We start from the raw sequence: 54,803 nt of genomic DNA, 5'->3' as shown, positions 1-54,803 counted from the left end.
GGATCAGCGTTTCGGTGGCACCGGGCGCGACGGCGAAGGATGCCCCTGCCTCCTTCGCCCGGTAGACCTGTTCGCGCGTCAGGACGGTGCCGGCCCCGACATGGCCGCCGGGGATTTTTGACATGGCTTTGATTGCGTCCAGCGCGGCGTCGGTCCGTAAAGTCACTTCCAGCACAGGCAGCCCGCCCGAAACCAGTGCCTCGCCCAGCTTCCCGGCATCTGCGGCGTCGTTGATGACGATCACCGGAATAACCGGGGCGAGTTCGCACAAGGCACGGGTGCGTTCGGATTGCGTCTTCGGGTTCATGGCGGGATCTCCTGAGGCTTCTGCCGGAAACTGAACCGGATGGCCGGGGCATTCAAGCCCTGCCGTTGGCGCAAACAGCTATTCGAGCAGCCCGGCCTCGCGATAATATCGCGCGGCACCGGGATGAAGCGGGATTGCGATGCCGTTCAGCGCGTTCTCGCGCAGGATACGTTTGCCGATCGGGTGCCCGTATCGAAGCTGCTGCATGGTGTTGTCGTTCCACAGCACGCGGGTGATGGCGTAGATCAAATCCTCGGGCTGGTCCGCCGTGGTGATCCACTGCGCGCCGACGGAAAGCGTCGGGATGTCCTCCTCCAGACCGCGATAACTGTTTCGCGGCAAGACATCGCGGACAAAGAACCGGCTGTCATTGGACAGTTTCGCTGCCGTCGCATCATCAATTGGGATCAGTCGGACATCTATCTGACCCGCCAGTTGACTGATCGCGGGGGCCGGATAGCCGCCGACGAAGAAAAACGCGTCCAAATCGCCCCGGCGGATGGCTGCGGCGGCGCGGGTGGCAGGCAGATGCTTCACCGTCATTTCGCTGTCGCTGACACCCGCGGCGTCCAGCACCAGCCGCGCATCGACCAGAGTGCCGGAGCCCGGCTCGTCCAGCGAAACCCGCTTGCCGCGCAGATCGGCGATCGTCTTGATCCCGGAATCGGCGCGCGCCACGATATGCAGGGTCTCAAGATAAAGATTGGCGATGGCGCGAAGGTTCTCGATCGGCGGCAACCCGGCGAAATTCCCGGTTCCGGTCTGCGCCCAGAAGGCGACATCCGCCTGTGCGAAACCCGACTCGACCCTGCCGCTGCCCACAGCTTCGACATTGTCGACCGAACCCGAGGACGATACGGCAGAGACCAGCAACCCCGGAACCCCGCAGGCGCCGCCTTCCGCGCAACCCGTGCCGCCCGGCGGGTTCGACACGGCAGAGGCGATGATGCCGCCAATCGGGTAATATGTGCCAGCGGTCGAGCCATTGGCGATTCGGAAGAAATTCAGCTTCGCGTCATGCTCGATATTCTGCGCCGCCGCCGTTCCGGCGATCAGCGACAGAACAATGGCAATGGCGCGAAAAACCAGCATTAGCCTCCCCTCAGCCCGGTTTCTTCCAGAAGACCCTTGCGCTTGGCTTCATAATAATAGCCGCGCGCATACCATTTAATCGCCTGATCCTCATCGCCTTCAGCAACGATGAAGGCGCCCCGCAGATAGCGCCCAGCATATTGCAGATTTGTGTCGGCATCCAGAAGCCCCTCCGGCGATCCGCGATAGCCCATTGTGCGCGCGGTCTGCGGCAGGATCTGCATCAGCCCGTAATAGGGAGCATTGCGGGCGTTGGCGCGATAATCCGACTCGCGCTGGATCACCTTATGTAGCAGCGATGGCGGAATGCCGTGCTGCCGGGCCCAGTAATTGATCTTGCGCCGCATCTCCGGCGTCTCGCCGGGATAAAGACCGGACGGGCCCGCCCCCTCCGGCATCCGCGACGCTTTGCGACCGCAGGCCGCGACGACCATCAATCCCAGAACAACCCCCCGGCGGGAGATGCTTTTCACACTGGCGGAAATATCCCGGGGGGAGGCCGGATGGCCGGGGGGCATCGCCCCCCTTTGTTTGCGCCAGCCCGCGATCATCAGACGTGGATCGCGCCGCTGCCGGCGGCGAGAGCCGCTTCGCGCACCGCCTCCGACGTGGTCGGATGGGCGTGGCAGGTCAGCGCGATATCCTCTGCCGAGGCGCCGAATTCCATTGCGACGCAGACCTCGTGGATCATCTCGCCCGCATTGGGGCCGATGATGTGGCAGCCCAGAACCCGGTCGGTATCGGCATCGGTCACGATCTTCACGAAGCCGTCGCCCTGGAACATGGCTTTCGCACGGGCATTGCCGAGGAAGGGGAACTTGCCGATCTTGACCTTGCGGCCGCTTTCCTTGGCGGCGGCTTCGGTCAGGCCGACATTGGCGACCTCGGGGGTCGTGTAGATGACGCCGGGGATGACGTTGTAATTTACATGCCCCGCTTTGCCCGCGATGACTTCGGCAACCGCCATGCCCTCGTCTTCGGCCTTGTGGGCCAGCATCGGCCCGGGCACGGCATCCCCGATGGCGTAGATGCCCTTGACGTTCGTCGCCCAGTGGTTGTCGATCTTGACCTGACCGCGATCCGTCATCTCCACGCCGACCTTGTCGAGGCCGAGCCCGGCGACATAAGGACGCCGACCTGTCGCCAGCAACACCACATCCGCAGTGACCTCTTGCTCGCTGTCATCCTTGCGCAGCTTGTATTTCACCGTCGCCTGACCGTTCTTCGCCGTGGCCGACTGCACTGCCGCGCCGAGGACGAATTTCATCCCCTGCTTGGTCAGGGTCTTCTGGAACTGCTTCTGGATATCGGCGTCCATGCCGGGGGTGATCGCGTCGAGATATTCGATCACGGTCACTTCCGCGCCCAGCCTTGCGTAAACCGAGCCGAGCTCCAGCCCGATCACGCCCGCGCCGATCACAACCATCGATTTCGGCACTCCGGGAAGGGTCAGCGCACCCGTCGAATCCACGATCACGCCGGCCTCGTTTTCAACCTCGACACCTTTCAGCGGCGACGGCTCAGAGCCGGTCGCGATTACGATATTCTTCGTCTCATGCACATCGTCCCCGACCTTGATCTTGCCCGGCCCCTGAATTTCAGCCCAGCCCTTGATCCAGTCGATCTTGTTCTTCTTGAACAGGAACTCGACACCCTTGGTATTGGTCTCGACGGTTTCGGCCTTGTAGCTTTGCATGATGGTCCAGTCGACGCTCGGTCCGTCGCCCATAAGCCCCATCTTGGTGAAGTTGGTCTCTGCCTCGTGATACATATGTGAGGCATGCAGCAGCGCCTTGGATGGGATGCACCCGACATTCAGGCAGGTGCCGCCAAGGGTTTCGCGCCCCTCGACACAAGCGACCTTCAGACCCAACTGAGCGGCACGGATGGCGCAGACATAGCCGCCGGGGCCGGCACCGATAACGATGAGGTCGTAGCTGGACATTCGGATCTCCTTCAAAGCAGTCTTTTGGGCCCGTGGTTCGGGGCGATATGATAAGCCTGTGCTTACACAAGCACAGGGCCGGGTTCACCTGCAAAAAGAAATGATCGTGAAGAGCGTCGCTCTGTGTCGCGGTTTTGTCGGCCCTGACGATCACGAAGCCGCGATTACAGAAGCGCGACCACGATCATCAACATTGTTGCCGCGAAACCGACGCCCCAGATAACCGTGCGCCAGGGCGACCAGCCGAAGGCATAGGCCGGGATGTAGAGGATGCGCGCCGCCAGATAAACCCAGGCCGCGATGGCCGTGAACCCGTTGCCTTTTCCGGACATGCTGATCACAACGACGGCAATGGTAAAAAAAACCAGCGCCTCGAAGTGATTATTCACCGCGCGTCGCAGGCGCCCGGTCATGGCCGAAAACTCCGGATGCGAGTCCCTTGGGCCGACGTTCCAGTCGGCGCCGACATCGGCATTCATGACAATTGCGGCCAGAAAAATCTGTCCAGCCTGCAAAATCGCAGCGAGGGCGAGGACTGTCAGCTCCGTGGTCACCGGATCGCGCCGATCCTCAGGCGGTTTCGAGGATATGCGCGCTTGTGGCGCTCACCCCGGCCTGAGAGTTGAACACGCCCGCAGCGCCGTCCAGATAATCCTGCGCCTTCTTTGCGTCGTGCAGGTCGAACAGTGCCCAGGCGCTCCCGCTGTCCTCGCGCCAAAGCTGAAGCAGGGCGAGGCCGTTATTGCGGCGGTCCTCGTTATCGGCATCGAAGGCGGATTTGAATTTGGCGTAGTCGGCGATTTTGTAGTTCACCAGCATTTGCATGGCCTGTTCCCCATCATCGCGGCGCGGATAAGTCTCCCGTCCGCTGCTGAAACCTTAAATGAGCCGCGGCTGTTGAGCATCCCCACAGGCCGCGCGCGCACGTCAATCCGTCCTTCAACGCCTCTATCGCCGTTTCGGTTGCGCTGCATCGGGCGATGGCAGCGCAATAAGCGCCAGCCCGTGCCTGCCGATTTAACAACATCTGGGAAAGGGAATACGCCGTGGGTGGGGCCCGGCACCGACCCGTCAGGGTAAAGTCCCGGCCCCCACCGTTCGTTTACAGCGCGCGATTTGGGTACACAGCCAAATCTGGCGATGCAAGACATATTCATCTTAGCGGGCAAAACCCCGCACAGGCGATGCCAAAACACATCGCATCAACCCTGCGCAAAGCCCCGGAAAGGCTGTATTTTCAAATCAAAAGGGCGACCGATTGGCCGCCCTTGAGAATTTTCAGATCAGAGATCCATCAGCAATCTGCGCGGATCTTCCAATGCTTCCTTGACGCGGACGAGGAAGGTTACCGCACCTTTGCCGTCAACGATCCGGTGATCATAGCTCAGCGCCAGATACATCATCGGACGGATGACGATCTCCCCGCCGACAACCATCGGACGTTCCTGGATTTTATGCATCCCCAGAATACCCGATTGCGGCGGGTTCAGGATCGGCGAGGACATCAGCGAGCCGTAGACACCACCGTTCGAGATGGTGAAGGTGCCGCCCTGCATCTCGTCCATGGTCAGCTTGCCGTCGCGGCCTTTCTTGCCAAGCTCGCCGATTTCCTTCTCGATGGCGGCAAAGCCCTTCTGGTCGGCATCCTTGACGACCGGCACGACGAGGCCCTGCGGCGTGCCGACGGCGACGCCCATATTGACGTAGTTCTTGTAGACCACCTCGGTCCCGTCGATCTCGGCATTCACCTCCGGCACTTCGTTCAGCGCGTGGCAGCAGGCTTTCACGAAGAAGGACATGAAACCCAGCTTGACGCCATGCTTCTTCTCGAACTGGTCCTTGTACTCGTTGCGCAGGTCCATGATCGCCTTCATGTCCGCCTCGTTATAGGTGGTCAGCATGGCGGCGGTGTTCTGCGCGTCCTTCAGACGGCGGGCGATGGTCTGGCGCAGGCGGGTCATCTTCACCCGCTCCTCGCGATCGGCCTGATTGGCGGAGGCGGGCGCAGCGGATGCTTTTGCGGCGGATGCACCAGCCGGTTTCGCATTGGCGACGTCTTCCTTCATCACCCGGCCATCCTTGCCGGTGCCGGTGACCTGATCGCGGCTGATGCCCTTTTCGGCCATCGCCTTCTTGGCCGAGGGCGCGTCCTCGACATCGCCGCGCGGTTTGGTTTCCTCCGGGCCCGCGCCCGGCGAATTCACGTCGCTCGCCTTGTCATTATCGGCGTCACCAGCAGCCTCGGGCTCCGGCGCTGCGGCGGATTTGGCACCCGAAGCGCCCTCGGTGATGACGGCGAGCTTGGCCTTCGCGTCGACGGTCGCACCTTCCTCGGCCACGATCTCGGCCAGAACCCCGGCTGCGGGCGCAGGCACCTCGACCGACACCTTGTCGGTTTCCAGCTCGCACAGCATTTCGTCAGCCGCGACCTCGTCCCCGACCTTCTTGAACCATGTGGCAACAGTTGCCTCGGTCACGGATTCGCCGAGGGCCGGGACCATCACGTCAACGGATTTTCCGCTCATATTTTTCTGTCCTTCCTGAGCATTATTCTTCGGGGTCTCGCTGGTTTCAGCCTTTGCCCCGTCTTTCCTCGTTTCCTTGCGCCCGCCCCCGGCAGCCGCTTTGCCAGTCTCGTCGATCTGTGCGAGCAGCGCGTCAACGCCGACCGTTTCGCCCTCCGGCGCGACGATCTCGGCCAGCGTGCCGCCAACCGGGGCAGGCACTTCGACCGTGACCTTGTCAGTCTCCAGCTCGCACAGCATTTCGTCGGCCTGGACCGTATCGCCGGGCTGCTTGAACCACGTCGCGACAGTCGCCTCGGTCACCGACTCGCCCAGTGTGGGCACGCGGACTTCGGTTGTCATGGCTTATCCTTCAATGGTGAGCGCGTCGTTCACGAGCGCCTCCTGTTCAGCTTTGTGGCGAGAGGCGAGGCCGGTGGCGACCGATGCGGCGGCGGCCCGGCCCGCATATCGCGCGCGGCCATGCTTGGCTTCCAGCCGGCCGAGGATCCACTCCAGATTGGGCTCGACGAAGCTCCACGCGCCCTGGTTCTTCGGCTCCTCCTGACACCAGACCAACTCGGCCTGCTTGAACCGCTCCAGCTCCTTCATCAGCGATTGGGTCGGGAAAGGATAGAACTGTTCAAGCCGCATCAGATAGACATCGTTGATGCCCCGCTCGTCCCGCTCCTTCAGCAGGTCGTAATAGACCTTGCCAGAGCAGAGGACGATGCGGCGGATCTTGTCGTCCGCGACCAGCTTGGTGTCCGAGCGCCCGCGTTCGGCGTCATCCTCCAGCACACGGTGGAAGGTCGATCCGCTGTGGAATTCCTCCGCATCCGAGACCGCCAGCGGATGACGCAGCAGCGATTTCGGGGTCATGATGACCAGTGGCTTGCGGAACTGGCGGTGAAGCTGACGGCGCAGAATGTGGAAGTAGTTCGCCGGGGTCGAGCAATTGGCGACGATCCAGTTATCCTCGGCACACATTTGCAGGAACCGTTCCAGACGCGCGGAGGAGTGCTCCGGCCCCTGTCCCTCGAACCCGTGCGGCAGCAGCATGGTCAGACCCGACATGCGCAGCCATTTCTTTTCGCCCGAGGAGATGAACTGGTCGAACATGATCTGCGCGCCGTTGGCGAAGTCCCCGAACTGTGCCTCCCACAGGGTCAGCGTGTTCGGTTCCGCCAGCGAATAGCCATATTCGAAACCAAGCACAGCGTATTCCGACAGCATCGAGTCGTGGACCTCGTAGCGGGCCTGACCTTCGCGGATATTGTTCAGCGGATAGTAACGCTCTTCATTGACCTGATCGACAAAGGCGGAGTGACGCTGGCTGAACGTGCCGCGCGTCGAATCCTGCCCGGTCAGGCGCACGCATTTGCCCTCCAGCAGCAGCGAGCCGAAGGCCAGCGCCTCACCCGTGGCCCAGTCGAAACCCTTGCCGGTTTCGAACATCTTCTTCTTGGCTTCGATTAGACGGCCAACGGTTTTATGCAGGTTGATGCCTTCGGGCGCAGTCGTCAGCGCGGTGCCGATTTCCTGCATCGTGTCGGCGGGAATACCGGTCTCGCCCCGGATATATTCCGTGCCTTCCTTCTGCATCCCGGTCCATTTGCCATCGAGCCAGTCCGCTTTGTTCGGCTTGAAGTTCTTGCCGATGTCGAACTCCTCGGCCAGATGGGCCTGGAACGCGGATTTCATATCCTCGATCTCGCCCTCGGGGATCAGCCCGTCGGCCACCAGCCGCTCCGTATAAAGCTGGAGCGTGGTTTTCTGGTTCTTGATCTGCTTGTACATCGCCGGGTTGGTGAACATCGGCTCATCGCCTTCGTTGTGACCGAAGCGGCGGTAGCAGAACATGTCGATGACCACGTCCTTGTGGAATTTCTGCCGGAACTCGGTCGCGACCTTGGCGGCGTGAACGACAGCCTCGGGGTCGTCGCCGTTGACGTGGAAGATCGGGGCTTCCACCATCAGCGCGATATCGGTCGGGTATGGCGAGGTGCGGCTGAAATGCGGCGCCGTGGTAAAGCCGATCTGGTTGTTCACGACGATATGGATCGTGCCGCCCGTCCGGTGACCGCGAATGCCCGACAGTTGCAGACATTCCGCAACGATGCCCTGACCGGCAAAGGCCGCATCGCCATGCAGCAGAATCGGTAAAACCGCCGTGCGTTCCTTGCGGTCATTATGCTGATCCTGCTTGGCGCGGACCTTGCCCAGCACAACCGGGTTCACCGCTTCGAGATGCGAGGGGTTCGCGGTCAGCGACAGGTGAACCGTGTTGTCATCGAACTCGCGGTCCGAGGACGCGCCGAGGTGATATTTCACGTCGCCTGAACCGTCCACATCCTCGGGCTTGAAGCTGCCGCCCTGGAATTCATGGAAAATCGCGCGATAGGGTTTCGCCATCACATTGGCCAGCACCGACAAACGGCCCCGGTGCGGCATGCCGATGACGATTTCCTGCACGCCCAATGCGCCGCCGCGCTTGATGATCTGCTCCATCGCCGGGATCAGCGATTCGCCGCCATCAAGACCGAAGCGCTTGGTGCCCATATATTTGACATGCAGGAATTTTTCGAAACCCTCGGCCTCGACCAACTTGTTCAGAATGGCGCGACGACCGTTCTGGGTGAACTGGATTTCCTTGCCATACCCTTCGATCCGCTCCTTCAGCCAGGCGGCTTCCTCGGGGTTGGAAATATGCATGTATTGCAGCGCGAAGGTGCCGCAATAAGTGCGCTTCATGATCTCCTGAATCTCGCGCATCGTGGCGACTTCAAGGCCCAGAACATTGTCGATGAAGATCGGACGGTCCATGTCACCGGCGTTGAAACCATAGGTTTCCGCCTGCAACTCGCCATGATCCGGCACCTCGCGCAGCCCCAGCGGGTCAAGCTCGGCGTGAAGATGGCCGCGGATACGATAGGCGCGGATCAGCATCAGGGCGCGGATCGAATCCAGCACCGCCTGACGCATCGCGTCGGGGCTGATTTCCTTGCCCTTCTCGGTTGCCTTGGCCGCGATCTTCTCCATCGCCGCTGTGGCTTCCTGCTTGGATGCCATCGGCCATTCGCCGGTCAGCGCCGCTGTCAGATCGCCATTCTCGACGGGTGGCCAGTCGCTGCGCTTCCAGCTTGGGCCTTCGGCCTCCGCAACAGCGTCGCGCGCGTCATCGCCAAGTGCCGCGAAATAGCGATCCCAGGCCGCGTCGACCGCCTTCGGGTCGCGCGCCCACTGGCCATAAAGCTGCTCCACATATTCTGCATTGTGACCCTGCAGGAAGGATGAGTCGTGAAAATCGGTGTTTTTGGGTTGGTCGTTCATGGTCTGGCCTCGTCAGAGGGGTTGATTATGCAGGGTTCAGAGCGCCTTTTGTCGTGGGGATCGCTGAATTCGGGTGCTCTGCCGTCAAATCCAGCGAGATGTCTTTCCGGGGCAAGCCGCGTCATCTTCGTGCTTGGTCCCTTGCTCATATCTGCCTCACGCACAGAAAATATCGATCATGCGGGTTCCGGGGTCGTCGGTCGGGTAGGTCAGGGGCGCGGGCGCGACCCGTGCGACCCGACGGCTTTCCAACCCGCAAAGCGCGGCTGCGGCGCGGCCATCGGCATTGGGTGGTGCACTGCCCGGGTGGTAGATCAGGCGCCAGCCGAAATCGCGCCGTGCGACGGTGCGGATGGCCTCCGGCGGCAGCGTCGTCGCATCCGGCAGGTTGGTATTGGCGGGCACGCCACCGCGCAGGATCTCATCGGTATTGCGCGGCCCGCAGGAGGTCAGCACAAGCGCTGCCGCCGTCGCCATCACGGGCAAGCCAAGCCGCGTTCGCCGGAAGGTCCGGCGCATTTGGGCTGGGTCGGGGCTGGCGTCCATCTTGTCCACCTGGCTGCTGCGTAGTGTCGCATCCCCATAGTTAGTCCGGGGATGCGACGAGTCAAATCATCAGCCCTTGATCGCGGCCAGAACCGCCTCACCCAGCTGGGCGGGGCTGTCTGCGACGACGATTCCGGCTTTCTTCATGGCTTCGATTTTCGATTCCGCATCGCCCTTGCCGCCGGAGACGATGGCACCGGCATGACCCATGCGACGGCCCGGAGGGGCGGTGCGGCCCGCGATGAAGCCAGCGGTCGGCTTCCACTTGCCCTTTTTCTTCTGCTCGGCAAGGAACTCCGCGGCTTCTTCCTCGGCGCTGCCGCCGATCTCGCCGATCATGATGATCGACTCGGTCTCGTCATCGTCAAGGAACATCTGAAGCACGTCGATATGCTCCATCCCCTTGATCGGGTCGCCGCCGATCCCGACCGCGGAGGACTGGCCCAGACCCACGTCGGAAGTCTGCTTCACCGCCTCATAGGTCAGCGTGCCGGAACGCGACACAACGCCGACGCTGCCGCGCTTGAAGATGGAACCGGGCATGATGCCGATCTTGCATTCGCCGGGGGTCATGATGCCGGGGCAGTTCGGCCCGATCAGACGGCTGGAGGAACCTTCCAGCGCGCGCTTGACCTTCATCATGTCCAGCACCGGAATGCCCTCGGTGATCGCGACGATCAGCGGCACCTCGGCGTCAATCGCTTCGAGGATCGAGTCCGCCGCGAAGGGCGGCGGCACATAGATCGCGGTTGCGGTCGCGCCGGTTTCCGCGATGGCCTCGTGGACCGAGTTGAAGACCGGCAGGTTCAGGTGCTCGGTGCCGCCCTTGCCGGGGGTCACGCCGCCCACGACCTGCGTGCCATAATCAATGGCCTGCTCGGTGTGGAACGTCCCTTGCGAGCCGGTGATGCCCTGGGTGATGACTTTGGTGTTCTTGTCGACGAGAATGGCCATCCTTGGCCTCCTTGCGTAGGGTGCGCTTCAGCGCACCGTTGTTCCGGGAAGGTGCGCTGAAGCGCACCCTACAGATCAGCCTTTGACCGCCTTCACGATCTTCTCGGCGCCGTCTTTCAGGTCGTCCGCCGCGATCACGTCGAGGCCGGAGTTGTTGATGATCTCCTTGCCCTTCTCGACATTGGTGCCCTCCAGACGCACCACTAGCGGCACCTTCAGCCCGACTTCTTTCACGGCGGCGACAATGCCTTCCGCAATGATGTCGCAACGCATGATGCCGCCGAAGATGTTCACGAGGATACCTTTGACGTTTTCGTCCGAGGTGATGATCTTGAACGCTTCGGTCACCTTGTCCTTGGTGGCCCCGCCGCCGACATCGAGGAAGTTCGCAGGCTCCGCGCCATAGAGCTTGATGATGTCCATCGTCGCCATCGCCAGACCCGCGCCGTTGACCATGCAGCCGATCTCGCCATCAAGCGCGATGTAGTTCAGGTCGTATTTCGACGCGGCGAGTTCCTTCGGATCTTCCTCGGTCTCGTCGCGCAGTGCGAAGATGTCTTCGTGGCGGTAGAGGGCGTTGTTGTCGAAGCCCATCTTGGCGTCGAGCGCCTTGAGGTTGCCGTCGGTGGTGACGATCAGCGGGTTGATCTCCAGCATCTCCATGTCCTTGTCGAGGAACAGGCGATAGAGATCGCGCACCAGTTTTACACATTGCTTGACCTGCTGGCCCTTCAGCCCGAGCGCGAAGGCGACGCGGCGGCCGTGGAAATCGGACAGGCCGGAGGCCGGATCGACGCTGAAGCTGACGATTTTTTCCGGGGTGGAGGCCGCGACTTCTTCGATGTCCATCCCGCCTTCGGTGGAGGCGACGAAGCTGACGCGCGAGGTGCCGCGATCAACCAGAAGGGCGAGATAAAGCTCGGTCTCGATGTCCGAACCGTCCTCGATATAGATGCGGTTGACTTGTTTGCCGACCGGGCCGGTCTGGTGGGTGACCAGCGTGCGGCCGAGCATCTGGCGGGTCATTTCTTCGGCCTCGGAGGTCGATTTCGCCAGCCGGACGCCGCCTTTTTCGCCGGCTTCGGTTTCCTTGAACGACCCCTTGCCGCGGCCGCCGGCGTGGATCTGGGCCTTTACAACCCAGAGCGGGCCATCGAGTTCGCCCGCGGCGCGCTTGGCGTCTTCGGCGCGGGTGACGACGCGGCCGTCGCTGACCGGAACGCCATAGTCGCGCAGGAGCGACTTGGCCTGATATTCATGGATGTTCATGGCAAACCTCGCTTTGATACGGTTTGCAGGTGGTTGTGACACAATAAAAATCGGGTATGAACCGTTTTCGTCGTGTTTCCATCTAAAATTGTAAAATACCGCTTTCTGTGATCACAGCGAGAAATGCTGTGATCACAAATCGGAGAATCGGGTCTTCGGCCAAGGCAGCCAAGGCGGTTTTCGCCTGGTCGGGGTCCGGTCATGGCCGCACAGCGCGTACACAGCCTGTACACCGCGCGTACACAGGCTGTGTATACAAATCGAGAATCAGCAATGTATCAGAGAGGCTTGCGAACGAACGCGCTATTTCGTTGCATTATAGGAGGTTTTCCATTCATTGAGCGCCGCGCCTAGATCGCCTTCTAATCCAGCCCAATTCCAGAACTCCTCGAAATCCCGAGTGGCTGTTTCGAGTTGCACCCGAAAGTGATTGCTTCGCCGAGCTAAGAAAGTCTCTATGTTTGCGTTTACGGTGTCGATGTAATCGAGCGCATAATCGAAATCAGATACTTTTTTTCGGTATTTCCGTGACCCTAGCAATATGTCCTCGCGATAAGCTCGCATAATGCCTTTTGCAGAGCGCGCGGCGAAGGAACGAGCAGTTGCGTTGCGCTCGCGCTGTAAATGAACATATAAAGCTCGATCGCCCCATTCGCGCTCTAAGCGACCGAGCATCCATGTAAGCCTGTTATCTGCCTCGATATGATGATTGGGGTACGCAAGGCGGTCAGAACCGATAAGCGGGGTTCGAGTTTCGTGGCCGCTGCTGTAGTTGGTTGCATGGCTTGCTGCCTTTGAGAATGTGGTCGATCCGCAGCGTCCACTACAAAGAACAAAAATGTTTGGCATATTCGTTATCTAGTTTGTACTAACTTTCCTCGGATAACATATCTTTCCAAGAATTACCCCAACAGGTGGAATTAATAATTAATAAAAAAATTAGAATTAATAATTAATAAAAAAGCGCGCCTTGCGGCGCGCCATTTTCGATTAAATTCATGCAGTGAAACTAGCCGGTCAGGCCAGCGAGGAGTCGATTTCCTTGCACGCCGCGACGAGGCCCTGAACGGCGTCGACGGATTTGTCGAACATTGCCTGCTCATCCTTGCTCAGCTTGATGTCGATGACCTTCTCGATCCCGCCAGCGCCGATCACGGTCGGCACGCCGACATAGAGACCTTTCAGGCCGAAAGCGCCGTCGACATGCGCCGCGCAGGGCAGGACGCGCTTCTGGTCTTTCAGATAGGCCTCGGCCATTTCGATCGCGGAGGTGGCGGGGGCGTAGAAGGCGGAGCCGGTTTTCAGCAAGCCGACGATTTCCGCGCCGCCGTCACGGGTGCGCTGCACGATTTCGTCCAGCTTCTCCTGCGTGGTCCAGCCCATCTTCACCAGATCCGGCAGCGGAATACCGGCAACGGTGGAGTAGCGCGCCAGCGGCACCATCGTGTCGCCGTGGCCGCCGAGAACGAAGGCGGTGACGTCGCGCATCGAGACTTCGAATTCCAGCGACAGGAAGTGGCGGAAGCGCGCCGAATCCAGCACGCCTGCCATGCCGCAGACTTTCTCGGCGGGCAGGCCGCTGAATTTCTGCAATGCCCAGACCATCGCGTCGAGCGGATTGGTGATGCAGATGACGAATGCGTTCGGGGCGTGGGTCTTGATGCCTTCGCCGACCGATTTCATCACTTTCAGGTTGATGCCCAGCAGGTCGTCGCGCGACATGCCCGGTTTGCGCGGCACGCCAGCGGTCACGATGCAGACATCGGCACCGGCGATGTCGGCGTAATCGCTGGTCCCTTTCAGCTTGGCGTCGAAGCCTTCAGCCGGGCCGGATTCGGCGATGTCGAGGGCCTTGCCCTGCGGAATGCCTTCGGCGATGTCGAACAGAACGACGTCGCCCAGTTCCTTCATCGCAGCCAGATGGGCGAGCGTGCCGCCGATCTGACCGGCGCCGATCAGGGCAATTTTGGGACGAGCCATGGTTTCCTCCAGGAAATGGTCTAATGGTCGTCGCATGGGTTAGACGCTCGACAGGCCGCTTTCAAGGCGGGATTCGACCAGAAAACGGGGAACGACGTGGAGTTATCGCAAACATCGTGGCTTCTGGCGGTGATTGCCGCGCTGGCGGTTGGCATGGCGAAAGGCGGGCTGAGCATGGTTGGCATGATCGCCGTGCCGGTCATGTCGCTGACGATGTCGCCGGTTCTGGCGGCCGGAATTCTGCTGCCCGTATATATCGTGTCGGATATTGGCGGGCTGATCGCCTTCCGGCGGTCATTCAACCGGCAGGTGCTGATCTCGCTGATGCCGGGCGCGATTGCGGGGATCGGTCTGGGCTGGGCGACGGCGCATCTGGTGGACGATGCCGTTGTCATGCTGATTATCGGGCTGATCGGCATCGCATTCTCGCTGAATGCGCTGTTTCGACCGCAAGTCGGGGGCGGGCGCGGTCCACGCTGGGGGGCGGGGTCTTTCTGGGGTGCGCTGGCCGGTTATACCAGCTTTGTCAGCCATTCCGGCGGGCCGCCTTATCAGATTTATGTTCAGCCAATGGGGCTTCGTAGCGAGGTTTACGCCGGGACCACGACTGTCACCTTTGCCATTATGAACGCGGTGAAACTGATTCCCTATGCCGCTTTGGGACAGCTTAATCCGGGTAATCTGAGGATTGCGGCGCTGCTGTGTCTGCCGGCGCTGGCGGGGGTTTGTCTGGGATTGAAGCTGTTGCGGATCATTCCGCAGAAGTTGTTCTACCAGCTTATCACATGGATGTTGCTGATTATCTCTGTCCGGCTGATATGGGCAGGGCTGGCTGATTTTTAGCATTGATAAAAAATTTTACATCTGCCGGGTCTGGCGATTGCTGCGGATGCGAAATGATGGCACTCTGGGTGCAGATCTATCCAGCCGGAGAGGTGCCAGATGTTGATCCTGATTCTCGGCGTTGCCCTGTGGTGGGCCGCGCATTTGTTCAAACGTGTCGCGCCGGAGGCCCGTGCGAGCATGGGCGACCGGGGCCGGGGCATTGTCACTGTGGCTCTGGTGCTGGCGGTCATCCTGATGATCTGGGGTTACCGGGTCGCCCCGATGGGCGCGGTCTGGTGGGGGCCGTCCCCGATGATGAAGGGCATCAACAACCTGCTGATGCTGGTCGCCGTCTATCTGTTCGCGGCGGATGGGATGAAAACGGGGCTCGCGCGGCGGCTGCGGCATCCGCAATTGCTGGCGATTGCGATCTGGGGTGGTGCGCATCTGCTGGTGAATGGCGATCTGCCGTCGCTGATTCTGTTCGGCGGGTTGCTGGCCTGGGCCGTGGTGGAGATGATTGTCATCAACCGGAGCGAGCCCGCGCCCGAGAAACCGAAGGAGGCCGTGCCGCTGCGTAAAGACGCCATCGCGCTGGTCGCGGCGATTGTGGTCTACGGAATTGCCGGTATGATCCACGCCTGGCTGGGCTATAACCCCTTCGGAGCGTGAAGATGACTGTGATTTACCGATTGCTGACTGAGGATGACACCTCGGCCTTCTGCCATAAGGTCAGTGCGGCCCTGTCGAAGGGCTGGCAGCTTCATGGCGGGCCGGTGATGTCGTTTGATTCGGCGCGCGGTGTGATGCGCTGCGGGCAGGCGGTGACGAAAGAGATCGCGGCGGAATACCACCCGGATATGAAACTCGGGCAACAATAATGTGTCTGTGATCACAGCGATATATTGTGTGATCACAAAATTGGCAAATCGGCGAAATTCGTCATTATGCTGGACATCGCCCCGTGACAGCGGCGAAATATTCCGTATGAGAGTGCCGAAACAGCCAGCCCGCGCGCCAGCTGCCGCCGTGGGCCCGCAATAACCGAAGGGGGATGACATGGCTGATGTGAACCGGGGGAACCGGCCGCTTTCACCGCATTTGCAGGTTTATCGGCTGCCGCTGACCGCAATCACCTCGATCATGAACCGGGCCACGGGTCATGCGATGGTCGCCGGTTTCGTTCTGATCGCCTTCTGGCTTCTGGGCGCTGCCGCCGGGGGCGGGCTGTGGGATTGCGCGAATGCGCTGACGCGAAGCTGGTTCGGCTGGATCGTTCTGGTCGGAAGCTGCTGGGCGCTGTGGTATCACTTCCTTGCCGGGATCCGGCATTTCTTCTTTGATGCGGGACGCGGGCTGGAGATCGAGACCGCCCGGAAATCCAGCATCGCCATCATCGCCGGCTCGGTCATTCTGACCCTGCTGAGCCTGATCATCTATTACATCTGAGGGGAGAGACCATGCGTTACATCACCCCGCGCAAGGCTGCCGAAGGGCTTGGGGCTTCCCATACCGGGACGCAGCATCACTGGTGGATGACGGTCAGCTCCGTCGCGCTGGCGATCCTGACGCCGCTGTTTCTGATCGTGATCGCGACGGCGCTGCAAATTCCGGAGCGGGCCGATATTCAGGCCTATTTCAACCGGCCCTATCCGGCGCTGATCGTGGCGGCGTTCATGACCGTGGGCATGCTGCATTTCATCAGGGGCACCCGGATCATGATCGACGACTATTTCGACGGGCTCGCCCGCAAGGCCGCGTTGATTTTTGCCGCGATCTTCGGCTGGGCCGTCATCGCAACAACTCTCTTCGCTCTGGCGCGCATGCTGCTCGTCACCGCTCAGCTCTGAGGTCACCATGTCCGAATACGAATATCAGACGCATGATTATGACGTGGTTGTCGTCGGGGCCGGTGGTGCAGGACTGCGGGCGACGCTTGGCATGGCGGAGCAGGGGCTGCGCACGGCCTGCGTGACCAAGGTTTTCCCGACCCGCTCCCACACCGTTGCGGCACAGGGCGGCATCGCGGCCAGCCTGTCCAATATGGGGCCGGATAACTGGCAGTGGCATATGTATGACACGGTCAAGGGCTCCGACTGGCTGGGCGATACCGACGCGATGGAGTACCTCGCGCGTGAGGCGCCGAAGGCGGTTTATGAGCTGGAACATTACGGCGTGCCGTTCAGCCGGACCGAAGAGGGCAAGATCTATCAGCGTCCCTTCGGCGGTCACACGACCGAATTCGGTGAAGGCCCGCCCGTGCAGCGCACCTGTGCCGCCGCCGACCGGACCGGCCACGCCATTCTGCACACGCTTTACGGCCAGTCGCTGAAGAATAACGCCGAATTCTTTATCGAGTATTTCGCGCTCGATCTGGTCATCACCGATGGAAAATGCACCGGCGTCGTCTGCTGGAAGCTGGATGACGGCACCATGCATGTCTTCAATGCCAAGATGGTGGTGCTGGCGACCGGCGGTTATGGCCGGGCCTATTTCAGCGCTACAAGCGCCCATACCTGTACCGGCGATGGCGGCGGGATGGTGGCCCGCGCCGGTCTGCCGCTTCAGGATATGGAATTCGTGCAGTTCCACCCGACCGGCATCTATGGCTCCGGCTGCCTGATTACCGAGGGCGCGCGCGGCGAGGGCGGTTACCTGACCAACTCCGAAGGTGAGCGCTTCATGGAGCGTTATGCCCCGACCTATAAGGATCTGGCATCGCGTGATGTTGTTTCGCGTTGCATGACGATGGAGATCCGCGAGGGCAGGGGTGTCGGCGACGACAAGGATCACATTTTCCTCAACCTGATGCATCTGGACCCCGAGACCCTGCATGAGCGTTTGCCGGGGATTTCGGAATCGGCGAAGATTTTTGCCGGTGTCGATGTCACGCGCGAACCGATCCCGGTTCTGCCGACGGTGCATTACAATATGGGCGGCATTCCGACCAACTACTGGGGCGAGGTGCTGGACCCGACCGAGGGCAACCCGGATCGTGTCTTCCCCGGCCTGATGGCCGTGGGTGAGGCAGGCTGTGCATCTGTGCATGGGGCAAACCGGCTTGGGTCGAACTCTCTGATCGACCTTGTCGTGTTCGGTCGTGCGGCGGCGATCAAGGCGGGCGAGGTCGTGGACCATGATGCGCCGGTGCCGCAGACCAATGTCGCGGCGGTTGACGCAATCCTTGACCGCTTTGACCGTATCCGCAACGCCAATGGCGGCACGCCGACGGCGGAGCTTCGCGGCGAGATGCAGCGGACCATGCAGGCGGATGCGGCGGTGTTCCGCACCGACAAGACGCTGGCCGAGGGTGTCGAGAAGATGAAGCAGGTCGCCGCCAAGCTGGACGATCTGCATGTCACCGATCGCGGTCTGATCTGGAACACGGATCTGATGGAAACGCTGGAGCTGACCAACCTGATGCCGAACGCGATGGCGACCATCGTCGCGGCAGAGGCGCGCAAGGAATCGCGCGGTGCCCATGCGCATGAAGATTACCCGGACCGCAACGATGCGGACTGGCGCAAACACAGCCTCGCATGGGTCGATGGCGCGGATGTGAAGCTGGACTATCGCCCTGTTCATCTTGATCCGCTGACGGAAGAAGCCGAAGGTGGTATCGATCTGAAGAAGATTGCACCGAAGAAGAGGGTTTATTGATGCGAGTTATCCTGTCTCTCGGCGTCGTGTCGCTGGCTCTGGCCGGCTGTGTCGCGCCTGCCACCAATGTGCCGCAAACCACGGCACCGATTGTCAATCCGCCGCCGCCTGCTGCCGCGCAGCCTCCGGCACAGACCAGCACGCTGGACAGCGCGACCCGTGCCGTGGCGCGTGATGTCGTCAATCGCGAGATGGCCAAGCGCCTGCCGGGCCGCAATGTCGCGCCTTACACCGATTGCGTCGTCAACAATGCCTCGATGGCCGAAATGGCGGATATTGCGCAGCGCGGTCTGAACGATCCGTCCTCGGCGGCGTCCTCGGTCGCGGTGATCGTGCAGCGCCCTGCCGCCACGCAGTGCATCGCCAAGGTTGCGGCGACCGCCTGATGAGAGTTCTGCCCGCCCTCGCTTTGTTCGTGCCTGTTGTGCTTGCGGCCTGCGGGCCGGTGCCGCTGGCGCAGGCAGAGCGGTCGTGCCTTGAGAATGCGCGCGCCGCGACCGGCCCGCGTGGCGAGGCGCGGGTGGGTGTGGCCGCCGACAGTGACGGGATCCGCCCGGTCGGGCGTTTCGAGATGTCGGTGTCCTCGGACTATATCATGGGCCGCGATCCGGCACTGGTCTATTCGAATTGCGTGCAGCGCAAATCCGGCCAGATGCCGTCCCGTCCGCTTTACGATCAGCCGGGCTGGGGGCGGTGATGTCGATGTCTCAGCCGCATGCCGGTTGCAGTTCTGTGCTGCGGCCTGAAACCGCCCCCTTATCCGCCGTGACGGCGCTTCCGCCCGCCCAGCAAGACCGCCAGGAGAGTCCCAATGGTTGAATTTTCCCTTCCGAAGAACAGCAAGATCCGCGTCGGCAAGACCTGGCCGAAGCCCGAGGGCGCGACCAATCTGCGGAAGTTCAATATCTATCGCTGGGACCCGGACAGCGGCGAGAACCCGCGCGTCGACAGCTATTTCGTCGATCTGGATAAATGCGGGCCGATGGTTCTGGACGCGCTGATCAAGATCAAGTCGGAGATTGACCCGACGCTGTCCTTCCGCCGGTCCTGCCGGGAGGGGATTTGCGGCTCCTGCGCGATGAATATCGACGGCGGCAACCATCTCGCCTGTATCTACGGCATGGATGAAATCAAGGGCGACGTGAATATCTATCCGCTGCCGCATATGGCTGTGGTCAAGGACCTGATCCCGGATCTGACGCATTTCTATGCGCAGCACGCCTCGATCAACCCGTATCTGATCACCAAGTCGCCGACGCCCGGCAAGGAGTGGAAGCAGTCCATCGAGGACCGCCGGAAGCTGGACGGGCTGTATGAGTGCATCATGTGCGCCTCCTGCTCGACCTCCTGCCCGAGCTATTGGTGGAATGGCGAGAAATATCTGGGCCCGGCGACGCTGCTGGCAGCTTATCGCTGGATCATCGACAGCCGGGACGAGGCGACGGCGGAGCGGCTGGATGCGCTTGAGGATCCGTTCAAGCTGTATCGCTGCCACACGATCATGAACTGCACCAATACATGCCCGAAGGGTCTGAACCCGGCGAAGGCGATTGCAGAGATCAAGCATATGCTGGTCGACCGCATCGTCTGAGGCGATGTCGTCTGACGTTATGACGCAGCCAGTGCCGCTGCGTCGCGGTTGATCGGTTCGTTCAGGCGGGTTAATTTGCGGTCACGGGAGGAACCACCTTTTTTGGGGTTCGACCATGACCACATCAACCAAACCTGTTGCGCCTGCGGACGGGGCGAAGGCCGCGCTTGCCGCGCTGGAGCAGATGTTTGCCTATTTCAGCTTCGACGCTTTGCCGCTGGAGCAGCCGCTTCACAAGGCGGCGTGACGCGATTGGCGGCGCGGGTCCGGCCTGCGCCGCTATTTGAACTGACGCAGGGCGCGTTACTCCGGCGCGGGTGGCGTGGGGTCCAGCATCTGGCCCAGGAACCTCTCGAAATCGTCGAGATCCACCGGGTCGAATTGTCCGAACCCCTGCATCCAGATCGAGGCGCGGCGCAGCCCGTCCGGGTCGATCTCGCACCATGTGATCCGTCCGCGCCGCTCCTGCCGGATCAGCCCGGCACCGGCCAGCACGGCGAGATGTTTGGACACGGCGGCGAGGCTGACGTCGAACGGCGCTGCGACGTCGCTGACGGCCATGTCGTCCTCCAGCAGCATGCCCAGAATCCGCCTGCGTGTGGGGTCGGCCAGAGCCTGGAAAATCTGATCGAGGCGTTTTTCCGGGTCTGTCATTGGGATTGTTATGCCGTAATGCTCAACTGATCGGTTGAATTATGGATCACGCGGCCAGCGCGTGCAACCATGTCGGGGAAAGCGGGTCTCTCAATAAAATGATGTAAAATCAGTAACTTGATAAGATGTCGCACTTGCTTGACTCGGAGGGCGTCGGCACCTATCACCCATTCAACGATAACAGGGGTGTGAGACTTGCCCGAACGCGACGAAAACGCCGATGTTGCCGAACGGCTGCGGCGGCTTGAGGAGCGGCTGGCAAAGGCGAATGCCCCGAAAGCGCCCACGCGCACGCAGGTCACGATGCATAACGCCGAAGCGGCGTGGCGCATGGTGATCGAGCTGGTGACGGGACTCGGGATCGGGTTCGGCATCGGCTACGGGCTGGACCGTTTGCTCGGCACGATGCCGATTTTTCTGGTCCTGTTCCTGCTTGCCGGGCTGGCGGCTGGCATCAAGGTGATGCTGGGCACCGCACAAGAGATGCAGCGTAAGGCTGTGACGGACATGCAGGGCGACCTGCCGCAGACGAGGGATGACACAAGTGGCGACGGAAGCTGAAACCGGTCTTGCTTTCCACCCGATGGAACAGTTCGTGGTCTCGCCGCTGTTCGGCGATGGTGCCGTTCACTGGTACACACCCACCAACGCGACGCTCTGGCTGGGGCTGGCGCTTCTGACGATCATTGCGCTGCTGGTGTTCGGCACGCGCGGTCGCGCCATCATCCCGAACCGTGTTCAGTCGATTGCCGAGCTGACCTACGGCATGGTCTACAAGATGGTGGAAGACATCTGCGGCAAGGAGGGGTTGAAATATTTCCCCTATATCATGACGCTGTTCTGCTTCATCGTCTTCTCGAACTATCTCGGGCTGATCCCGATGAGCTTCTCCACCACCTCGCAGATCGCCACAACCGCCGTTCTGGCCCTGATGGTGTTCCTCGGCGTTACCGTGCTGGGCTTCGTCAAGAACGGCGCACATTTCCTGGAGCTTTTCTGGGTCAAATCCGCGCCGCTGGCGCTGCGTCCGGTGCTGGCAGTGATCGAGCTGATCTCGTATTTCGTGCGCCCGGTCAGCCACTCCATTCGTCTTGCCGGCAATATCATGGCAGGCCACGCCGTGATCAAAGTGTTCGCGGCGTTTGGCGCCGTCGCGCTTATTTCCCCGCTCGCGGTGCTGGGCATCGTCGGGGTTTACGGGCTGGAGATGCTGGTCTGCATCATTCAGGCCTATGTCTTCACCATCCTGACCTGTGTCTATCTGAAAGACGCGCTGCATCCGGCGCACTGACGGGCAGGTCTCTGGTTCATCAATCCTTCCATTCCATAAAGCCTCAAGGAGCAAGAAACATGGAACAACTGGGTCAGTATCTCGGCGCGGGTCTCGCATGCATCGGTATGGCGGGCGCCGCCATCGGTGTGGGCAATGTTGCCGGCAACTACCTGTCGGGCGCGCTGCGCAACCCGTCGGCTGCCGCTTCGCAGACCGCCACGCTGTTCATCGGCATGGCCTTCGCGGAAGCGCTCGGCATCTTCTCGTTCCTGGTCGCACTTCTGCTGCTGTTCGCAGTCTGATCCCCTGCCATCCTTGCGGTTGGGTGGGGCGTTCCGCCCCATCCGATTGTAACTTGAACGGCCAGAGGTAGGACATGTTCAGCCTATTGCAACAAGCGACCGAAGCGGTCGCGCAAACCGGGTCTCAGGGCGAGGCTGCAAACGAGGAAGCCGCGGCAGCGGCAGTGTCGCATGGTGCCGAACAGGCAGCACAAGCGGCTGACGCGGCGCATGGCGCCAGCGCGGCGGCGGATGCGGCCGGTGGCTCGGCAGGTATGCCGCAGCTCGATTTCTCGACCTTTGGCAACCAGATTTTCTGGCTGCTGGTGACGCTGGCGGTGCTGTATTGGGTGCTGTCGAAGATCGCGCTGCCCCGGATCGGATCGGTGATTTCCGACCGTCAGGGTGCGATCACCGGCGATCTGATGCAGGCCGAGGAATATAAGAAAAAGGCGAAGGACGCCGAGGCAGCCTATGATCAGGCGCTGGCCGACGCGCGCACCGAGGCAGGCAAGATCATTGCCGCCCAGAAGGCGGATATCCAGAAAGAGCTGGATGCGGCCATCGCCAAGGCGGACGCGGAGATCGCAGCCCGGACCGCTGAATCGGAGAAGCGTATCGGCGCGATCCGTGAATCCGCTGCATCCGATGCGCGCACGGTTGCGCGTGACGTGACCGGGGAACTGCTGCGCAGTTTCGGCGGCAATGTAGATGATGCGGCGATCGACAACGCGGTCGATGCGCGGCTGAAGGGGGCGTGATGATGAAGAAACTCGCTGTCATCCTGTCGCTGAGCGCGACCCCGGCACTGGCCGCCTCCGGCCCGTTCTTCAGCCTGCGCAATACCGATTTCATCGTTCTGATCGCGTTTCTCGTCTTCATCGGCATCCTCGTGTACTTCAAGGTGCCGCAACTGATCGGCGGGATGCTGGACAAGCGTGCGGAGGGCATCCGCGCCGATCTGGAGGAGGCCAAGCGCCTGCGGGAAGAAGCGCAGGAGCTTTATGCCTCCTATGAGCGTCGCCAGCGCGAAGTGAAGGTTCAGGCGGAAGAAATCGTCGCCAACGCCAAGCGTGAGGCTGTTGCGCAGGCGGATAAGGCGAAAGCCGATCTGGAACGCTCGATCCAGCGCCGCCTGAAAGCGGCTGAGGATCAGATTTCCTCGGCGGAGAATGACGCGGTGCGGGAAGTGCGTGACACGGCTGTTCAGACCGCCATCGCGGCGGCAGGCCAGATCCTGCGGGAGCAGGGCAGCGCCGCCGACCGCAGCAAGGGCATTGACGCCGCCATCGAAGACGTGGTGCAGCGCCTGCACTGAAAGATCATCAGGGACGGTGATTGACGCCCGGCGGCCTGGTCCGCCGGGTTTTTCATTTTTATGCCGTCTTGCCCTCATTTGACCGGTTTGTGCGACTAAGCCGGATCAATATAATGTCAATGAAATTGGCATGTATTAACCACGCTGATATGACGAAGGCTCCGTGCCAATTCCGGCATTATGACAAATCGATTTTTTGAATATGTGATCCCTGAAGATGGAGAAATTCCCCATGACGAAACTCGCTTATCTCGCGGCGGCAAGTGTTGCCCTTCTCGCCGGTTGTGCCGGGAATGGCCTGAGCCAGCAGGATTATAACGCGATGAGCTGTGCTCAGCTGGCCTATGAACAGGGCAAGAGCGATGCGGAGATCGACGCCGCCCGCGACAAATCCTTCGGCGGCAGCATTACCTCGGCATTGGCCGGAGATGATTTCGACGGCTATGGAGAGACTGAAATGGTTATTGGCGGGATCGAGGAAGATCGCGCTGCGGGAAAACTGGAAATGATCCGGATCGCGCAGTCGCTCAAGCGCTGCTGAGGGCTGTGGCAACGAAATATATTAACAAAAAAGGCCGGGCGCATTGCCCGGCCTTTTCCGTGCCTGGTAGCCGGCTATCAGCTCGTCGGGCGGATCAGGATTTCCACGCGGCGGTTCTGGGCCTTGCCGGCCTCGGTCGTGTTATCCGCAATCGGCTGGCTTTCGCCACGGCCGACCATGCTCAGGCGCGCGCCGTTGACGCCAGCCGCGGTCAGGATACCGCCGACCGATTGGGCGCGGCGCTGCGAGAGGTCGAGGTTATAGGCGTCGGAGGCCGTTGAGTCGGTGTGACCGTAGATCTCCACGCGGCTGTTCGGGTATTGCTGAAGCACCTGCGCTAGGCCGTAAAGGTCGTTCTGCGCCTGACCGGACACGGCTGCGCTGTCGGATGCGAAGAGCAGACCCGAGGGCATGACGACCTGAAGATAGTCGCCGCGGTTGATGATCTGCACACCGGGGCTGGTCATGACCTGTTCAAGCGCGCGTTGCTGACGCTCGATAATATTGCCGGTCACAGCACCGGCAGCCGCGCCGAGGATTGCGCCCTTGGCAATGTCCTCGCCCTCGTTATTGCTGTCATCGTCGCGCTGCGCGCCGTAGATCGCGCCGACAGCGGCCCCTGCGAGCGCGCCTTTCTGGGTCGTGGTCAGCGTCGTGCCCATCGAGCCGTTTGGATTGGTGGTGCAGGCGCCAAGCGCCAAGGCGGCGGCGGTGCCAAGCAGAAGGGAAACACGCAGTGTCATATGTTGGCCTTTCGGTATTTACGGTCCGGTGCCGGTTGGCACGGTCTGGCTTAAAACGACGCCAATGTGACACAGGTTCCATTCGGAAAACAGTCATCTAAGACGCAATTGCGCGTGTCCCGGTCACATCTTCATGAAATTAGGACCGTTTACCGCTGCTCGTTATGTGATCCAGACTTGATCTGCGCGCGTGTGGCGGGCAAAGACGCGCATATGGCCAGATTACCGCAAGCTTTGCCATATGCCCAACAGGTCGCGATTTTCTCGCGGCTGCGCGACGCCAACCCTGCGCCTGTGACGGAGTTGGTGCATCACAATGCCTATCAACTCGTGGTGGCCGTCGCGCTGTCGGCGCAGGCGACGGATGCGGGGGTGAACCGCGCGACGGCGGATCTGTTCGCAAAGGTCGAGACCCCGCAGCAGATGCTGGATCTGGGTGAGGCGGGGCTGACCGAGCATATCAAGACCATCGGGCTGTTCCGGCAGAAGGCGAAGAACGTCATCAAGCTGTCCCGTATTCTGGTCGAGGAATATGGCGGCGAGGTGCCGGCCAGCCGTGCGGCGCTGATGAGCCTGCCGGGTGTCGGACGCAAGACGGCGAATGTCGTGCTGAACTGCGTCTTTGGCCAGCCAGCGCAGGCCGTCGATACGCATATTTTCCGCGTCGGCAACCGGACGCATATCGCACCGGGCCGGGATGTGGACGAGGTGGAGCGGGCGATTGAAGACAACGTGCCCGCGCCATTTCAGCAGAACGCGCATCACTGGCTCATTTTACATGGCCGCTATACCTGCCAGGCGCGTCGTCCGCGCTGTCGCATTTGCATTATTGAAGATCTTTGCCCCTACGAGGAGAAAACTGAATGACCCCATTTGACGTGATCGGCATCGGCAACGCCATTATCGACGTGATCGCCCCGGCAGGTGACGACGATCTTGTCGAAATGGAGGTGCAGAAGGGCATCATGCAGCTTGTCGAGCGGGAGCGGTCGGAATTTCTGCTCGCCCAGCAGGCCAAGCGTGGGCAGGCGCGGCTGGTTCCGGGCGGATCGGTCGCCAATACGATTGCGGGGATCGGTCGGCTGGGTCTGAACACCGCCTTTATCGGGCGCGTCGCGGATGACGAGCTGGGGCGGTCTTATGCGACCCAGACCGAGGATGAGGGGATGCGGTTCGTCAACGCGCCGGTATCGGGTGACGATCTGCCAACCTCGCGCTCGATCATTTTCGTGACCCCGGATGGGGAGCGGTCGATGAACACCTATCTTGGCATTTCGGCCGATCTTGGCGCGGATGATGTCGATGAGGCGGTGTTTCAGGGCAGCAAATGGCTGTTTCTGGAGGGCTATCTGTTCGACAAGCCCGCCGGGAAACAGGCCTTCATGGCGGCGGCGGATGCCTGTCACCGTGCGGGCGGGCGCGCCGGGATCGCGCTGTCCGACCCGTTCTGCGTGGACCGGCACCGCGGGGATTTCCGCAAGCTGGTCTCGGAATCGATGGATTATGTCATCGGCAATGTCCATGAGTGGGAGGCGCTGTATCAGACCAATATCGACGAGGCGCTGCGTCTCGCGGTTGCCGATTGCGATACGGTGATCTGCACGCGCTCGGGCGATCCGGCGCTGCTGTTCCGCGGCAGTCAGCGGGTGGAGGTGCCGGTGCATCGTGTCACGCCCCTCGATGCGACAGGGGCGGGGGATCAGTTCGCCGCCGGTCTGATCTATGGCCTCGCCACCGGGCAGGATCTGGAGACGGCAGGGCATATGGCCGTCATGGCCGCGTCCGAGGTGATCGGCCATGTCGGTGCCCGCCCGGAACGCGATCTCAGCGAAGATTTCCGCAAGGCCGGTCTGATCTAGTCCCGGTTCGCCGGCCCGGATTTCGGCCCACGTCCGAAATCCGGCGCATCCGTGTCCTGCCCGGCCTCGATAATGCCACGGCGGATGGCGCGGGTGCGGGTGAAGTAGTCGTGCAATTGCTCGCCATCGCCCATGCGGATGGCGCGTTGCAGGACGAACAACTCCTCCGTGAAGCGGCCCAGAATGTCCAGCACGGCGTCCTTGTTGTTCAGGAACACGTCGCGCCACATGGTCGGGTCGGAAGCCGCGATCCGGGTGAAATCGCGGAAACCGGCGGCGGAGTATTTGATAACCTCAGATTCCGTCACGCGTTTGAGGTGATCGGCCACCCCGACCATCGTGTAAGCGATCAGGTGCGGGGTGTGGCTGGTGACGGCGAGGACGAGATCGTGGTGACCCGGCTCCATATCCTCGACATTGGCGCCAAGCGCGCGGATGAAACGGCGCAGGCGGGATACTTCGGACGGGTCGCTGTCGGGCAGGGGGGTCAGCAGCCACCAGCGGTTCACGAACAGCTCGGCAAAGCCTGAATAGGGGCCGGATTGTTCGGTCCCGGCGAGCGGATGGCCGGGGATGAAATGCACCTGCGGCGGCAGATGCGGCAGGACCTGATCGATCACCTCCTGCTTGACGGAGCCGACATCGGTGACGACCGCGCCCGGTTTCAGATGCGGCTTGATCTCCGACATGACCTTGCCCATTGCGCCGACCGGAACGCACAGGATCACCAGATCCGCGCCACGCACGGCGGAGGCGGCGTTGTCCGCGATCTCGTCACACAGCATCAGATTGCGCGCGGCGGCCCGCGTCTTGGCGCTTCTGGCGGTGCCGATGATCTTGTTGGCCGCGCCGGCTTTCCGCGCCGCGAGAGAGATGGAACCGGCGATCAGCCCCAAACCGATCAGGGCGACCTTGTCATATACCGCGCTCATGATTGCGCTCCTTCGGAGATGAAGCGGCCGATGACATGGGCGACGCGGCGGCAGGAGGGTTCGTCACCAATGGTGATGCGCAGGCAATGTGGCAGACCATAGCCCGCCGCCTTGCGCACGATCAGCCCGTCGGCCTTCAGGGCGGCGTCGCAGGCATCGGCGGTGGCGGCATCCGCGAAGCGGGCCAGCACGAAATTGGCATGGCTTTCGTCGCAGCCAATCCCGAGATCGGTCAGCGCATTGCGCAACCAGGCGCGCATCTTGGCGTTTTCGGACCGGCAACGCGACACATGGGCCTGATCGCGAATGGCGGCCTCGGCGGCGGCAAGCTGGACAACCGACAGATTGAAAGGCTGGCGGACCCGGTTCATGACGTCGATCAGGTCACGGTTGGCATGGCCCCAACCAATGCGCAGCCCGCCAAGCCCGTAGATTTTCGAGAAAGTTCGCGTGGCCAGGACATTCGGGTAAGCGGCGACGAGTTCGAAATCATGCCGCACATCTTCCGCCACGAATTCGCTATACGCGCCATCATGCACCAAGAGGACCGAAGGCGGCAGGCCTTTCGCGAGCCTGTGCAGGTCTTCGTCATCCAGCATGGTGCCGGTCGGGTTGCCGGGATTGGTCAGAAAGACGATCCGGGTGCGTTCGGTCACCGCGCCGAGGATGGCCTGAATATCCACCCGCCGCTCCTGCTCCGGCACCACGACCGGAGTTGCACCAACCGAGCGGGTCAGAATCGGGTACATGGAGAAGCCGTGCTCGGTCATGATGACCTCGTCCCCGACCCCAGCGAAGCACTGGGCGGCGAATTGCAGCACCTCATCCGACCCGACACCGCAGATGATCTGGTCGGGATCGATGCCGTGCAGTTCGCCAATCGCGGCGCGCAGATCGGCGTGATCGGTGTTCGGGTAACGATGCATCTGATGGGCGGCGCGTATGGCCGCATCACGGGCCTTTTCCGATGCACCGTAAGGGTTTTCGTTCGAGGAGAGCTTTATCACATTCTCGACGCCGTCCACATGCGCCGCCCCGCCCTGATACAGAGCGATATCCATGATGCCGGGTTGCGGCTGGATTCGGTTCTGGTCGGGCATGGTGAGAACTCCTTCGGTGACAGATGATCTCATATCGTCGCAGGCACGGGTTGGGAAGCCGCGGCGGGTTGTGGCGTTCCGGCTGTGGCATTGCGGTCAGTTCGCCGTTGCACCCCCTGCCTTGCGCGACCTAAGCTGCGCCGAACGACGGAGGGAAAATCATGAGCGACAATCAGGCATTCGAGACACGGGCGATCCACGCGGGAACCGCGCCGGACCCGGCCACAGGTGCGCGGCAGGTGCCGATCTATCAGACCACGGCCTATGTCTTTAAGGACGCCGATCACGCAGCGCGGCTGTTCGGGTTGCAGGAGGTCGGCTACATCTATTCGCGGCTGACCAACCCGACCATTGGCGCGCTACAGGCGCGGATTGCGGATCTGGAAGGCGGCGCGGGCGCTGTCTGCACATCCTCGGGCCATGCCGCGCAGATCATGGCGCTGTTCCCGCTGATGGGGCCGGGCAAGAATATCGTGGCCTCAACCCGGCTTTACGGCGGTACGGTGACCCAATTCAGTCAGACCATCAAGCGTTTCGGCTGGTCCTGCACCTTCGTCGATCTGGACGATAAAGATGCGGTCAAGGCGGCGATTGACGATAACACGCGGGCGATCTTCTGCGAATCGATCTCCAATCCCGGTGGTTATGTGACCGATATCCCCGCCATTGCCGAGATTGCGGATGCCGCCGGTATCCCGCTGATCGTCGACAATACGCTGGCGACGCCCTATCTGTGCCGCCCGATCGAGATGGGTGCGACGCTGGTTGTCCACAGCCTGACGAAGTTCCTGACCGGCAACGGCACGGTGACCGGCGGGGCCGTTGTCGACAGCGGCAAATTCGACTGGTCGGCGTCGGACAAGTTCCCGTCCCTTTCAGCACCCGAACCCGCCTATCACGGTCTGAAATTCCATGAGACCTTCGGCAACCTCGCCTTCACCTTCCACGGCATTGCCATCGGGCTTCGCGATCTGGGCATGACCATGAACCCGCAGGCGGCGCATTACACGCTGATGGGGATCGAGACCCTGCCGCTGCGCATGGAGAAACATGTCGCCAATGCGATGAAGGTGGCGGCGTGGCTGGAGGCCGATCCGCGCGTGACCTCCGTCACCTATGCCGGGCTCAAAAGCTCGCCGTGGAATGCGACGGCGGCGCGGCTTTACCCGAAAGGGGCGGGCTCGCTGTTCACCTTCACGATCAAGGGCGGGTATGAGGCTGGCGTGAAGCTGGTCGATGCGCTGAAGCTGTTCAGCCATGTCGCCAATCTCGGCGATACGCGCTCGCTGGTGATCCATTCGGCATCGACAACCCATCGTCAATTGACCGAAGAACAGCAGATCGCTGCCGGGGCGGGCCCGGATGTGGTGCGCCTGTCCATCGGGGTCGAAGATGCCGATGATCTGATTGCCGATCTCGATCAGGCGTTGGCCGCCGCGACGGGCTGAGCCGTCTCGATTGAAAAGCCGCCGGGATGTCCGGCGGCTTTTGCGACCGGCAAAGGGCCGTGAATTGGCAGAGGCCGTAAGGTTAGTTCGTCGCGGCTGCGGCGTCCGCGCCGGTTGAGGTTTCCGCGGCCTCGTCTGCTGCTGCGGCTGCATCGTCCTCCGCAGTGGTGTCCCCGACAGCCCCGGTTTGCGCTGCGTCGGTGTCGGCGCTGTCTGACGCGGCTGCCGGAGCGGTTTCGCCGTCAGCCGGGACTGCACCTTGTGCCGGGGTTGTGCTTTCGTCATCGGTTTCCGGGGCTGTGCCGGTCACCGTTTCACTTGCCCCCGGCGTGGTCTCAGGCGCGTCACGGGTCGGGCGCGGCATTGGCGGCTGATCGCCGCCACGCAGCGCTGGCTGGGGTTCGCCTTCCGGGGTGCTGTCTGCCGATTGGTCAGGCGTGGGTGCCGGTGCCGGGCTGGCTGGGGACGCAGCCTGGCCGCCGGGTGCTACAGCCGGGGCCTCCGACGGCATCGCACAGTTTTCATCGCCGCCGCCGAGCGAGAAGGCGACCTCGACCGCTGCGGTAAAGGCGATCTCCCCGCCCTCGACCGGGATACTGTCGGCTTGTCCCGAAGCCGCCATCGCACGCATCTGCATCGGCTCGGGCGCGATCACCCGGGACTGGGGCTCTCCGATCCGCATGACCCGCCCCAGTTCCAGCCCGGCGGCTTCCGCCATTACACCCGCACGATGGGTGGCGTCGGCCACGGCATCGCTTAACGCCTGATCCTGCGTCCCCTGCGAGTCCTCGCGAATGAACCTGATGCCGCGCATCTCATTCGCGCCCGCGTCGACAATGCTGTCCAGAACCGCCCCGGCGCGCGCAATATCCGTCACACGCACGGTCAGCAGATTCTGCGCCATGTAACCTGAAATTGATGGCGCGCCGCCATCCTCAGGATAGTTCATCGTTGGGTTGAGCGTGAGCCCCTCCGTCTGGATATCGCCTTCCGCCACACCTGCATCACGCAGCGTTTGCAGAATGGATGCCTGACGCGAGGAATTATCGTCCATCGCCTGTGCAGCCGTCTCCGCCTGCGTCGTGACGCCAAGCGAGATCAGCATCTGATCGGGCGCGACCCGGGATTCACCGTGGCCCGTTACGCTGAGTATGCCGGGATGGCCGCAGCCTTGCGCACCGGGGGCGGCGAGGGCCGGACCTGCCAGCAGCGCCGCGCAGGCCGTGCTGAAAAGAACGCTTCTGGTGCGGGAAAAACGGGGATAGGTCATAGGAGATCCTTTGCTTGTCTCGTTGCCCTGTCAACGTCAGCCGCGTTCAAATTGTTCGATCACGACTACGCGCGTTCTTTTCATGAGACCCGGTTCGGGTTATTCATTGGAAAAATAAAGGCCGGCCGCAAAAGGCGCAGCACATGAACGAGCAGACAAATAACTGGGCGAACCGCCCTGAAACCGATTATGCATTGGGTTTTCAGCCTGACGGCGTGCAGCTTATGCGCCGGACCGCTCTCGGCTGGTCCGAGCAGGACAAGGTTGCCTTCGATGACGGGCTTCGCGACGGGCTTGCGGGGTTTGCGCGCCGGTTGGAGGCCGAGAACGCGCGCCCGCTTTCGCTGGTGATCCCGGATGACCAGATACTCTACACCGAACTGACGCTGCCCGACGCCGCCGATGCTGACACGGCGCTTCGATCCGCGCTGGACGGGCTGACACCTTATGCCGTGGAAGAGCTGGCCTATGACTACGCCCCTCAAGGCGCGCGTCCCGGCAGCAAGGTTCGGATCGCCGCCGTCGCCCGCCAGACACTGGCGGAGGCCGAGGATTTTGCCGTCCGCCACGGTTTTGCGCCGCAACGCTTCATTGCCGCCCCTTCGGAGGGACAGTTTCCGCATATGCCGGATTTCGGCGCGACCACGGTTGCTGTCGACGCGGACGGCGCGGTCGGGGTGAAAGATGTCGCCGCTGCTGTGAAGCAGCCTCCGTCGCAGGATCAGAAGATATGGGTCTCGCGGATCACGCCCCATGCCATCGCGGCACCGGCGGGTCCGGGTATTTTCGCGCTTGCGCGTGCTAAGGTCGCCGCTGCGCGGAGCGAGACGCCGGTTCTGGTGAATTCGGCCAGCGTGGTCCTGCCCGGGGACGAACCGGCAGAGGGTCCGGCGGCTGAAGCCATGCCGCAGGTTGAGCCGAAGCCGGTCGGGCCGCATGACGATATTCCGGCGGTTAAAGCGGCATCGGAGCCGGAAAAGCCGCTGCCAGAACGGGCGCGGATATTCCATGAGCGCGCGCGCGAGGCGCGGGCGCAGCGTGATCGGGATGGAACCCGGCGCGCCGTTCCGAAACAGCCTTCGCGCCGCTCCCGCCTGTCCGGTGCGCTGCCGCTGGTCGGATTGCTTGTCTTGGGCCTCGGCATCGCGGCGGCTGTTATCGGGCGCGATCCTGAACCTGTCGATGCCAACGCGCAGCCATCCGCCCCGATCCAGCCGGCGGAAACCGCGCAGACCGAAGCCTTGCCGCCTGCCGCACAGCCGGTCGAAACTGTGCAGGCGACGACAGCCACTGCGCCTGCTTCTCAGGGAACTGTCGCTGCGGATCAGAATACCGTGATCGGGTTGGACGACGCATCGACTGCGGCTCAGCCGGGTGAGGCGATTTCACTGTCGGACAGCCAGCGGGTTGCGCAGCTAGGGTCTGAACCCACTGTCGAAAGTTCCGAAGCGGCGTCGGCTGTGTCGGCGGATGCCGCATCGACTGATGTGGCTCGCCCGGCAAACGCGCAACCGCCCCAGCCTTCGCCGGAAGCGGCTTCGACGGAAGCGCCTGACGCAACCCAGCCGGTTGCGGAAACGACTGCCCAGCCCGCTGCGGAGACGGTTCAGCAACCCCCGGCGGCTCCGGCATCTTCGCCGCTGACGACAGCCGATGCGCCTGAGGCACGTCCCGCGCAGCCGGGCGAGGCTGCAACTGCGACACAACCCGCTGAAACCGCGCCCGCTGCAGCGCCTGTGCTGCGCCGATCCGTCCGCCCGTCCTCTCGCCCCGCCAACCTCGCGCGGCGCGCCGCACCCGCACCGGCGGCGTCTGGCACGGCTTCGGGAGGGGGGCAGAGCGATGCGCTGCAAGAGGCGCTGGAGCAGGCGGTTTCGTCCAGCAGCCGCCCGTCCAGCCCGCCTGCCGCCAATCCCGGAGCGCCGCAAAGCTCGACCCTCAGCGTATCGGCGCGGCCGGTCAGCGCGCCATCGCGAAGCGCGGCACCTGCGGAACGCTCCGCCTCTCCTGATCCGCGACCGGCAGTGCCGCGAAATCCGCAGCCCTATGAGCAGCGTGAACTGCCGGAGCCGACCGGCCTCAGGCCACCACCCAAACCAGCCGATATATCGTCTGCTCGGGGCGCCGCGTTGCATCTGCAACCGGCGCCCCGTCAATTCAGGATGTTCTCGGCGGAGACTTATGCTGCTTTAGAGGGCATTCTTGACCGCCCGTGGAGCAACGCGCCTATTTTTTCAGCGTCTACGCCCAATGCGGTTCGTGTCGCGCAGGCCCGCCCGGCACGCCGCCCGGTCCAGAGTGACGCGGTTGATACAGCCGTGGCAGCGGCGCTTTCGGACAACGCGTCATCGGCCCCGGCACCCAAGCCGGCGGCGACGCCATCCGCCACGGCGGCCCCTTCACGGCAGGCGGCGGCGCAAACAGGCACATCGCTGTCGCGCTCAGGTCGCCCGGCGTCGCGCCCGAAGGCCGGTTCGTCAGCGAGCAATGCCGCTGTGGAGGACGCGATTGCTGCGGCGGTGTCATCTTCTTCCGCTGTTCCGGGGCAGGTTCCGCTCAAGCCATTGAAAAGCTCGGCCCGTCCGGCGCGGCGCGCAGCATCGGCGGCGGGCAGCGCGACCAGTGCCGCCGTGAATGCCGCGTTAAAAGACGCGAAGGCTGCGAAGAGTGCAGCGTCGTCGCAGGAGGGTACGCTCGCGCCGGAACCTCAGCAGGCGGCAAAGCAATCCAAGGCAGATGCAGAAGCGGCAGCACTGGCGGAGCGGCGGCGACTTGACGACGAATTGCAGCGTCAGGCCGAGGAGCGCGTCCGGGCCCGTGCCGCCGCCGATGCGCAGGCTGCCGCGAAAGCCAAAGCAGCGGCGGAGGCGCGCGCCCGTGCGCAGGCCGAGGCGGAGGCCGCTGCGGCGCGCAAACGCAACGAGACCTACCGCCCGCCGGAGGTCGATAACGAGCCGGAAGTTCAGGCCGCCGCAGCGGCGAGTGCCGGGAAGGCCGCGGCGTCCGCGACGGCGAAAGGGATCGATCTGAACGCCACCCAGTTGATCGGGACGGTCGGGGCGGGCAAAGCCAGCCGGGGTCTGGTCCGGTTGCGGAACGGCAAAATTGTCACCGTTCGCCTCGGCGATAAAATTAATGGTGGCGAGATCACCCAGATCGGGAATGGCGGGTTGCAATATGTGAAGGCAGGGCGAACATATGCGCTGCCGATTTTAAACGGGCGTTAATGTTACATGGCCGACTTCCTGCTTCTGGCAACCGTCTATCTATTGACGATGATTATTGCTGTGCCGGTGTCGACCCGGCTCGGGCTGGGGTCGGTGCTTGGCTATCTGATCGCAGGTATTGCGATTGGCCCGGTGCTTGGTCTTGCCGGAACAGAGGTCACGGATCTTCAACACTTCGCCGAGTTCGGCGTGGTGATGATGCTGTTCATCATCGGGCTGGAACTTGAACCGCGCGCGCTTTGGGGAATGCGTTCGCGGCTGATCGGGCTGGGCGGTTTCCAGATCCTCGGCACGCTCGGGCTGATCTTTCTGGCGGCGCTGGCGCTGAACCAGAACTGGCGCGTGGCGCTGGCGCTCGGGATGATCCTGTCGCTCAGCTCCACGGCGATCGTGCTGCAGACGCTGACGGAAAAGAACCTGATGCACACGCGCGGCGGACGTGATGCGTTCGCGGTTCTGCTGACCCAGGATATTGCCGTCATTCCGATGCTGGCGCTGATGCCGCTTCTGGCCCGCTCTCCGGTGCAGGGGGCAGGGGAGGAGTCGATGGGCGGCGCGTTCATGGCGCAGCTGCCCGGCTGGGCGGCGGCGATTGTCACGCTTCTGGCCATCGCCTTCGTGGTGCTGATCGGCAGCTATGCGATCCGGCCCCTGTTCAGATATGTCCATTCCGCCCGGCTGCGCGAGATGGATACGACGATGGCGCTGTTTATCGTCGTCGGGATTGCCTCGCTGATGAGCTTCGTCGGGCTTTCGCCTGCGCTTGGTACATTTCTCGCAGGCGTGATGCTGGCGGGGTCGGAGTTCAAGCATGAGCTCGAATCCCAGATTGAGCCGTTCAAGGGGCTGCTTCTGGGACTGTTCTTCATCACCGTTGGTGCAGGCATGAATTTCGGGCTGCTGGCGGAAATGCCGGTGCTGGTCATTGGCGTCACCGCTGTGCTAATCGCGATCAAGGCGGGTGTCCTGCACCTGATCGCGCGCTCCGTGCAGATGCCGCCACGGGATCGGGCGCTGTTCACCTTGTCGCTGGCGCAGGCGGGGGAGTTCGGCTTTGTGCTGATTTCCTATGCGGTCGCGCTGCGCGTGCTGCCGGACCGCATTGCCGAGGGGTTCCTGCTTGTCATCGCCCTGTCGATGCTGGTCACGCCGCTGCTGTTCATCGTCAGCGATCAGGTCAGCCGTCGCATCACCGATTCCGGCGGCGATGCCCACAGCCCCGACGACATCGAGGACCAGCAGCCGATCATTATCGCGGGGATCGGGCGTTTCGGTCAGGTGGTGAACCGTCTGGTGACGTTCAGCGGCCTCAAGACAACGGTGCTGGATCACGATCTGAAGCTGATCCAGCTTATGCGCCGCTTCGGTTTCAAGGGCTATTTCGGTGATCCGACCCGGCCCGAAATTCTCGCCGCCGCCGGGCTGGACAAGGCGCAGATTCTGGTTGCGGCGCTGGACGATCCGGAAAGCAATATCAAGCTGGTCCGCTTTGCCCGCGAGAAACGGCCTGATCTGAAGATCATCGCGCGCGCCCGCGACAGGTTCACCGTCTACAGTCTGTATGCCGCCGGGGCGGATCATATTGTCCGCGAGATGTTCGACTCCAGTCTTCGGGTCGGGCGCTATGTTCTGGAGAATGCGGGGTTCTCTGATTACGAAGCGCATGAGGCGGAGGCGATCTTCTACAAGATCGACCGTGCCAGCCTGCGCGAGCTGGCAGAGTTGTGGGATCCCCAGATGCCGATGGAGGATAACGAGGCTTATATCGAGCGGACCCGTCGGATGAATCAGGAACTGGAAGCGGCCCTTATGGAGCGTTTTGCGCATGGTCCCGCAGCCGCACCGATCAATCCTGACGACAGCGACGAGATCCCGGAGCATGGGCTGAAGAACTGACGCGCTGTCAGCGCCGTCCGAGCCATCGCTGCGTGCGGGCGGCGTAATCGCGCCATGCCGGATCGTTGGACATGACGGCCTCCTCTCGGCGGACTTGAACGATGGCCGACGCTGTTATCAGCGCAGCGCCCAGCAGCATGAGCCAGCCGCCAAACGGGACGAGCGCGCAGGACAGAACGATCTGCCCCAGAAAGACGGGATTGCGTGAGATGGCGAAGGGACCGTCTGTGACAAGGGACCCGGTCGCGCCCTCGGCCGCGCCGATCCGCCATGATCTGCCCATGTGAAGCTGCCCGTAAAGCGCCAGTCCCGCACCAAGGGCAGCCAGTAGCAGGCAGATAAAATAGCTCCGGTCAAAGCTGCGATCCAAGGGCCAGATCAACAGGATGACAAATCCCAGCCGGAAGCCGAGCGCGGGCAGTCTTTGTCCGGGCGCGGCGAAAAGCCAGATCGGGGCGCTGCTGCGGCGGCTTGCGATGATCGTGGCCAGCAGGAAAAGCGCTACGTAGGCAGCGCCGATGGTCCAACCGAGAAGCTGTATCGTCGTCACGCTTCGCCCTCATCAAAACCGCGTGGCACCAGATCTCTGGTTTCGCGGCGAAACCTATCACTATTGCCCGCGCAGGGGGAGCAAAGAAAAAAGGCCGCAAAAAATGCGGCCTTTCTTGTCGAAGGGGATGATACTCAGGCCGCGCGGGCCAGAAGCACGTCATCCACTTTTTTCTGCGCGCCGGCGGCGTCGATACCGCCCACGGCGGCAACTTCGCGGGTCAGGCGGTCGAGTGCGGCTTCGTAAAGCTGACGTTCGGAATAGGACTGCTCACGCTGGTCGTCATTGCGGTGCAGGTCGCGCACGACCTCGGCAATTGCCAGAAGGTCGCCGGAGTTAATCTTCTGTTCATACTCCTGCGCGCGGCGCGACCACATGGCGCGCTTGACGCGGGCCTTGCCCTTCAGCGTGGTCAGGGCCTGCTCGACCAGATCGGGGCTGGCGAGGCCGCGCATGCCGATTTCGGCGGCGCGGGCGGTCGGCACACGCAGGGTCATCTTGTCCTTTTCGAACGAAATCACGAACATCTCCAGCGCCATGCCAGCGACTTCCTGCTCCTCGATCGAGACGATCTTGCCCACGCCATGAGCGGGGTAGACCACGAAGTCATCGGGGCGGAATTCGGATTTCTTAGCTTTGGACATTACTGTTCCTTCCAATTGGCGCCGCCGCTGCGCAAGAGTGTCTGCGGCGCAAAAGGCCCTGCGGACGGGGAAACCCCTTCCGACGGGCCGGGTTGTCATACGTTATCCCCGCCGAGCAGTTAGCGGGCAGGCAAGCTGTGGTGGCCTTCATCATGGTTGGGGAAGGGCTTCTCGCAGCAAATATGACAGTATTATATCATAAAATAAGGGCCGAAAAAAGATGCGTCTCTGCGGTGCAACATCGCCGCAGATTCAGGAAATTCCCGCATTTTTTCAATATCCTGCGCCATTATAGCAGTTTTTACACCTGACGCCAGCCACCCGTGCGGGAGAATCAGTCCCCCTCGCCGGGATTCGGGCTGAAATACTTCTCAAGCTTGCCGCTGACGCCGTCCATCTGCTCATAGCCGGGCATCGGATCTTTCTTCTGCGTGATGACCGGCCACTGATCGGCGTATTTCCGGTTCATCTCCACCCAGGGTTCCATATCCGGTTCCGTATCGGGGCGGATCGCATCGGCCGGGCATTCGGGTTCGCACACGCCGCAGTCAATGCATTCGTCAGGATGAATCACCAGCGTGTTTTCGCCCTCGTAGAAACAATCCACGGGGCAGACCTCGACGCAGTCGGTATATTTGCACATGATGCAATTGTCGGTGACGACATAGGTCATAGGCGCGTCCTTTTGGCGTTCGGAGCTTCACCTAGACCGCAAGGGCCGACCTTTCAAGGCAATATGAGCAGGAAATTAGCCGTGGAACGGCTGGTTTTCGCGCGTATCGGGCATAGCGTTGCGGATTGTGGCTTCGGTCATGCGGGACAGGGTTTTCCGATCTTTTCCCGACACGGGAACAGGTTCGTGAAGCGCAATCGTGACGCAACCCTGTCGTTTCACGGACAGTACAGAAAGAATATGCTGCCCAAGTGCCATATCGCCCCACCAACCATAGAAGCGCGGATCCTCTCCGGGCGGGGCCTGGTAAATCGCTGTCATCGGCTGAATGGCGAGCCCGTCGGGCAGCTCTGGCGCGAGGAAGCCCTGGAACAATGTCGGCTTGAATGGCAGGACACGGCGACCGTCGCTGGATGTGCCTTCGGGAAAGAAGAGCAGCCGGTGTCCAGCGCGGGTGCGTGCTGCGAACTCAGCGGCTTGTTCCTGCGCAAAACGACGGTCGCGGGCGACGAAATGCGTGTTGGTCACTTTGGTCAGGATATTGATGCCGGGCCAGCTTGCGACCTCTGCCTTGGCCACGAAGAAAACCGGCATGGCCGCGTTCATCGTCAGAATATCGAGCCAGCTTGAGTGATTGGCAACGACCGCGCCGGGGCCGCGCATGGGTGCTCCGATCCGGCGGTAGGTCAGGCCGATACACCAGATGACCGCCCGGCAGACGCCTTGCACGAACGGGCCGGAGACGGGCCGACGCGGGCCGGTAAATAATCGTTCGATCAGACGCAATATCGCCAGCAATGGCACACCCGCCACCAGAACAGCGATGGCCGGAATGCCGCGCCGCGCGACGCGGAACCATCCTGCCGCGCCCGGGCGTCGTGGCGGGGGCGGCGGCTCGCCAACCCATGTCGGGCTGCTCAGGTTTTCGTCTGCCATCTGGATGTATAGAACTCGCGGTGTTTGCCAGACATGGCCGCGGTGTCCATCAGCAACAGCACATCGGTCGTATTGAAGTCACGGTCGAGATAGGCTCCCTCGCCAACCGTACCGCCGAGCCGCAGATAGGCCTTGATCAGGGCAGGCATGCCAATCATCGCTGCCCTGCGGTCGAGTTCCTCGGGCGGGACGAGGTCCATGCGCTGATACCCCTCGGCCAGTGCCACAGGCCGGATGGGCTCCGGTGCGAGGCATTTGTGGTGCAGCCAGCTGAGCTGCTGGCTGAGCGCATCTGCGTCCGTGCCGTGAAAGGACGCGACGCCGAACAGCACCTCGATCCCGAGTTCCAGCACATATTCCGATAACGCATTCCACAGCAGGAACATGCCGGCACCGCCGCGATATTCCGGCAGCACACAGGAACGCCCCAGCTCCAGCAAGGGCCGGCCAGAGGATTTGAGCTTGCTCAGATCATATTCGCTGTCGCAGTAGAAGCGACCGAACTCCGCCGCGCGGGTGCCGGGCAGCAAACGATACACGCCGACCACATGATCCAGTTCGGCAGGTTTGCGACGCGTATCGACCAGCACAAGGTGATCGACCGCCTCGTCAAACTCGTCCTTTTCCAGACGGGCATCGTGATCGACCATCGGGCCGTCCCCGCCCAGCTCCTCCACGAAAACGCGGTAGCGGAGCCGCTGCGCGGCTGCCAGATCGGTTTCGCTTGTCGCGATGCGGATGTCGAAGAACTTACTGTCCGGGTTCATGGACCTGCCTGCTTGCCCGTTTCGCTACCCTCTATGCAAGACAGGGTCACAAGGCAATACCGCCCACATCCATAAGGTGTATTGACACAATTAAAAGTTGAGTAGACCATATATATTATGTGTGCTTTATCAGGTATCAATGTCAACGAGTTCCAGCACCACGCGACGACCGTCGATGACACGTTTGCCCGCCTCATGGAAATTCACTGTGATGCGGTCGCCGATGCGCGATTGAACCTGTCCCAGCCCCCATTCCGGTGCCGCTGGGTTCCGAACAAGCATTCCCGGCTCAAGAAAATCGTTCATCGAAAGGTCTCCTGCTTATGCAATACCCGTCGCAAGCCGCTGCCGCAATGTATGAGCGCCCTGATGATCCGGCATCGATGCTGATCGAACTGGTCGGCTCCCGGCTTTGTCACGATCTGATCTCTCCCATCGGTGCTGTCGGGAACGGGTTGGAATTGTTGCAGATGTCGGATCGGTGCGGAAATCTGGACGGCAATGCAGAAATCGGGCTGATTGAGGATGCGCTTCATGCCGCGCGCGACAAGCTGTCCTGCTTTCGGGTGGCGTTTGGCGCGGCAGGCGACGGGCAACAGTTGAGCGAGGGCGAGATTGCCGGGCTGCTTGCGCATATGTCACGCATTGGCCGGGTGCGGATCTCGTCGGAGTTCGAGGGTGGTCAGCCGCGCATTGTGGTCAAGATGCTGGCTCTGGCGCTCATGTGTCTGGAAACCGCGATGCCGTGGGGCGGGGCTGTTCGTATCGGACTGGCGGGGCGGGTCTGGCATCTGACAGCCGAAGCCGACCGGACCGATCCGGATCGTGCCCTATGGGCGTGGCTGGACGGTGACTGCGAGACGCCCAGGCAGCCGGTGGCGGCAGAGGTTCATTTTCCGCTGCTCCGCCTTGCGGCGATACAGGCGGGGCGCCCGGTCCGCTGGTCGATCGATGACGCTGGCGCAGAGATCAGTTTTTAAGACATGATCGCCGCGCCTGTAGCAAAAGGCGCGGCGAAATTGGCAATCAGTCCCGGGTCGTACCGTTGCCGGTCACGATATATTTGAAGCTGGTCAGCTGCTCCGCACCGACCGGGCCGCGCGCGTGCATCTTTCCGGTGGCGATACCGATTTCAGCGCCCATGCCGAATTCGCCCCCGTCCGCGAATTGCGTCGAGGCGTTTCGCATCAGAATGGCGCTGTCCAGCCGCTCGAAGAAGCGCTGCGCTGTGGCGTCGTTCTCGGTCAGGATCGCCTCGGTATGGCCGGAGCCATGCGTCCGGATATGGGCAATCGCCTCATCCACGCCATTGACCAGCCGCACCGCAATGATGCTGTCCAGAAATTCGCGTCCGAAATCCTCCGGCGCGGCCTCGACGGTGCCGTTGATCTGCGCCAACTCGCCCTCGGCGCGGACTTCGACACCGGCATTCAGCAAGTCGCGGATCAGCACGTCGCCATGCTTGTCGTAAAAGCCCCGGTCGATCAGCAGGCATTCTGCCGCGCCGCAAACGCCGGTGCGCCTTGTCTTGGCGTTCAGGACCACGCGGCGGGCTTTTTCCAGATCGGCGTCGCGGTCGGCATAGATATGACAGATGCCCTCCAGATGGGCGAAGACCGGCACCCTTGCCTCGCGCTGCACGAGCCCGACCAGCCCCTTGCCGCCGCGCGGGATGATGACGTCGATCAGCCCCTGAGCGCGCAGCATCGCGGCCACAGCCTCGCGGTCGCGGATCGGCACGATCTGGATTGCGGTCGCCGGCAGTTTCGCGGCGCGCAAGCCCTCGACCATGCAGCGATGCAGCGCACCCGACGAGTGGATCGAATCGCTGCCGCCCCGCAGGATCACGGCATTGCCGGATTTCAGCGCAAGGGCACCGGCATCGGCGGTCACATTGGGTCGGCTTTCATAGATCACGCCCAGCACGCCCAGCGGTGTCGCGACGCGCTGGATACGCAGCCCCGTCGGACGGTCCCATTCGGTCAGAACCCGACCCACGGGATCGGGCTGCTCGGCAATCGCGCGCAAGCTGTCGACGATCCCGCGCAGCCGGTCCGGCGTCAGGGTCAGCCGGTCGATCATTGCATCGGACAGCCCCTTTTCGCGGGCGTAGTCGAGATCCTTTGCATTGGCCGCAAGAATCTCCGCCTCGCGTGTCCGCACGGCATCTGCCGCAGCAATCAGGGCAGCGTGTTTACGTTCAGCATTGGCATAGGCCAGTTCTGCCGCCGCCACCCGCGCCGCTTCCCCCATCTGGGTGATCAGCGTCTCGGCGGTTTCGGTTGCGCCATCCATCGGCGTCTCCTTCCGGGGCATGCTGCCCCTGATTTTGAGCTACTGCCTTGCGTCGGCAAGTGCAGCGACCCCGGGCAGATCCTTGCCTTCCATCCATTCCAGGAAGGCCCCGCCTGCGGTCGAGATAAAGGTGAAATCGCCGGCGACACCGGCCTTGTTCAGCGCCGCAACCGTATCGCCGCCACCAGCGACAGAGGTGAGCTTGCCCTCGCGGGTCAGCTTCGCCGCCTCTTGCGCCGCGGCATTGGTGGCGGCGTCGAATGGTGGGATTTCAAAGGCGCCGAGCGGGCCGTTCCAGATCAGCGTCCGGCAATTGGCGAAAACCTTGCCGATCTCCTCGACCGTCTGAGGTCCGGCATCGAGGATCATGGTATCGGCAGGACAGGCATCCGCCGCCACGGTTTCGGAGGCGGCACCGGCCTTGAACTCCCGCGCGACAACGACGTCGACGGGCAGGTGGATGGTGCAGCCGGTATCCGCTGCTTTGGCGATAATATCGCGCGCGGTATCGGCCATATCACGCTCTGCCAGAGAATTGCCGACCTCTATGCCCTTGGCGACAAGGAAGGTGTTCGCCATGCCGCCACCGATCACCAGGTGGTCGACCTTCTCGATCAGGTTGGACAGCAGGTCCAGCTTGGTCGAGACCTTGGCCCCGCCCACGACGGCGACGACAGGGCGGACGGCATCGCCGAGTGCGGCATCCAGCGCGTCAAGCTCCGCCTCCATCAGTTTTCCTGCGGCAGAGGGCAGCAGCCGCGCAAGCGCTTCGGTCGAGGCGTGGGCACGGTGCGCGGCGGAGAACGCGTCATTGACATAAACATCGCCCAGGGCGGCCAGGGACGCTGCGAATGTCTGGTCGTTCTTTTCCTCGCCCTCATAGAAGCGGGTGTTTTCCAGAAGAACGACATCGCCCGGTGCCATTGCCGCAACCGCCCGTTTGGCAGGCCCGCCAACAGCTTCCTCCGCGAAAGAGACGCTTTGCCCGAGGGCGGTTTCCAGCGCGGACACGATCTGCGAGAGCGACATGGAATCGACACGCTGCCCTTTCGGTCGGCCGAAATGTGCCAGCAGAACGACTTTCCCGCCCGCGTCACGAATGGCATTGACCGTCGGCACGATCTTGTCGATCCGGGTCGTGTCCGTGACGTGACCGTTTTCGGTTGGCACATTCAGATCGACGCGGGTCAAAACGACTTTTCCGTCGAGGTCCATATCTTCGATGCGGTTGAATCTCATGGCAGCCTCCGGTGAAATCTATACCGGGGTTGTGGGGCATCCTCACAGGATCGTCAATGCGCCCGGTGTGGCCTGTGACAGCATCATGCGTTGCGGGAAACCTGCGGACGCGCTACCCCTGAGCCGAGCATTGAAAAGGAGGCCCTGCATGGCCGAGATCAAGGATCCTGAAAACACCGTCATCATTGAATTGAAGAACGGTCCGGTTGTGATTGAATTGTTGACCGATGTCGCGCCCAAACATGCCGAACGGATGAAAGAGCTGGCGCGGGCGGGTGCTTACGACAACGTGGCGTTTCATCGTGTCATCGACGGTTTCATGGCGCAGACCGGCGATGTCGAGCATGGCGATATGGAAGAAGATTATAACCCGCGCCGCTGCGGCACGGGCGGTTCCGACCTGCCGGACCTGCCGGCGGAGTTTTCCAAGCTGCCGCATGATCGCGGAACGCTGGGTGCGGCACGCTCGCAGAACCCGAACAGTGCGAACAGCCAGTTTTTCATCAACTTCAAGGACAATCACTTCCTGAACGGCCAATACACGGTTTATGGCCGCGTCATCGAAGGGATGGAGCATGTCGACAAGATCGCCCGCGGCGAGCCGCCAGCGAATCCCGACCGGATGATCTCTGTGAAAGTGGCAGCCGATGCGTAATGCGCTTCTGATTCCGATCCTTGCGCTGGCGGCAGGAAGCGCCGCAGCGGAGGGGCTTCCCGGCGTGTCTGACGGTCCGGGCCCGAACCTGGTGATCGAGATCGCCGACGCCGCCGGTGGGTCCAAAGGGACGATCACGCTTGATCTCTATGAGGACAAGGCACCGAATCATGTCGCCCGCCTGATCGAGCTGGCCCAGTCCGGTGCCTATAATGGCGTCGTGTTCCATCGCGTCATTGACGGGTTCATGGCCCAGACCGGCGACGTCCAGTTCGGCAAGCAGGACGGCGATACGGCCCGCGCAGGTATGGGTGGTTCCGACCTGCCGGACCTCGCCGCAGAGTTCAGCGATGTGTCGTTCCAGCAAGGGACGGTCGGCATGGCCCGCGCGCAAGACCCCAACAGCGCCAACAGCCAGTTTTTCATCGACCTCGCCCCGGCCCCGTTCCTTGACGGTCAATATACGGTCGTCGGCCAGCTCGTCGATGGCTGGGACGTGCTGCAAGCGGTCAAGAAGGGCGATTCCGCTGCCAATGGTGCGGTCAGCGAGCCTGACTACATGCTGTCCGTCACCGTCGCTGAGTGATCTGCCCGTCGTGTCGTCACCATTAAAAAGGCCGGGGCTCACCCCGGCCTTTTCTTTATCCGATCCGTAGCATCCGGTGTTTCTTCTTGCCAACCGAGATCTTCAGCCCGTCACCGATCATTCCCGCATCGACCTGAATTTGCGGATCGCCAACAGCGTCATTGTTCAACCGCAAGCCGCCCTCGGCAATCAGGCGCTTCGCCTCCTTGCCGGAGCCGGTGATACCGGTTTGCGCCAGAAGCTGCACGATGGACAGCGGCAGCGTGTCCGCCCCGATCGTCACCACCTCCAGATCGCCGCCTGCGCCGCCCTGCTCGAACACCTCGCGGGCGGTCGCCTCGGCCGAAGCGGCTGCGTCCGCGCCGTGCAGCAGCGTCGTGACCTCATTGGCCAGCCGCACCTTCGCCTCATTGATCTCCGATCCCGAAAGCGCGCCAAGACGGTCGCATTCATCGACCGGCAACTCGGTGTAGAGCTTCAGGAACCGGCCCACATCGGCATCGGTCGTATTGCGCCAGAACTGCCAGAATTCATAGGCGCTCAGCATCTCGCCATTCAGCCAGATCGCACCACCCTGCGATTTGCCCATCTTGCGCCCGTCACTGGTGGTCAGCAGCGGCGTGGTCAGCCCCCAGACTTCGCGGTCGAGCACGCGGCGGGTCAGGTCGACGCCGTTGACGATATTGCCCCACTGGTCCGAGCCGCCCATCTGCAACCGGCAATCGTAACGCCGGTGCTGCTCCAGGAAGTCATAGGCCTGAAGGATCATGTAGTTGAACTCAAGGAAGCTGAGCGACTGTTCGCGATCCAGCCGGGATTTCACCGATTCGAAAGACAGCATCCGGTTGACCGAAAAATGCCGCCCGATGTCGCGCAGGAAATCGAGATAGTTCAGCCCGTCCAGCCATTCGGCATTGTTGAGCATCATCGCCTTGCCATCGCCGTAATCGAGATATTGGGCAAAGACCTTCTGCATGCCGTCGATATTCGACTGGATCTGTTCCGGTCCCAGCAGGGGACGTTCATCGCTGCGGAAAGACGGATCGCCGACCTTGGTCGTGCCGCCCCCCATCAGGGTGATCGGCCGGTTGCCGGTTTTCTGAAACCATCTCAGCAGCATGATATTGAGCAGATGCCCCACATGCAGCGACGCGGCTGTCGCGTCATAGCCGATATACGCCGTCACCGGCCCCTCGATCAGAGCTTCGTCAAGCGCGGTCAGATCGGTGCAGTCGGCCAGAAAGCCGCGCTCCATGATAATGCGCAGAAATTCGGATTTCGGGGTGGGTGCCATTGCTTTTTCCTTTTCGATAGGCCGGATATACCGGGGCGACGAAGGAAGGAAAACCCATGACAGGCAGGATGATCCGCGCGCTCGGGATGATGTCGGGAACCTCGCTTGACGGGGTCGATGCCGCGATGATCGAAACCGACGGGGAGAGGATCGGTGGTTTCGGGCCTTCGGGCTATCGCGCCTATTCCCACAACGAATCCTCCGTTCTGCATGATGCGCTTGGCAAATGGCCGGGGGATGACGGCGTCAGCGAGGCCGAAGCGTTTTCCGTGGCCGCCCATGCGGCGCTCGCGGCGGATTTTCCTGAGGCGGAGCTGATCGGCTATCATGGCCAGACGCTTGCCCATGATCCGGGCGGGCGGGGAACGCATCAGGCCGGGTCGGGCGCGGAACTGGCCCGGCAGACGGATCGCCGCGTGGTGTGGGATTTCCGAACGGAAGATGTGCGGCAGGGCGGGCAGGGCGCGCCGCTGGCTCCGTTCTTCCATTGGGCTTGCGCCGACTGGGCCGCGCGGCAAGGGCATATGGGCCGTGAGCCGGTCGTTTTCCTCAATCTCGGCGGTGTCGGGAACCTGACATGGGTCGATCCGGCGACTGACGGGCCGGAGACGGGTTGTCTGGCCTTCGATACCGGGCCGGCGAATGCACCGATCAACGATCTGGTGCGCGCCCGTGGGCTGGGAGAGCGGGACGAGCGCGGCGCCCTCGCACGTCGCGGCACGGCGGATGCCGACGCCGTTGCCCGGTTCCTGCGGCATCCCTATTTCGCGCAGATCCCGCCGAAATCGCTGGATCGGGACGCGTTTGCCGGTCTTTCGGATATGGTGAAAACCCTGTCAGCCGAAGATGCGGCGGCGACATTGGTGGCGGTTCTGGCGGGGTCGGTTGCGGCGGGGATGGAACATCTGCCCGCAATGCCGGAGCGTGTGCTTGTCTGCGGCGGCGGTCGCCATAATCCGGCGATCATGGAGGCGCTGTCTGGTGCTTTGCCTTGCACGGTTGCGCCGGTTGAGGAGATTGGCCTCGACGGGGACATGCTGGAAGCGCAGGCGTTCGGCTGGCTGGCCGTGCGCGTCCTGCGTGGCCTGCCGACATCCGGCCCCATGACGACCGGCGCACCGGCACCCGTTTGCGGCGGCCGGATCAGCCTGCCCCGGTCGGTCCGCGATGAAACGCCGTCCTGAAATTCGCATTTTTCCGATTCCCTGCTTGACGTGCCTTGTGGGTCCGCGTAAATCCCCGCTACCCCGGCGGGCGATCATGCCGGGGTTGGTGAGCATGCGGTTGTAGCTCAGTTGGTTAGAGTACCGGCCTGTCACGCCGGGGGTCGCGGGTTCGAGCCCCGTCAACCGCGCCACCACCATCGCCCGAACATGATGCGCGGTTGTAGCTCAGTTGGTTAGAGTACCGGCCTGTCACGCCGGGGGTCGCGGGTTCGAGCCCCGTCAACCGCGCCATCATTTGCTTTTCTCTTCTCCAAGCCTATCGTTTTCTGTCTGCGGATCGGCCGGTCTTATCGACGAGATTGCGGCCGTTACGTAAAGATATGTCGCAAAACGACGTAAGTCCGTCGCTAACATCCAGACGTTAACGCCACCATTCATTGATCGGGACATGAAGCCTGATATGACGCCTTGAGTGATGAACATTGGAGACATGCCATGAAAGCTACGAACAACGTCAAGAAGATTCTGGCGAATTACGAGGGCGAAAACCCCGGCGTTAAGGGCAATCTCTGCCGGATGCTGATGCAGGGCAAGCTGGGCGGCACCGGCAAGATGATCATCCTGCCCGTCGATCAGGGTTTTGAGCATGGCCCCGCACGCAGCTTTGCACCGAACCCGGCAGGCTACGATCCCCATTATCACTACAAGCTGGCCATCGATGCCGGGCTGAACGCCTACGCGGCGCCGCTGGGCATGCTGGAGGCCGGAGCCGATACCTTTGCCGGTCAGATCCCGACCATTCTGAAATGCAACTCCGCCAACAGCCTGATGTCGGATACAGCCGGCAAAAATCAGGCTGTGACGGCAAATGTTCAGGATGCGCTGCGCCTCGGGTGTTCGGCCATTGGCTTCACGATCTATCCGGGCTCCGACATGGCGCTTGATATGTTCGAGGAGATTGCCGAAATGCGGGCCGAGGCGGCTGCCGTGGGTATCCCCACGGTTATCTGGTCCTATCCGCGTGGGGAATCGCTGACCAAGGACGGCGAGACCGCAATCGACATCGCCGCCTATGCCGCCCAGATTGCGGCGCTGCTGGGGGCGCATATCATCAAGATCAAGCTCTCGACCGATCATCTGGAAAACAAGGACGCCAAGAAGGTCTACGAGGCGCAGAACATCGATATTTCGACGCAGGCGAAGCGGGTGCAGCACTGCATGGATTCGGCCTTTGGCGGTCGTCGCATCGTCGTGTTCTCGGGCGGCGCCGCGAAGGGTGCCGACGCGGTTTATGACGACGCGCGTGCGATCCGTGACGGCGGCGGCAATGGCTCCATCATCGGGCGCAACAGCTTCCAGCGGAGCCGTGAGGACGCGCTGGATATGCTGGGCAAGCTGGTGGATATCTACAAGGGCCGCGACTGATCGCAGCCGCCGGACCGGGGCGCTGCCCCGGACCCCGGGATATTTCCGTCAGGATGAAATGCGGGGGCCGTCCTTCGGGGCGGCCTTCTTTCCATTCCGTGATTCATCGTTGCGGCGAAATTTTGCATCCGCCCCGCTGCGCCCTTGCGCGTGCCGGAACGCGGCCCTAGAAGGTTGCCGATTTTATGCCCCTGATCCGAAGGGGAATTGGAGGGACGATATGCCCTTGTTGGTAATGAAATTCGGCGGCACCTCGGTCGCCGATCTCGACCGGATCCGAAACGCGGCCCAGAAGGTGAAGCGTGAGGTGGAGCGCGGCTATGACGTGATCGTCATCGTCAGCGCCATGTCCGGCAAGACCAACGAGCTGGTCGGCTGGGTCGAGCAGACCTCGCCGCTGTTTGACGCCCGTGAATATGATGCCGTCGTCAGCTCGGGCGAGAACATTACCGCCGGGCTGATGGCGCTGACGCTGCAAGGGATGGACGTCCCGGCGCGGTCCTGGCAGGGCTGGCAGGTGCCGATCAACACGACCGATGCGCATTCTGCCGCCCGCTTCGTGGATATTCCGCGTGCGAATATCGACCAGAAATTTGCCGAAGGCTTCAAGGTTGCGGTGATTGCCGGGTTTCAGGGGATCGGGCCGGATGGCCGGATCACAACTTTGGGCCGTGGCGGGTCGGACACGACGGCGGTCGCTTTTGCTGCCGCATTCGGTGCTGAGCGCTGCGACATCTATACGGATGTCGACGGGGTTTACACGACCGATCCGCGCATCACCTCCAAGGCGCAGAAGCTGGAGCGGATTGCTTTTGAGGAAATGCTGGAACTGGCGAGTCTGGGGGCGAAGGTGCTTCAGACCCGGTCCGTCGAACTGGCAATGCGGTATAATGTGCGTCTGAGAGTGCTGTCGTCCTTCGAGGATACGGACGAGAATTCCGGCACATTGGTTTGCGATGAGGATGATATCATGGAATCGAAAGTCGTCTCTGGCGTCGCCTTCTCGCGCGATGAGGCCAAGGTCACGCTGGTCACCGTCGAGGACCGGCCCGGCATTTCCGCCGCCATCTTCGCCCCGTTGGCGGAGGCGGGCGTGAATGTCGATATGATCGTGCAGAATATCTCGGAAAAGAATTTCGAGCAGCATAAGGGCTCCGTCACCGATATGACGTTTTCCTGCCCGATCAATCAGGTCGAGCGGGCGAAAAAGGCAATGGAAGACGCGCGCACCGGCGGGACGATCCGTTATGACGAGCTGGTCGTGGATACGGATGTGGCGAAAGTCAGCGTGGTCGGCATCGGAATGCGCTCTCACGCAGGCGTCGCGGCGCGCATGTTCCGGGCACTTGCTGACGAAAACATCAATATCAAGGTGATTTCGACCTCTGAGATCAAGATTTCGGTGCTGATCGACCGGAAATACATGGAGCTCGCGGTGCAGTCCCTGCATGATGCGTTCGAGCTGGAGAAATCCGCATAATATTGAATCGCGGGTAATCGCGCGTAGATAGAGTAAGGGCCTGCCTGACGGCAGGGCCGGGGTAGGAGGATATGGCGAAGCGGAGGGGTAACGATTCCCGGCGTCTGCTCAGGCGGCTGCGTGACACGCTGGCCGCACCGGGCGAGAGTCAGGATCGTCTGGACAGCATCACCCACCATATTGCCGATTCGATGGAGACCGAGGTCTGCTCGATCTATCTGTTCCGCGATGCCGAAACGCTGGAACTTTGCGCCTCCGAGGGCCTGAAAACCGAGGCCGTGCACCAGACCCGTCTGCGTCTGGGGGAAGGTCTGGTCGGTCGGGTCGCGCGGACGGGGCGGCATGTGAACACGGCCGATGCGCCATCTGAGCCGGGCTTCCGCTTCATGCCGGAGACGGGTGAGGAGGTTTATCCGTCCTTCCTGGGCGTGCCGATTCAGCGTGTGGGTGAGCGGCTGGGTGTTCTGGTCGTTCAGTCGCGCGAGGCGCGGCAGTTCACCGAGGACGAGATCTACGGTCTTGAGGTGGTCGCAATGGTCCTCGCCGAAATGACCGAGCTCGGCGCGTTCTCCGGCAATGACAATGACAGCCTGCCGATGGAGCATCATTTCCCGGTCCTGTTTCGCGGCACTGCGGGGCAGGAGGGTGCTGCAGAGGGGCGCGTCTGGCTGCATGAGCCGCGTGTCGTTGTCGCCAATCCGGTCGGGGATGATCCCGAGACGGAGAAGGCAAGGCTGCATGAGGGCATCGCCACGCTTCGTTCGCGGGTCGATACGATGCTGGCCGAGGCGGATATGGGTCCGGATGGCGACCATGCGCAGGTTCTGGAAACCTACCGGATGTTCGCCAACTCAAGAAGCTGGCAGAAGCGGATGGAGGAGGATATCGATCTGGGCCTCTCCGCCGAGGCAGCGGTCGAGAAGGAGCAGTCGCAGGCCCGCGCGCGGCTGGAGATGGCCGCCGATCCCTATCTGCGCGACCGGCTGCACGATCTGGACGACCTGTCGAACCGGCTGCTGCGCATCCTGACCGGGCAGGGCAGCGATACCGGGGCAGAAATGCCGGACGATCCGATTCTGGTTGCGCGCAATATCGGTCCTGCCGATCTGCTGGATTACGGGCGCAAGCTGAAGGCCGTAGTTCTGGAAGAAGGCAGCGTCGGCAGCCATGCGGCGATCGTGGCGCGGGCGCTTGCGATACCATTGGTGATCCATGCCAGCCGCATCACCTCCGAGGCGTTGAACGGTGACCCGATCCTGGTCGACGGGGATGGCGGTATCGTCCATCTGCGGCCCGAAGACAGCGTCGCGGCGGCTTTCCGGGACAAGATCGCGATGCAGGCGGCGGCGCAGTCCCGCTATGCCGGTTTGCGCGATCTGCCGGCAGAGGGGACCTGCGGCACAAGGGTCGAGCTGTTCATGAATGCCGGTCTGATGGCCGATCTGCCGAGCATGGAAGGGTCCGGGGCAGAGGGTGTCGGACTGTTCCGCACCGAACTGCAATTCCTGACCCGCACGCGTGTGCCGCGCCGGTCCGAACTCGCAGCGCTTTACGCACGGGTCATGGACGCGGCAAAGGGGCGCCCCGTGGTGTTCCGGACGCTGGATATCGGGTCCGACAAGGTGCTGCCCTATATGAAGCCGCAGGACGAACCCAACCCGGCAATGGGCTGGCGGGCGATCCGTGTCGGGCTGGAGAAGCGCGGCGTTCTGCGCATGCAGCTTCAGGCTCTGATCCGTGCCGCTGCCGGGCGGCCTTTGCATGTGATGTTCCCCTTCGTCGCGGAGGCGGGCGAATACGACGCCGCGCACCGGATGCTGATGGAGGAACTGGCGCGCGAGCAGCGGCTTGGCCATAATTTGCCGAGCGATATCCGCGTCGGCTCCATGATCGAAACGCCTTCGATGGCCTTCGCGCCGGTCAGTTTCTTCAAATCATGCGATTTCGTATCCATCGGCGGGAACGATCTGAAGCAGTTTTTCTTTGCTGCTGACCGGGAAAACGAGCTGGTCCGCCGCCGCTATGACACGCTGTCGGAGCCGTTTCTCGCGATGCTTGACCAGATCATCGCGCGGTGCGAGGCGGCAGGTGTCAAACTGTCCTTCTGTGGCGAGGATGCCGGTCGTCCGGTGGAGGCGCTGACCTTCGCGGCGCTTGGCATCAAGCGTTTGTCGATGCGTCCCGCCTCTATCGGGCCGGTGAAGCATCTGATCCGGCATACGAATCTGTGCGATCTGCGCAAGGTGATCGATCAGGCGCGGGCGGATGGCCAGCCGGTGCGCCGCGCCGTGACGGAATTTCTGGCCCGGATCGACATCCCGCGCTAGGCTGCAGCGAAAACCCGAAAGGAACCGCGATGCCCGAGAACCTGTTCCCGTCGCCACCCTGGCCCGCGCTGCCGGTCCAGAACGAGCGCGCGTGCTATCCGCTGCACCGGATTTTCTGCGTCGGCAAGAACTACGCCGCGCATATCGCGGAGATGGGTGGAAAGGCCGACCGCGAGAAGCCGATCTATTTTACCAAATCCGCGCTCGCCTATCTGCCGTCGGGGAAGGAAAGCCCGTATCCTCCGGGCACGGACGACTATCATTACGAGGTCGAATTCTGCGTCGTGCTTGGGGGTGCCTTGTTCAAGGCCAGCCCGGAAGAGGCGGCAGGGGCTGTGTTCGGCTATGCGGTCGGCCTCGACATGACGCGACGCGATCTGCAGAACCGGGCGAAGGAATTTGCGTCTCCTTGGGATGTCGCGAAGGATGTGGAGGAGTCCGCGATTATCGGCCCGATCACCCGTGCCGCCGAGTTCGGTGAGATTGGCGATCAGCGGATCCGGCTGCGTCTGGATGGCGACCTGCGGCAGGATGCTGCGCTGTCCGATATGATCTGGTCGGTGCCGGAACTGCTGTCGCGGCTGTCGGAAATGTACCATCTGGCGCCCGGCGATCTGCTGATGACGGGCACACCCGCCGGGGTCGGTCCGGTTTCGGTCGGTAGTCACCTGGTTGGCGATGTCGAGGGGCTAAGTGCAGTGTCGGTGACGTTTACCGAGGCGGATTGAGGTGGTGATGGTGCGTTGAAGCGCACCCTACCGGGGTTGGGCCGTGGCGTGATGGTGGTGCGTTGAAATGCACCCTACGAGATTTCGTGCCGTGGCGTGATGGTGGTGCGTTGAAACGCACCCTACGGGATTTCGTACCGTGGTGTGGTGATGGTGCGCTGAAGCGCACCCTACGGGGTTTCGTGCCGTGGCGTGGTGATGGTGCGTTGAAATGCACCCTACGGGGTTTCGTGCCGTGGCGTGGTGATGGTGCGTTGAAATGCACCCTACGGGATTTCGTGCCGTGGCGTGGTGATGGTGCGCTGAAGCGCACCCTACGGGATTTCAGGCGGTGGCGTAGGGTGCGCTTCAGCGCACCAACCCCTCAATTGGTCTTTCGCGTCGGAATGAACGGCAACGGCGCAATCGGCACACCATCTTCAACCAGCTTGCGGGCCTCTTCCGGCTTTGCCTCGCCATAGATGGACCGATGCTCGCTGCGGCCCTCATGCATGGCGCGGGCTTCATCTGCGAATTGCAGGCCGACATAATCCGAGTTCGCTTCGACATGCTTGCGCAACTGCTCCAGAGCGTTTTTCTGCGCTGTCGTATCCGCAGGCTGCTCACTGCCCTTGTTGTTGCGGGCAGGCACCTGTGGGCTCATCAGGGCACGGTCAATATCCGTCGTTCCGCAAATCGTGCACGGGATCTGACCCGCATCCCGCTGGGATTCGAACGCCGATGACGAAGCAAACCAGCCGTCGAAACGGTGTCCTTCCTTGCAGTTGAGGTCGTAGCGGATCAAGATGCGGTTCCTTTCACATCCCTAATATCGGCATCGTTCGGGCTGGCGGCAATCCCTGCGGCGTCCAGAATTCTGGAGACCAGTGGTGCCGCAGCGCCCGCGCGGGACTTCAGAAGGTCGTGCGCCCGCTGCCCCATCTGGGACGCGGCGACTGGATCGCTTGCCAGTCTGGTCAGTGTCTTGCCTGCGTCGCTGGCGAGAATCTCCGCCCCGCCTACCGCGTGCAGCAGCGCGTAATCTTCCGAGAAATTCGACACATGAGGACCGTGCAAGATTGCGCATTTATGCGCGGCGGGTTCCCACGGGGTATGGCCGCCTTTGGGGACCAGCGATCCGCAGGTGATGCAGATCGCGGCTGCGTCGTACCAGCGGTTCATCTCGCCCAGCGTGTCGGCCAGCAGCACCGTCGCGGTCTCGTCGCCGCCGTCGGAGCGGCGCGCCGGGGCAAGGCCGCGCGCCGCCATCAATGCCGCGATATCGTCGGCGCGCGCCGGATGTCGCGGCGCGAGGATCAGACGCAGGCCCGGAACATGACGGCGCGCGGACATGAATGCATCAAGGATCGGGCCGTCCTCTCCCGGATGGGTCGAGGCGGCGAGGATGGTGCGCCCTCGGCTTTCCGGCCACTCGCCCGGTTTGCTGCCCGCTGGTCCGAGCAGCTTGAGCTGGATGCGCGGCAGCAGCCGGTCCTCTGGCAGGCCAAGCG

58 protein-coding genes and 2 tRNA genes (2 of these 60 cut by a window edge) are annotated in these 54,803 nt (G+C 62.3%); 31 read left to right on the top strand and 29 right to left on the bottom strand.

Features of this window, described 5'->3' with window-relative positions:
• The 13 genes from eda to mdh form a co-directional block, all read right to left on the bottom strand.
• Positions 1–307, bottom strand: the 5' portion of a protein-coding gene (gene eda / locus PAF12_RS10695) for a bifunctional 4-hydroxy-2-oxoglutarate aldolase/2-dehydro-3-deoxy-phosphogluconate aldolase (protein ID WP_271106916.1). It extends 335 nt beyond the left edge of the window; 307 of the gene's 642 nt are visible here — the first part of the coding sequence; it begins with the start codon at positions 305–307; its stop codon lies off the left edge, out of view.
• Positions 308–385: 78 nt separating this feature from the next.
• Positions 386–1,399 carry a TAXI family TRAP transporter solute-binding subunit gene (locus tag PAF12_RS10690; protein ID WP_271106915.1) on the bottom strand — a complete coding sequence of 338 codons (1,014 nt, stop codon included), beginning with the start codon at positions 1,397–1,399 and terminating at the stop codon, positions 386–388.
• Complete coding sequence (locus PAF12_RS10685) at positions 1,399–1,833, bottom strand: lytic transglycosylase domain-containing protein (RefSeq protein ID WP_271109689.1); 435 nt, start codon at positions 1,831–1,833, stop codon at positions 1,399–1,401. Before PAF12_RS10685 ends, PAF12_RS10690 begins: the two co-directional genes overlap by 1 nt.
• A 116-nt stretch (positions 1,834–1,949) precedes the next feature.
• A complete protein-coding gene (gene lpdA / locus PAF12_RS10680) occupies positions 1,950–3,344 on the bottom strand; it encodes a dihydrolipoyl dehydrogenase (RefSeq protein ID WP_271106914.1) in 1,395 nt (464 codons plus the stop codon).
• A gap of 164 nt (positions 3,345–3,508) precedes the next feature.
• Positions 3,509–3,898 (bottom strand): MAPEG family protein, encoded by a 390-nt coding sequence (locus PAF12_RS10675; protein WP_271106913.1) that lies wholly within the window; start codon positions 3,896–3,898, stop codon positions 3,509–3,511.
• A 16-nt stretch (positions 3,899–3,914) separates the two neighbouring features.
• A complete protein-coding gene (locus tag PAF12_RS10670; RefSeq protein WP_271106912.1) occupies positions 3,915–4,169 on the bottom strand; it encodes a hypothetical protein in 255 nt (84 codons plus the stop codon).
• A 458-nt stretch (positions 4,170–4,627) separates the two neighbouring features.
• Positions 4,628–6,211 (bottom strand): 2-oxoglutarate dehydrogenase complex dihydrolipoyllysine-residue succinyltransferase, encoded by a 1,584-nt coding sequence (odhB, locus tag PAF12_RS10665; RefSeq protein WP_271106911.1) that lies wholly within the window; start codon positions 6,209–6,211, stop codon positions 4,628–4,630.
• A gap of 3 nt (positions 6,212–6,214) precedes the next feature.
• Positions 6,215–9,181: a 2-oxoglutarate dehydrogenase E1 component gene (locus tag PAF12_RS10660; RefSeq protein WP_271106910.1), complete on the bottom strand. Its 2,967-nt coding sequence runs from the start codon at positions 9,179–9,181 to the stop codon at positions 6,215–6,217.
• Between the two features lie 156 nt (positions 9,182–9,337).
• Positions 9,338–9,727 carry a hypothetical protein gene (locus PAF12_RS10655; protein WP_271106909.1) on the bottom strand — a complete coding sequence of 130 codons (390 nt, stop codon included), beginning with the start codon at positions 9,725–9,727 and terminating at the stop codon, positions 9,338–9,340.
• A gap of 69 nt (positions 9,728–9,796) precedes the next feature.
• Positions 9,797–10,681 carry a succinate--CoA ligase subunit alpha gene (gene sucD / locus PAF12_RS10650; protein ID WP_271106908.1) on the bottom strand — a complete coding sequence of 295 codons (885 nt, stop codon included), beginning with the start codon at positions 10,679–10,681 and terminating at the stop codon, positions 9,797–9,799.
• Between the two features lie 75 nt (positions 10,682–10,756).
• Positions 10,757–11,950, bottom strand: a complete 1,194-nt coding sequence (sucC, locus tag PAF12_RS10645) for an ADP-forming succinate--CoA ligase subunit beta (protein ID WP_271106907.1) — start codon at positions 11,948–11,950, stop codon at positions 10,757–10,759.
• Positions 11,951–12,253: 303 nt separating this feature from the next.
• On the bottom strand, positions 12,254–12,799 hold the full coding sequence (locus tag PAF12_RS10640; RefSeq protein ID WP_271106906.1) for a hypothetical protein: 546 nt from the start codon (positions 12,797–12,799) through the stop codon (positions 12,254–12,256).
• A 168-nt stretch (positions 12,800–12,967) separates the two neighbouring features.
• Complete coding sequence (gene mdh, locus PAF12_RS10635; protein WP_271106905.1) at positions 12,968–13,930, bottom strand: malate dehydrogenase; 963 nt, start codon at positions 13,928–13,930, stop codon at positions 12,968–12,970.
• A 96-nt stretch (positions 13,931–14,026) separates the two neighbouring features.
• On the opposite strand from mdh, the gene PAF12_RS10630 reads away from it, so the two are divergent.
• The 10 genes from PAF12_RS10630 to PAF12_RS10585 all read left to right on the top strand — a co-directional run bounded on the left by PAF12_RS10630 (position 14,027) and on the right by PAF12_RS10585 (position 20,253).
• Positions 14,027–14,773, top strand: a complete 747-nt coding sequence (locus PAF12_RS10630; RefSeq protein WP_271106904.1) for a sulfite exporter TauE/SafE family protein — start codon at positions 14,027–14,029, stop codon at positions 14,771–14,773.
• A gap of 99 nt (positions 14,774–14,872) precedes the next feature.
• Positions 14,873–15,427, top strand: coding sequence for an NnrU family protein (locus PAF12_RS10625; protein ID WP_271106903.1), 555 nt, complete (start codon positions 14,873–14,875; stop codon positions 15,425–15,427).
• A gap of 2 nt (positions 15,428–15,429) precedes the next feature.
• On the top strand, positions 15,430–15,636 hold the full coding sequence (locus PAF12_RS10620) for a DUF1737 domain-containing protein (protein WP_271106902.1): 207 nt from the start codon (positions 15,430–15,432) through the stop codon (positions 15,634–15,636).
• 178 nt (positions 15,637–15,814) lie between these two features.
• A complete protein-coding gene (sdhC, locus tag PAF12_RS10615) occupies positions 15,815–16,204 on the top strand; it encodes a succinate dehydrogenase, cytochrome b556 subunit (RefSeq protein ID WP_271106901.1) in 390 nt (129 codons plus the stop codon).
• 11 nt (positions 16,205–16,215) lie between these two features.
• Complete coding sequence (locus tag PAF12_RS10610) at positions 16,216–16,605, top strand: succinate dehydrogenase, hydrophobic membrane anchor protein (RefSeq protein ID WP_271106900.1); 390 nt, start codon at positions 16,216–16,218, stop codon at positions 16,603–16,605.
• Between the two features lie 7 nt (positions 16,606–16,612).
• Positions 16,613–18,415, top strand: coding sequence for a succinate dehydrogenase flavoprotein subunit (gene sdhA, locus PAF12_RS10605; protein WP_271106899.1), 1,803 nt, complete (start codon positions 16,613–16,615; stop codon positions 18,413–18,415).
• Positions 18,415–18,801, top strand: coding sequence for a hypothetical protein (locus PAF12_RS10600; RefSeq protein ID WP_271109688.1), 387 nt, complete (start codon positions 18,415–18,417; stop codon positions 18,799–18,801). Before sdhA ends, PAF12_RS10600 begins: the two co-directional genes overlap by 1 nt.
• Positions 18,801–19,112, top strand: a complete 312-nt coding sequence (locus PAF12_RS10595) for a hypothetical protein (protein WP_271106898.1) — start codon at positions 18,801–18,803, stop codon at positions 19,110–19,112. The genes PAF12_RS10600 and PAF12_RS10595 overlap by 1 nt, the downstream gene beginning before the upstream one ends.
• Positions 19,113–19,226: 114 nt before the next feature.
• On the top strand, positions 19,227–20,006 hold the full coding sequence (locus tag PAF12_RS10590) for a succinate dehydrogenase iron-sulfur subunit (protein ID WP_271106897.1): 780 nt from the start codon (positions 19,227–19,229) through the stop codon (positions 20,004–20,006).
• Positions 20,007–20,121: 115 nt separating this feature from the next.
• Positions 20,122–20,253 (top strand): hypothetical protein, encoded by a 132-nt coding sequence (locus tag PAF12_RS10585; RefSeq protein ID WP_271106896.1) that lies wholly within the window; start codon positions 20,122–20,124, stop codon positions 20,251–20,253.
• A gap of 56 nt (positions 20,254–20,309) precedes the next feature.
• Here the strand turns inward: PAF12_RS10585 and PAF12_RS10580 are convergent, their stop codons facing one another.
• Positions 20,310–20,660 (bottom strand): helix-turn-helix transcriptional regulator, encoded by a 351-nt coding sequence (locus PAF12_RS10580; protein ID WP_271106895.1) that lies wholly within the window; start codon positions 20,658–20,660, stop codon positions 20,310–20,312.
• A 195-nt stretch (positions 20,661–20,855) separates the two neighbouring features.
• Between PAF12_RS10580 and PAF12_RS10575 the strand changes: the two genes are divergently transcribed.
• From PAF12_RS10575 to PAF12_RS10550, 6 genes are all read left to right on the top strand, one after another.
• Complete coding sequence (locus tag PAF12_RS10575; RefSeq protein WP_271106894.1) at positions 20,856–21,221, top strand: AtpZ/AtpI family protein; 366 nt, start codon at positions 20,856–20,858, stop codon at positions 21,219–21,221.
• Entirely contained in the window at positions 21,196–21,951 is a 756-nt protein-coding gene (locus PAF12_RS10570) for a F0F1 ATP synthase subunit A (protein ID WP_271106893.1), read from the top strand. The genes PAF12_RS10575 and PAF12_RS10570 overlap by 26 nt, the downstream gene beginning before the upstream one ends.
• 59 nt (positions 21,952–22,010) lie before the next feature.
• Complete coding sequence (locus tag PAF12_RS10565) at positions 22,011–22,235, top strand: F0F1 ATP synthase subunit C (protein WP_090522652.1); 225 nt, start codon at positions 22,011–22,013, stop codon at positions 22,233–22,235.
• A 74-nt stretch (positions 22,236–22,309) separates the two neighbouring features.
• Positions 22,310–22,975 (top strand): F0F1 ATP synthase subunit B', encoded by a 666-nt coding sequence (locus PAF12_RS10560; protein WP_271106892.1) that lies wholly within the window; start codon positions 22,310–22,312, stop codon positions 22,973–22,975.
• Between the two features lie 2 nt (positions 22,976–22,977).
• The gene (locus tag PAF12_RS10555) at positions 22,978–23,532 is read left to right on the top strand and encodes a F0F1 ATP synthase subunit B (protein ID WP_271106891.1); all 555 of its coding nucleotides are present in this window, start codon (positions 22,978–22,980) and stop codon (positions 23,530–23,532) included.
• Positions 23,533–23,764: 232 nt separating this feature from the next.
• Positions 23,765–24,073: a hypothetical protein gene (locus PAF12_RS10550; protein ID WP_271106890.1), complete on the top strand. Its 309-nt coding sequence runs from the start codon at positions 23,765–23,767 to the stop codon at positions 24,071–24,073.
• A 77-nt stretch (positions 24,074–24,150) separates the two neighbouring features.
• Here PAF12_RS10550 and PAF12_RS10545 read toward each other — a convergent pair whose 3' ends face one another.
• Positions 24,151–24,816: an OmpA family protein gene (locus tag PAF12_RS10545; protein ID WP_271106889.1), complete on the bottom strand. Its 666-nt coding sequence runs from the start codon at positions 24,814–24,816 to the stop codon at positions 24,151–24,153.
• 213 nt (positions 24,817–25,029) lie between these two features.
• Between PAF12_RS10545 and nth the strand changes: the two genes are divergently transcribed.
• Together nth and PAF12_RS10535 are read left to right on the top strand one after the other, a co-directional pair.
• On the top strand, positions 25,030–25,683 hold the full coding sequence (gene nth, locus PAF12_RS10540; RefSeq protein WP_271106888.1) for an endonuclease III: 654 nt from the start codon (positions 25,030–25,032) through the stop codon (positions 25,681–25,683).
• Positions 25,680–26,675, top strand: coding sequence for an adenosine kinase (locus PAF12_RS10535; RefSeq protein WP_271106887.1), 996 nt, complete (start codon positions 25,680–25,682; stop codon positions 26,673–26,675). The genes nth and PAF12_RS10535 overlap by 4 nt, the downstream gene beginning before the upstream one ends.
• Here PAF12_RS10535 and PAF12_RS10530 read toward each other — a convergent pair.
• Positions 26,672–27,607, bottom strand: a complete 936-nt coding sequence (locus PAF12_RS10530) for a prephenate/arogenate dehydrogenase family protein (protein ID WP_271106886.1) — start codon at positions 27,605–27,607, stop codon at positions 26,672–26,674. The two genes, PAF12_RS10535 and PAF12_RS10530, sit on opposite strands and share 4 nt — an antisense overlap.
• Entirely contained in the window at positions 27,604–28,707 is a 1,104-nt protein-coding gene (gene hisC, locus PAF12_RS10525) for a histidinol-phosphate transaminase (protein WP_271106885.1), read from the bottom strand. Before hisC ends, PAF12_RS10530 begins: the two co-directional genes overlap by 4 nt.
• A 161-nt stretch (positions 28,708–28,868) precedes the next feature.
• On the opposite strand from hisC, the gene PAF12_RS10520 reads away from it, so the two are divergent.
• Positions 28,869–30,155 (top strand): O-acetylhomoserine aminocarboxypropyltransferase/cysteine synthase family protein, encoded by a 1,287-nt coding sequence (locus PAF12_RS10520; RefSeq protein WP_271106884.1) that lies wholly within the window; start codon positions 28,869–28,871, stop codon positions 30,153–30,155.
• An 82-nt stretch (positions 30,156–30,237) separates the two neighbouring features.
• Here PAF12_RS10520 and PAF12_RS10515 read toward each other — a convergent pair whose 3' ends face one another.
• Positions 30,238–31,425 carry an SIMPL domain-containing protein gene (locus PAF12_RS10515; RefSeq protein ID WP_271106883.1) on the bottom strand — a complete coding sequence of 396 codons (1,188 nt, stop codon included), beginning with the start codon at positions 31,423–31,425 and terminating at the stop codon, positions 30,238–30,240.
• Positions 31,426–31,568: 143 nt separating this feature from the next.
• Between PAF12_RS10515 and PAF12_RS10510 the strand changes: the two genes are divergently transcribed.
• Complete coding sequence (locus tag PAF12_RS10510; RefSeq protein ID WP_271106882.1) at positions 31,569–34,652, top strand: hypothetical protein; 3,084 nt, start codon at positions 31,569–31,571, stop codon at positions 34,650–34,652.
• Positions 34,653–34,658: 6 nt separating this feature from the next.
• Positions 34,659–36,548: a monovalent cation:proton antiporter-2 (CPA2) family protein gene (locus PAF12_RS10505; RefSeq protein ID WP_271106881.1), complete on the top strand. Its 1,890-nt coding sequence runs from the start codon at positions 34,659–34,661 to the stop codon at positions 36,546–36,548.
• Between the two features lie 7 nt (positions 36,549–36,555).
• Here PAF12_RS10505 and PAF12_RS10500 read toward each other — a convergent pair whose 3' ends face one another.
• The 6 genes from PAF12_RS10500 to PAF12_RS10475 all read right to left on the bottom strand — a co-directional run bounded on the left by PAF12_RS10500 (position 36,556) and on the right by PAF12_RS10475 (position 40,424).
• Positions 36,556–37,098: an isoprenylcysteine carboxylmethyltransferase family protein gene (locus PAF12_RS10500; protein WP_271106880.1), complete on the bottom strand. Its 543-nt coding sequence runs from the start codon at positions 37,096–37,098 to the stop codon at positions 36,556–36,558.
• A 134-nt stretch (positions 37,099–37,232) separates the two neighbouring features.
• Positions 37,233–37,742 (bottom strand): CarD family transcriptional regulator, encoded by a 510-nt coding sequence (locus PAF12_RS10495; RefSeq protein ID WP_271106879.1) that lies wholly within the window; start codon positions 37,740–37,742, stop codon positions 37,233–37,235.
• Positions 37,743–38,076: 334 nt separating this feature from the next.
• Entirely contained in the window at positions 38,077–38,415 is a 339-nt protein-coding gene (gene fdxA / locus PAF12_RS10490) for a ferredoxin FdxA (protein ID WP_271106878.1), read from the bottom strand.
• 75 nt (positions 38,416–38,490) lie between these two features.
• On the bottom strand, positions 38,491–39,351 hold the full coding sequence (locus tag PAF12_RS10485; protein ID WP_271106877.1) for a 1-acyl-sn-glycerol-3-phosphate acyltransferase: 861 nt from the start codon (positions 39,349–39,351) through the stop codon (positions 38,491–38,493).
• Positions 39,333–40,118, bottom strand: a complete 786-nt coding sequence (locus tag PAF12_RS10480) for a GNAT family N-acetyltransferase (RefSeq protein ID WP_271106876.1) — start codon at positions 40,116–40,118, stop codon at positions 39,333–39,335. Before PAF12_RS10480 ends, PAF12_RS10485 begins: the two co-directional genes overlap by 19 nt.
• A gap of 129 nt (positions 40,119–40,247) precedes the next feature.
• Positions 40,248–40,424, bottom strand: coding sequence for a DUF3553 domain-containing protein (locus tag PAF12_RS10475; protein ID WP_271106875.1), 177 nt, complete (start codon positions 40,422–40,424; stop codon positions 40,248–40,250).
• 47 nt (positions 40,425–40,471) lie between these two features.
• Between PAF12_RS10475 and PAF12_RS10470 the strand changes: the two genes are divergently transcribed.
• A complete protein-coding gene (locus PAF12_RS10470) occupies positions 40,472–41,098 on the top strand; it encodes a histidine phosphotransferase family protein (protein ID WP_271106874.1) in 627 nt (208 codons plus the stop codon).
• A gap of 46 nt (positions 41,099–41,144) precedes the next feature.
• On the opposite strand, the gene PAF12_RS10465 is transcribed toward PAF12_RS10470, so the two are convergent.
• Entirely contained in the window at positions 41,145–42,434 is a 1,290-nt protein-coding gene (locus PAF12_RS10465) for a glutamate-5-semialdehyde dehydrogenase (RefSeq protein ID WP_271106873.1), read from the bottom strand.
• A gap of 18 nt (positions 42,435–42,452) precedes the next feature.
• Positions 42,453–43,652 carry a phosphoglycerate kinase gene (gene pgk / locus PAF12_RS10460; protein WP_271106872.1) on the bottom strand — a complete coding sequence of 400 codons (1,200 nt, stop codon included), beginning with the start codon at positions 43,650–43,652 and terminating at the stop codon, positions 42,453–42,455.
• A 148-nt stretch (positions 43,653–43,800) separates the two neighbouring features.
• On the opposite strand from pgk, the gene PAF12_RS10455 reads away from it, so the two are divergent.
• Together PAF12_RS10455 and PAF12_RS10450 are read left to right on the top strand one after the other, a co-directional pair.
• The gene (locus PAF12_RS10455) at positions 43,801–44,307 is read left to right on the top strand and encodes a peptidylprolyl isomerase (protein WP_271106871.1); all 507 of its coding nucleotides are present in this window, start codon (positions 43,801–43,803) and stop codon (positions 44,305–44,307) included.
• Positions 44,300–44,893, top strand: a complete 594-nt coding sequence (locus PAF12_RS10450) for a peptidylprolyl isomerase (RefSeq protein WP_271106870.1) — start codon at positions 44,300–44,302, stop codon at positions 44,891–44,893. Before PAF12_RS10455 ends, PAF12_RS10450 begins: the two co-directional genes overlap by 8 nt.
• A gap of 55 nt (positions 44,894–44,948) precedes the next feature.
• Here PAF12_RS10450 and tyrS read toward each other — a convergent pair whose 3' ends face one another.
• A complete protein-coding gene (tyrS, locus tag PAF12_RS10445; RefSeq protein ID WP_271106869.1) occupies positions 44,949–46,187 on the bottom strand; it encodes a tyrosine--tRNA ligase in 1,239 nt (412 codons plus the stop codon).
• A 56-nt stretch (positions 46,188–46,243) separates the two neighbouring features.
• Here tyrS and PAF12_RS10440 point away from each other — a divergent pair, with 56 nt between their 5' ends.
• The 7 genes from PAF12_RS10440 to PAF12_RS10410 all read left to right on the top strand — a co-directional run bounded on the left by PAF12_RS10440 (position 46,244) and on the right by PAF12_RS10410 (position 53,313).
• On the top strand, positions 46,244–47,371 hold the full coding sequence (locus PAF12_RS10440) for an anhydro-N-acetylmuramic acid kinase (RefSeq protein WP_271106868.1): 1,128 nt from the start codon (positions 46,244–46,246) through the stop codon (positions 47,369–47,371).
• 96 nt (positions 47,372–47,467) lie between these two features.
• Positions 47,468–47,544 (top strand) — tRNA-Asp (locus PAF12_RS10435).
• Between the two features lie 23 nt (positions 47,545–47,567).
• A tRNA-Asp gene (locus PAF12_RS10430) sits at positions 47,568–47,644 on the top strand.
• Between the two features lie 204 nt (positions 47,645–47,848).
• Positions 47,849–48,778 (top strand): class I fructose-bisphosphate aldolase, encoded by a 930-nt coding sequence (locus PAF12_RS10425; protein ID WP_271106867.1) that lies wholly within the window; start codon positions 47,849–47,851, stop codon positions 48,776–48,778.
• Positions 48,779–48,998: 220 nt separating this feature from the next.
• Complete coding sequence (locus PAF12_RS10420) at positions 48,999–50,258, top strand: aspartate kinase (RefSeq protein WP_271106866.1); 1,260 nt, start codon at positions 48,999–49,001, stop codon at positions 50,256–50,258.
• Positions 50,259–50,329: 71 nt separating this feature from the next.
• Positions 50,330–52,585 (top strand): phosphoenolpyruvate--protein phosphotransferase, encoded by a 2,256-nt coding sequence (gene ptsP / locus PAF12_RS10415; RefSeq protein WP_271106865.1) that lies wholly within the window; start codon positions 50,330–50,332, stop codon positions 52,583–52,585.
• Between the two features lie 29 nt (positions 52,586–52,614).
• The gene (locus tag PAF12_RS10410) at positions 52,615–53,313 is read left to right on the top strand and encodes a fumarylacetoacetate hydrolase family protein (RefSeq protein WP_271106864.1); all 699 of its coding nucleotides are present in this window, start codon (positions 52,615–52,617) and stop codon (positions 53,311–53,313) included.
• Positions 53,314–53,677: 364 nt separating this feature from the next.
• Here PAF12_RS10410 and PAF12_RS10405 read toward each other — a convergent pair whose 3' ends face one another.
• Positions 53,678–54,097 carry a DUF1178 family protein gene (locus PAF12_RS10405; protein ID WP_271106863.1) on the bottom strand — a complete coding sequence of 140 codons (420 nt, stop codon included), beginning with the start codon at positions 54,095–54,097 and terminating at the stop codon, positions 53,678–53,680.
• Positions 54,094–54,803, bottom strand: partial view of a 3-deoxy-D-manno-octulosonic acid transferase gene (locus PAF12_RS10400; RefSeq protein ID WP_271106862.1) — the 3' portion only. 538 nt of this gene lie beyond the right edge of the window; the window shows 710 of its 1,248 coding nt (coding positions 539–1,248); its start codon lies off the right edge, out of view — the gene reads right to left on this strand; its stop codon occupies positions 54,094–54,096. The genes PAF12_RS10405 and PAF12_RS10400 overlap by 4 nt, the downstream gene beginning before the upstream one ends.

The sequence above is a fragment of the Paracoccus sp. SCSIO 75233 genome (genome assembly GCF_027912675.1).
In the GTDB taxonomy this organism is placed as follows: domain Bacteria; phylum Pseudomonadota; class Alphaproteobacteria; order Rhodobacterales; family Rhodobacteraceae; genus Paracoccus.
The sequence above is the reverse complement of the archived record's forward strand: the minus strand, read 5'-3'. Positions and strand labels throughout refer to the sequence as shown.

Excerpts from the sequence above, each read along its gene's own strand:
- sdhA (WP_271106899.1), top strand. The coding sequence starts at position 16,613 with ATGTCCGAATACGAATATCAGACGCATGATTATGACGTGGTTGTCGTC.
- ptsP (WP_271106865.1), top strand. The coding sequence starts at position 50,330 with ATGGCGAAGCGGAGGGGTAACGATTCCCGGCGTCTGCTCAGGCGGCTG.
- hisC (WP_271106885.1), bottom strand. The coding sequence starts at position 28,707 with ATGCCCGACCAGAACCGAATCCAGCCGCAACCCGGCATCATGGATATC.
- PAF12_RS10590 (WP_271106897.1), top strand. The coding sequence starts at position 19,227 with ATGGTTGAATTTTCCCTTCCGAAGAACAGCAAGATCCGCGTCGGCAAG.
- PAF12_RS10570 (WP_271106893.1), top strand. The coding sequence starts at position 21,196 with ATGACACAAGTGGCGACGGAAGCTGAAACCGGTCTTGCTTTCCACCCG.
- PAF12_RS10475 (WP_271106875.1), bottom strand. The coding sequence starts at position 40,424 with ATGAACGATTTTCTTGAGCCGGGAATGCTTGTTCGGAACCCAGCGGCA.
- PAF12_RS10585 (WP_271106896.1), top strand. The coding sequence starts at position 20,122 with ATGACCACATCAACCAAACCTGTTGCGCCTGCGGACGGGGCGAAGGCC.
- PAF12_RS10425 (WP_271106867.1), top strand. The coding sequence starts at position 47,849 with ATGAAAGCTACGAACAACGTCAAGAAGATTCTGGCGAATTACGAGGGC.
- PAF12_RS10600 (WP_271109688.1), top strand. The coding sequence starts at position 18,415 with ATGCGAGTTATCCTGTCTCTCGGCGTCGTGTCGCTGGCTCTGGCCGGC.
- PAF12_RS10685 (WP_271109689.1), bottom strand. The coding sequence starts at position 1,833 with ATGGTCGTCGCGGCCTGCGGTCGCAAAGCGTCGCGGATGCCGGAGGGG.
- PAF12_RS10610 (WP_271106900.1), top strand. The coding sequence starts at position 16,216 with ATGCGTTACATCACCCCGCGCAAGGCTGCCGAAGGGCTTGGGGCTTCC.
- PAF12_RS10565 (WP_090522652.1), top strand. The coding sequence starts at position 22,011 with ATGGAACAACTGGGTCAGTATCTCGGCGCGGGTCTCGCATGCATCGGT.
- PAF12_RS10560 (WP_271106892.1), top strand. The coding sequence starts at position 22,310 with ATGTTCAGCCTATTGCAACAAGCGACCGAAGCGGTCGCGCAAACCGGG.
- nth (WP_271106888.1), top strand. The coding sequence starts at position 25,030 with ATGGCCAGATTACCGCAAGCTTTGCCATATGCCCAACAGGTCGCGATT.
- PAF12_RS10505 (WP_271106881.1), top strand. The coding sequence starts at position 34,659 with ATGGCCGACTTCCTGCTTCTGGCAACCGTCTATCTATTGACGATGATT.
- odhB (WP_271106911.1), bottom strand. The coding sequence starts at position 6,211 with ATGACAACCGAAGTCCGCGTGCCCACACTGGGCGAGTCGGTGACCGAG.
- PAF12_RS10555 (WP_271106891.1), top strand. The coding sequence starts at position 22,978 with ATGAAGAAACTCGCTGTCATCCTGTCGCTGAGCGCGACCCCGGCACTG.
- PAF12_RS10690 (WP_271106915.1), bottom strand. The coding sequence starts at position 1,399 with ATGCTGGTTTTTCGCGCCATTGCCATTGTTCTGTCGCTGATCGCCGGA.
- PAF12_RS10670 (WP_271106912.1), bottom strand. The coding sequence starts at position 4,169 with ATGCAAATGCTGGTGAACTACAAAATCGCCGACTACGCCAAATTCAAA.
- PAF12_RS10655 (WP_271106909.1), bottom strand. The coding sequence starts at position 9,727 with ATGGACGCCAGCCCCGACCCAGCCCAAATGCGCCGGACCTTCCGGCGA.
- PAF12_RS10455 (WP_271106871.1), top strand. The coding sequence starts at position 43,801 with ATGGCCGAGATCAAGGATCCTGAAAACACCGTCATCATTGAATTGAAG.
- PAF12_RS10465 (WP_271106873.1), bottom strand. The coding sequence starts at position 42,434 with ATGCCCCGGAAGGAGACGCCGATGGATGGCGCAACCGAAACCGCCGAG.
- PAF12_RS10550 (WP_271106890.1), top strand. The coding sequence starts at position 23,765 with ATGACGAAACTCGCTTATCTCGCGGCGGCAAGTGTTGCCCTTCTCGCC.
- fdxA (WP_271106878.1), bottom strand. The coding sequence starts at position 38,415 with ATGACCTATGTCGTCACCGACAATTGCATCATGTGCAAATATACCGAC.
- PAF12_RS10485 (WP_271106877.1), bottom strand. The coding sequence starts at position 39,351 with ATGGCAGACGAAAACCTGAGCAGCCCGACATGGGTTGGCGAGCCGCCG.
- PAF12_RS10520 (WP_271106884.1), top strand. The coding sequence starts at position 28,869 with ATGAGCGACAATCAGGCATTCGAGACACGGGCGATCCACGCGGGAACC.
- PAF12_RS10420 (WP_271106866.1), top strand. The coding sequence starts at position 48,999 with ATGCCCTTGTTGGTAATGAAATTCGGCGGCACCTCGGTCGCCGATCTC.
- mdh (WP_271106905.1), bottom strand. The coding sequence starts at position 13,930 with ATGGCTCGTCCCAAAATTGCCCTGATCGGCGCCGGTCAGATCGGCGGC.
- PAF12_RS10450 (WP_271106870.1), top strand. The coding sequence starts at position 44,300 with ATGCGTAATGCGCTTCTGATTCCGATCCTTGCGCTGGCGGCAGGAAGC.
- PAF12_RS10530 (WP_271106886.1), bottom strand. The coding sequence starts at position 27,607 with ATGAGCGCGGTATATGACAAGGTCGCCCTGATCGGTTTGGGGCTGATC.
- sucD (WP_271106908.1), bottom strand. The coding sequence starts at position 10,681 with ATGGCCATTCTCGTCGACAAGAACACCAAAGTCATCACCCAGGGCATC.
- PAF12_RS10580 (WP_271106895.1), bottom strand. The coding sequence starts at position 20,660 with ATGACAGACCCGGAAAAACGCCTCGATCAGATTTTCCAGGCTCTGGCC.
- PAF12_RS10535 (WP_271106887.1), top strand. The coding sequence starts at position 25,680 with ATGACCCCATTTGACGTGATCGGCATCGGCAACGCCATTATCGACGTG.
- PAF12_RS10410 (WP_271106864.1), top strand. The coding sequence starts at position 52,615 with ATGCCCGAGAACCTGTTCCCGTCGCCACCCTGGCCCGCGCTGCCGGTC.
- sdhC (WP_271106901.1), top strand. The coding sequence starts at position 15,815 with ATGGCTGATGTGAACCGGGGGAACCGGCCGCTTTCACCGCATTTGCAG.
- PAF12_RS10620 (WP_271106902.1), top strand. The coding sequence starts at position 15,430 with ATGACTGTGATTTACCGATTGCTGACTGAGGATGACACCTCGGCCTTC.
- PAF12_RS10495 (WP_271106879.1), bottom strand. The coding sequence starts at position 37,742 with ATGTCCAAAGCTAAGAAATCCGAATTCCGCCCCGATGACTTCGTGGTC.
- PAF12_RS10625 (WP_271106903.1), top strand. The coding sequence starts at position 14,873 with ATGTTGATCCTGATTCTCGGCGTTGCCCTGTGGTGGGCCGCGCATTTG.
- PAF12_RS10545 (WP_271106889.1), bottom strand. The coding sequence starts at position 24,816 with ATGACACTGCGTGTTTCCCTTCTGCTTGGCACCGCCGCCGCCTTGGCG.
- PAF12_RS10640 (WP_271106906.1), bottom strand. The coding sequence starts at position 12,799 with ATGCCAAACATTTTTGTTCTTTGTAGTGGACGCTGCGGATCGACCACA.
- PAF12_RS10515 (WP_271106883.1), bottom strand. The coding sequence starts at position 31,425 with ATGACCTATCCCCGTTTTTCCCGCACCAGAAGCGTTCTTTTCAGCACG.
- PAF12_RS10510 (WP_271106882.1), top strand. The coding sequence starts at position 31,569 with ATGAACGAGCAGACAAATAACTGGGCGAACCGCCCTGAAACCGATTAT.
- PAF12_RS10440 (WP_271106868.1), top strand. The coding sequence starts at position 46,244 with ATGACAGGCAGGATGATCCGCGCGCTCGGGATGATGTCGGGAACCTCG.
- PAF12_RS10660 (WP_271106910.1), bottom strand. The coding sequence starts at position 9,181 with ATGAACGACCAACCCAAAAACACCGATTTTCACGACTCATCCTTCCTG.
- lpdA (WP_271106914.1), bottom strand. The coding sequence starts at position 3,344 with ATGTCCAGCTACGACCTCATCGTTATCGGTGCCGGCCCCGGCGGCTAT.
- PAF12_RS10595 (WP_271106898.1), top strand. The coding sequence starts at position 18,801 with ATGAGAGTTCTGCCCGCCCTCGCTTTGTTCGTGCCTGTTGTGCTTGCG.
- sucC (WP_271106907.1), bottom strand. The coding sequence starts at position 11,950 with ATGAACATCCATGAATATCAGGCCAAGTCGCTCCTGCGCGACTATGGC.
- tyrS (WP_271106869.1), bottom strand. The coding sequence starts at position 46,187 with ATGGCACCCACCCCGAAATCCGAATTTCTGCGCATTATCATGGAGCGC.
- PAF12_RS10470 (WP_271106874.1), top strand. The coding sequence starts at position 40,472 with ATGTATGAGCGCCCTGATGATCCGGCATCGATGCTGATCGAACTGGTC.
- PAF12_RS10480 (WP_271106876.1), bottom strand. The coding sequence starts at position 40,118 with ATGAACCCGGACAGTAAGTTCTTCGACATCCGCATCGCGACAAGCGAA.
- pgk (WP_271106872.1), bottom strand. The coding sequence starts at position 43,652 with ATGAGATTCAACCGCATCGAAGATATGGACCTCGACGGAAAAGTCGTT.